This is a genomic window from Polaromonas sp. YR568 (genome assembly GCF_943371715.1).
Classification (GTDB): domain Bacteria; phylum Pseudomonadota; class Gammaproteobacteria; order Burkholderiales; family Burkholderiaceae_C; genus Polaromonas.
The window spans coordinates 1-52,642 of record NZ_CALRVW010000008.1; the positions used below are offsets into that span (position 1 = coordinate 1).

The window sequence follows — 52,642 nt, forward strand, 5'->3', positions numbered from 1 at the left end:
CAGAAAACCATCTGCACCGGCGTGGAAATGTTCCGCAAGCTGCTTGACCAGGGTCAGGCCGGCGACAACGTCGGTATCCTGCTGCGCGGCACCAAGCGTGAAGACGTCCAGCGCGGCCAGGTGCTGTGCAAGCCCGGTTCGATCAAGCCCCACACCCACTTCACTGGCGAGATCTATGTCTTGTCCAAGGACGAGGGCGGCCGCCATACCCCTTTCTTCAACAACTACCGTCCCCAGTTCTACTTCCGCACGACGGACGTGACCGGTGCGATCGAGTTGCCAGAAGGCAAGGAAATGGTCATGCCAGGCGACAACGTGTCGATCACCGTCAAGCTGATCAACCCGATCGCCATGGAAGAAGGTCTGCGTTTCGCCATCCGCGAGGGCGGCAAAACCGTCGGCGCCGGTGTCGTGGCCAAGATCATTGCGTAATTCGCTCCATACTTAAGGAATTACCATGGCTACCAAGCAAAAAATCCGCATCCGCCTGAAGGCGTTTGACTACAAACTGATCGACCAGTCGGCCGCCGAGATTGTGGATACTGCCAAGCGCACCGGCGCGATCGTCAAGGGCCCCGTGCCCCTGCCGACCCGCATGAAGCGTTTTGACATCCTGCGTTCGCCCCACGTCAACAAGACGAGTCGCGACCAGCTGGAAATCCGCACGCACCAGCGCCTGATGGACATCGTTGACCCGACGGACAAAACCGTTGACGCGTTGATGAAGCTCGACCTGCCCGCCGGTGTGGACGTCGAAATCAAGCTGCAGTAAGCAAGAAGCGGGGTTGCGGCGAAAGCCGGAGCCCCAAAAAAACGAGGTTTCAGCGCAGATTTGCCATCGCGGGCAGTCTGCGCTATACTCTTGGGCTGTCCTGAACATGCTGTGCATGGCTGGGGCGGTTTTATTAACAGTCTTTCACATCAAAACGTCTGCGGCCAATTGAAGTCGCAGCGGTGGAAGTTACGGAGAAAAAAGCATGAGTCTGAGCAACTCCCTCGGGTTGCTGGGCCGCAAGGTGGGCATGATGCGTCTGTTCACTGATGATGGGGATACCGTTCCTGTCACAGTGGTAGATGTGTCTAACAACCGTGTGACCCAGGTGAAAACCCAAGCAAACGACGGCTACGATGCCCTGCAAGTGGCATTTGGTGCGCGCAAAGCGTCGCGTATCACCAAGCCGGCCGCTGGCCACCTTGCGAAAGCAGGCGTTGAAGCCGGTGAAATCCTGAAAGAATTCCGCGTGACGGCTGACGTCGCAGGCAAATATGCCGCTGGTACTGTTGTGCCCGCTGCTGACGTGTTTGCAGTCGGCCAAAAGGTGGACGTGCAGGGTACTTCCATTGGTAAAGGCTTTGCCGGTACCATCAAGCGTCACAAGATGAGCTCGCAGCGCGCGTCGCACGGTAACAGCCGTTCGCACAACGTTCCCGGCTCCATCGGTATGGCGCAGGATCCCGGTCGCGTGTTTCCCGGTAAACGCATGACGGGCCACCTCGGTGACGTCACCAAGACCACGCAAAACCTCGACATCGTGCGCATTGACGAAGCCCGTCAACTGCTGATGATCCGTGGCGCTGTGCCTGGTTCCAAAGGTGGTTTTGTGACGGTTCGCGCCGCCATCAAGGCCAAACCAACTGCTGCCAAAGGAGCGAACTGATGCAGGTCGAACTCCTGAATGACCAGGGTCTGGCTTCGTCCAAAGTGGACGTGCCTGATACCGTTTTTGGTCGCGAATACAACGAAAGCCTGATTCACCAGGTGGTCGTGGCCTTCCAGGCCAACGCCCGCCAGGGAACGCGTGCCCAGAAAGACCGTGAGCAGGTCAAGCACTCGACGAAAAAGCCGTTCAAGCAAAAGGGTACTGGCCGCGCTCGCGCCGGTATGACTTCTTCCCCGCTGTGGCGCGGAGGCGGTCGCATTTTCCCGAACATGCCTGACGAAAACTTCACGCAGAAAATCAACAAGAAGATGTATCGCGCCGGCATGGCTTCGATCTTCTCCCAGTTGGCACGTGAAGGCCGCCTGGCTGTGGTGGACTCATTGACCGTGGATTCGCCAAAGACGAAAGTCCTGGCCGACAAATTCAAGGCCATGAACCTCAAGTCGGTGCTGGTCATCGCTGACGAGGTTGATGAAAACCTGTACCTGGCTTCACGCAATCTGGTGAACATTCTTGTGGTCGAACCCCGCTACGCGGATCCGCTGTCGCTGGTTCACTACAAAAAGGTTCTGGTCACCAAGGCCGCCATGGACAAACTCAAGGAGATGTTTGCATGAGCGCCGTGAACACCAAACCAAAATTTGACGAAGGCCGCCTGATGCAGGTGCTGGTCGCCCCCATCGTGTCTGAAAAGGCAACCATGGTCGCGGACAAATCCAACGCCGTGCTGTTCAAGGTCCTGCAGGACGCCACCAAACCCGAAATCAAGGCCGCTGTGGAATTGATGTTCAAGGTGGATGTCAAGGCCGTTTCTGTACTCAACCAAAAAGGCAAGACCAAGCGTTTTGGCAAATCCACTGGCCGTCGGGACAACATCCGTAAAGCCTATGTGACGCTGAAGCCCGGTCAAGAGCTGAACATCGGTGGGGAGGCTGCGTAATCATGGCTGTCATTAAAATGAAACCCACCTCCCCCGGCATGCGCGGGATGGTGAAGATTTCCCGGGATCACCTGCACAAGGGTGAGCCTTACGCGCCGCTGCTGGAGCCACAATTCCAGAAAGCCGGCCGTAACAACAACGGGCACATCACGACACGCCACAAAGGCGGCGGTCACAAGCACCACTACCGTGTGGTGGACTTCAAGCGCAACAAGGACGCCATTCCGGCCAAGGTCGAACGTATCGAGTACGACCCCAACCGCACGGCCCACATTGCGCTGATCTGCTACGCCGACGGCGAGCGTGCCTACATCATTGCCCCTCGCGGCCTTGAAGTTGGTGCGACGCTGGTCAGCGGTGCCGAGGCTCCGATCCGTGTCGGCAACACCCTGCCGATCCGCAACATTCCGGTGGGCTCGACGATTCACTGCATCGAGATGCAAATTGGCAAGGGCGCGCAGATTGCACGTTCCGCCGGTACATCGGCGACGCTGCTGGCTCGTGAAGGCATCTACGCCCAGGTGCGCATGCGCTCCGGCGAAGTGCGCAAGATCCACGTTGAATGCCGCGCCACGATTGGCGAGGTCGCCAACGAAGAGCACAGCCTGCGCCGTCTGGGCAAGGCCGGTGTCAAGCGCTGGATGGGTATCCGCCCGACCGTTCGCGGTGTGGTGATGAACCCGGTCGACCACCCGCACGGTGGTGGTGAAGGCAAGACCGGCGAAGGTCGCCATCCTGTCGATCCATGGGGTAACCTGACCAAAGGCTACCGCACCCGCAACAACAAGCGCACGCAAGTGATGATTGTTTCGCGTCGCAAGAAGTAAGGCCAGGAAATGACACGTTCACTCAAAAAAGGTCCCTTTGTCGACCAGCACCTGGTAGCCAAGGCTGATAAAGCCGTTACCAACAAAGACAAAAAGCCGATCAAGACCTGGTCGCGCCGCTCCATGATCCTGCCCGAGTTCATCGGCCTGACCATCGCCGTGCACAACGGCAAGCAGCACGTCCCTGTCTACATCACCGATCAAATGGTTGGCCACAAGCTGGGCGAGTTCGCACTCACCCGGACTTTCAAAGGTCATCCGGCTGACAAAAAAGTTGTGAGAAAGTAAGGAAAGACCATGGAAACACGTGCAACCCTCCGGGGCGTTCGTCTGTCGGTCGACAAGGGCCGTCTGGTCGCTGACCTGATTCGCGGCAAAAAAGTGGATCAGGCGCTCAACATCTTGAACTTCACGCAGAAAAAAGCTGCCGGAATCATCAAGAAGGTGGTCGAGTCGGCTATCGCCAACGCTGAACACAACGATGGCGCCGACATCGACGAACTGAAGGTGAAAACCATCTACGTCGAACAAGGCACCACGCTCAAGCGTTTCTCGGCGCGCGCCAAGGGCCGCGGCAACCGTATCAGCAAGCCCACGTGCCATGTGTACGTTGTGGTTGGCAATTAAGAAGGCAGACAGGATATGGGACAAAAAATCAACCCAACCGGGTTCCGCCTTGCCATCAGCCGTAACTGGTCCAGCCGCTGGTACGCGAGCAACAAAGACTTCGCCGGCATGCTGGCCGAAGACATCAAGGTTCGCGAGTACCTGAAAGCCAAGCTGAAGAACGCCGCGGTGTCGCGCGTTCTCATCGAGCGCCCCGCTAAGAACGCCCGCATCACGATTTACTCGGCTCGTCCGGGCGTTGTGATCGGCAAAAAAGGCGAGGACATCGAGAACCTCAAGAAAGAACTGAGCCGTCAGCTTGGCGTGCCGGTCGCCGTGAACATCGAAGAAGTTCGCAAGCCTGAAATTGATGCCAAGCTGATCGCAGACAGCATCACCCAGCAGCTTGAGAAACGCATCATGTTCCGCCGTGCGATGAAGCGCGCCATGCAAAACGCCATGCGTCTGGGTGCCCTGGGCATCAAGATCATGTCGTCTGGCCGCCTGAACGGCATTGAAATCGCTCGTTGCGAGTGGTACCGCGAAGGTCGCGTGCCCCTTCACACCCTGCGCGCCGACATCGACTACGGCACCTCTGAAGCCAAGACCACCTATGGTGTGATCGGCGTCAAGGTCTGGGTCTACAAGGGCGACACCCTGGGCCGCGGCGACTCGCCGGGCGCCCGTCTGGATGCCGCACCTTCGGATGAAGAGCGCAAGCCACGCGGCCCGCGCCGCGATGCACGTCCTGGCGATCGTACGGACCGTCCGTCCGCACCCCGTGGAGCCGCACGCCCAGCGCGCGGTCCTGTCGGTGGTGTGAATACGGCCCCTGCAGATGGCAGCGACAAACCGGCTGAAGCTACCCCTGGTAGCGACGCCCCGAAAACCACCGTTAAGCGCGTCCGCAAAGCCGCGCCAGCTGCAGCAGCTGACGGTGCCAAGACCGAGTAATCGGTCTAACTACGGAGAATACAAATGCTGCAACCCGCTCGCAGAAAATATCGCAAAGAGCAAAAAGGCCGCAACACCGGCATCGCCACCCGAGGCAACTCGGTGGCATTCGGTGATTTTGGTCTGAAGTGTACCGACCGCGGTCGCCTCACTGCTCGTCAAATCGAAGCCGCACGTCGTGCGATTTCCCGTCACGTCAAACGTGGCGGCCGTATCTGGATCCGTGTCTTCCCGGACAAGCCGATTTCCCAAAAGCCTGCTGAAGTGCGTATGGGTAACGGTAAAGGCAATCCCGAGTACTACGTGGCTGAAATCCAGCCCGGCAAGATCGTTTTTGAAATCGTCGGTGTGCCTGAAGAGCTGGCCCGCGAAGCGTTCCGCCTGGCATCTGCCAAGCTGCCGCTGCGCACCACCTTCGTCAGCCGCATGATTGGCCAGTAAGGGAAATGACCATGACCAAATCTACTGAACTGCGCAAAAAAGACGTTGCCGGCCTGCAAACCGAAGTCAAAGAGCTGCAAAAAGCCCACTTTGGCCTGCGCATGCAAAAAGCCACGCAGCAACTCACCAACACCGCCACGCTGCGTTCTGCGCGCCGTGACATCGCTCGTGCCAAAACCATCCTGGCCGAGACCATCGTCAAGCAAGGAGCGAAATAATGACGGAAGCTAAAAAATCCCTCAAGCGCACCCTGGTTGGCCGTGTGGTCAGCGACAAGCGCGCGAAAACGGTGACGGTGCTGGTCGAGCGTCGTGTGAAGCACGAGCTGTACGGCAAGATCGTGTCCCTGTCGAGCAAGTACCACGCCCATGACGAAAAGGGCGAGTACAAGACGGGTGACCTGATCGAGATCACCGAAAGCCGCCCGATTTCCAAGACCAAAAACTGGGTTGTGACCAAGTTGCTGGAAAAAGCTGCTGTGGTCTAAGCCCTCCGGGGTTGACCGCAAGTCATTAAAAAGGCCCACGATGTGGGCCTTTTTTGTTTCCGCTCTCAGCCGCCCTCATGTGGGCGCCCGCAATGAGCGGCGGGGCTTTCACCGGCCGTTGAACGCCCCGGCCGGAATCGTTGAAAATGGCGGATGACCGTTTTCACACCCCTCATCCACAAGGAGACACCATGATCAAAGTAGGCGACACCCTTCCCGCGGCCACGCTGATGGAATATTCGGAAGTCGAAGGCAATGGCTGCAGCATCGGCCCCAACCCTGTTGACGTGAGCAAGGCAGCGGCTGGCAAAACCATTGCGCTGTTTGGCCTGCCGGGCGCGTACACGCCGACCTGCTCCGCCAAACACGTGCCTGGGTATGTCGAGAAATACGACGAACTCAAGGCCGCCGGTGTCGATGAGATCTGGTGCGTGAGTGTCAACGACGCTTTCGTGATGGGCGCCTGGGCGCGCGACCAGAAGACCGGGACCAAGGTCCGCATGCTGGCCGACGGCAGCGCTGACTTCGCCAAGGCCACCGGCCTGACCCTGGACCTGACCGCGCGCGGCATGGGCCTGCGCAGCAACCGCTATTCGATGCTGGTCAAGGACGGCAAGGTGGCTGCATTGAACGTGGAAGGCCCCGGCAAGTTTGAAGTCAGCGACGCTGGCACCCTGCTGGCACAAGCCAAGAGCTGAGTCCCGGTCCGGGCACGCCGGACTGCTCTCGCAAACAAGCCGCAGATCGCAGGACCTGCGGCTTTTTTTGTGGCTGCCAACGCATGAAGCCAGCGCTCAAATGCTATGAAAAAAGGAGCTACTTGCGCCCGCTGAATAAGGGCTGGAACCTGATGTCATTGCAAATCCACCTTCAGATAGTGAGCGCCCGCTATCGGGTTATGGTAGTAGGGCGGGATGTCCTTGAAACCCAGATCCTCGTACAGCGCCCGGGCCGCCTCCATGTCGTTGAGGGTGTCGAGCAGGAGGCTGTGGTAACCCGCGATACGCGCAGCATCCAGCACCGCTTCGGCGAGTTGCCGTCCCAGCCCGAAGCCGCGAAAGGCGGGGCGCACATACAGGCGCTTCATCTCACAGGCGTTGGCGTAGTCCACCGTCTCCAGAGGGCGCATTGCGCAGCAGCCGGCGATCTCGCCGTCCACCAGGGCCAGCAGCAGGCAGCCCTGGGGTGGCGCATAGTCGCCCGGCAGCCCGGCCAGCTCGGCCTCGAAGTTCTGGAAGCAGAGGTCAACGCCCAGCTGGTGGGCGTACTCCTGGAAAATCAGGCGTGTGGCGGCCAGCTGTTCCGGCGTGGCCGGGGTGATGAACTCGATGGTGGGAGAAGAAGCAGACATGGCGCGGTGAAGTCGAACCCAGTGTATCGGGATTTGCCGGCGCCCCGCCCGGGACTTGCCCGGGTCTGCGTTACAGGCGGTGTCAGAACGCGGGCGTGCCCAGGCTGCTGATCCAGTAAACGCCGGCCGCGCAAACGAGCAGCACGCCCAGGGCCAGCAGCCGCGAGGCCATGTCATCCCGCGAAGCGGGTGCAGCCGTCACCAGCTCCTTGTCGCCGTGCAGCATGGCACCCACCAGATTGTGTTTGCGCCACAGGTAGAGCGCGATGGCCGCGATGTGCAGCACCACCAGCGCCAGCAGAATCCACTTACCGATGTTCTTGTGGTAGTTGGTCGCCAAGCCGACGGTAGCGTTGGAGACAAACCGCGTCAGCGGACCCGAGAAGGCGATTTCGTCATCGCTGAGCAAGCCGGTGCCGACCTGCGCCAGCAGGAAGCCCAACATGGCAAACACCGACCCGGCGCCGATGGGGCTGTGCCCGATGCCGTGTTCGGGCTTGCCTTTTCCCTTGAGGTAGTTGATCACGCTGGCCGGCGAATAAATGAAGGCCCCAAAACGCGACCAGCGTCCGCCCACCAGCCCCCAGACGATGCGAAACAGCAGCAGCGTCAGCACCGAATAACCGAAGCGGAAGTGCCAGACCATGGCGTTGCCGCCCAGGGTGCCGGTGATCGCCAGCCCGATCACCGCGGCGACCAGCGCCCAGTGAAAAAGCCGTGTGGGCAGGTCCCAGACGCGGATTTTGTGGATGTGCTGGTTCATGCGTGACCCCTCTTGTTGTGTCTGCTGGTTGGGCCGTCATGCAGCCATGGTATGTTTCATGCGTCGGGTTCAGCGCCCGGCCGCTTTTCCTTGGTGCTTACCCTAGTCCTTTGGTTCCAGTGGAACTTTACATCCGGGAAATAGCTCCTTCGACTGGCAGTCTATCGGGAAGCACTGCCCCATCGCCAGAACATCTCAAAAACCACGAGGAAAAATAAATGAAAGCTTTCGCCTGTATTGCAGCTGCAGCCACGCTGCTCGCCCTGGCCGCACCGGCCTCCGCCCAGTTCGCCAAACCTGAAGACGCCATCAAGTACCGCCAGAGTGCCTTGTCCGTGATGGGCACACATTTCGGCCGCCTGGGCGCCATGGCCAACGGCCGCGTTCCGTTCGACGCCAAAGTCGCTGCGGACAATGGCGAGATCGTGGCTGCCATGGCCAAGCTCCCTTGGGCCGGCTTTGGCGCGGGCACGGACAAGGGTGGCAACACCAAGGCCAAGCCTGAAATCTGGACCGAGCAGGCCAAGTTCAAGGAGCACAGCGACAAGCTGCAGGTGGAAACCACCAAGCTTGCCGCCGCCAGCAAGACCGGCAGCCTGGACAGCCTGAAAACGGCCTTTGCCGCGACTGCCGATACCTGCAAGGCTTGTCACGACGCGTTCCGCAACAAGTAATTGCACGGCCTGCAGGCCAGCGTGATGCTGGATCAGCCCCTGCGGCCTGACCGGCCAGAAGAAAGGCCAGCCTCGTTAAAGAGGCTGGCCTTTTCATTTGAGCGGAGGCCCGTATGGAGGCCGCTTGGACCCACCGCCTCACGCGTGGACCGGGGTTGCTCCTGGCCGCCTCAGCGCCCACCCTCCATGATCCAGCGTATCAGTTGCTGCGCGTCTTCCTGACTCAGGCGCTCGTGGGCATCGATGTGGCCGAAGAAGGTGCCCTGGCGCAGCTTCTCGACCAGAGCGTTCTCCGCGCCAGCGTTGTTGCGAAGCCTGGCGTAACGCTCGGTCAGCTCTGCGAAAGTCGGGGCGTTCTTTTTGGGCGGGTTGCCATGACATTTGTAGCACCCCTTGTCCAGCGCCAGTTGAGAGCTGGCCGAGGCCGCACCTGGCAGCATCAGCGGGCCCGTCAGGCTCAGAGCCATCAACCCGGCGAAGCGCAGGGCGGCTGATGGTCTCGTGTCGAGGGCCACGCCAGCGTTCAGGTCTCGGCCAGCAGCTTCTCGATCAGCCGGTGCAGGGCCGCAAAGTCCGGCTCGCCGACGTACTGCTTGACGATTTCGCCGCGCTTGTTGACCACGTAGGTCGTCGGGGTGAGCTGCACGTCGCCCCAGGCCTTGGCCACTGCGCCAGTGTTGTCGATGGCCACCTTGAACGGCAGCTTGCGTGTTTCGGCGTAGTTGACGACGTAACTCGGCGGGTCGTAACTCATGGCCACGGCCAGCGTGTCATACCCCTGGCCCTGGTACTTGTTGTAGGTGGAGATGATCTGGGGCATCTCGGCCACGCAGGTCACGCAGCTGGTGGCCCAGAAGTTGACCAGGGTGACCTTGCCCTTGAGGTCCGCCGTCGTCTTCTTGCTGCCGTCGAGCAGCACAAAGGTCGACTCGGGGGCCAGCTGCGCGCCGCCACAGCCGGCCAGGCCGGCAAGGGTCCCCAGCACCAGCGCCGAGGCGAGGGCGATGCGGCATACTGCGCTTGAAACTGAACTCATAGGGAAGGATCTCATCATGCAACGTCGCAATTTTAACCAGGCCGGTCTCAGCGCACTGGGCATGCTGGTCCTGACCACCTACCAGCAGGCGCAGGCCCTCTCGCTGGGCGACCTGAGCAATACAGAAGCAACCACCGGCCTGAAAGCCGCCCTCGAAAAAGGCGCCTTGGCGGCCGTGGCCCTGCTTGGCAAGACAGATGGATTCCTCGGCAACCCGAAAGTTCGCATTCCCTTGCCGGGTTACCTTGAAGATGCGTCCAAACTGCTCCGCAATTTCGGGCAGGGCAAACGCATCGATGAGCTGGTGACCGCCATCAACCGCGCCGCCGAAGCCGCCGTGCCCATGGGCAAGGACCTGCTGGTGAGCGCAGTGCGCTCCATGAATGTCACCGACGCCAAGAACATCCTGGCCGGCGGCGAGACCTCGGTCACAAACTTCTTTGCCGAGAAAACCCGCGCCCCGCTGGGGGTGAAGTTCTTGCCGGTGGTCACCCAGGCCACGGCCAAAGTGGGGTTGGCCAACAAATACAACGAGTTCGCCGGCAAGGCCGCCGGTTTTGGCCTGGTCAAAAAGGAAGACGCCAACATCCAGCAGTACGTCACCGGCAAGACGCTGGACGGGCTCTACCTGATCATCGGCGAAGAAGAAAAGAAGATCCGCCAGGACCCGGTGGGTACCGGCAGCGCGATCCTGAAGAAGGTGTTTGGGGCGATGAAGTAAGCCCACCCCCGTCCAGGCTCACTGCGTGTAGCCTGTTCCCCCCTCGAGGGGGCGGCGCCTCGCGCCCGGCAGAGCTGGATGGCCCCCGCTGGTGAAAAACATCCCCACCGCGCACGCCCACAGAACTCTTCAACCAAGCCGGGACCGCAGGTCGGGCTTTGCCCGCCCGCAGGCGCAGCGCCCCACACACAGTGGGGCGCGTGGGGGCCTACTTCTTCGCGGCCTGTGCCAGCTGTGTCTTGCGATAGACCTCCATCACCGTCGCAAAGTCGCGGTCGAAGTTGATCGGCAGGAAGGTGTCATTGCCCGGCAGCTGCTTGCGCAGGTTGGGCGAGAAGCTGTAGCTGTAAGAGCATTTCTTGACCCGCGCCTGCAGTTCCGGCGACACGTCTTTGCCCATGGTCCAGGTCTCCGTCATGAAGGGCGGGCTTTCCCACAGCGTGCGAATGCTGGAGGCTCGCACATCGCCCTTGACGATCATGCGCTGGTACAAATCGCTGGCGACGGCCGCACCCGGGTAAAACCCGTGCATCACGCCGGTGACGGAGCGCTCGTGCCCGTTCGAAAACACGACTTCGTAGTCCTTGTCGGGCGTCAGGCCCAGTGCCGGAAACAGCGCACGCGGCGCCAGGTTGCCGGAGTTCGAGGTGGGCGTGGTGTGGGCGATTTTCTTGCCGGCCAGGTCCTTGGGAACCTGGTAAGGGCTGTCGATGCGGGTGATCAGGATCAGTTTGTAGGAGTTGCGCACGCCGCTGGCCTTGTTGCCGGGCACACCAAACGGCGCGGGCTGCCCTGCGGTCACCAGCTGTGCGGCCAGCCCCGGGTTGACCTGCGCCAGCTGGGCCTTGCCGGTCGAGATGCTGTCGATCAGCTCCTTCTCGCCGAGGATGTCGACGTTAGTGGTCTTGTCCAGCGATTCGCCCTGGGCGTTTTGCAGGTCGATGTTGCCGCAGCGTGACAGGTGGCTGAAGTAGTCGCCCCACAAGGCCATGGTTTCGCTTTTGCCGTAGGTCTTGGGCATGGCCACCACCATTTTTTCGCGCGGGCCGCTGTACGCGGACACCGGGGCAGCAGCCGCCTTGGCCGCGGCTTTCGCGCGTGCCGTGGCACTGTTGCTGTCGGTCTGCGCGGCCACTGGACCCAGGATCAATGCGGCGCCCGAAAGCAGCACCCCGTACTTGCGGAATCTCATGTCAATCTCCCTTATAGATGTTGGATAAAACGCAGGGACCGGGTCCGCTGCGTCGAGCAGTCAGCACTGCCCGTGAGGCCAGTTTGCACGAAAAAAGGACTTTTCAAACAACCGCTTACATTCCATTCGACAGGAAAAAACCAATCACGCGGCGTGGCTTGTTCAAGCCGCCGCTCAATTTATGGACGGGTCATGTCGGCAAGTAATGCTTAATGACGCGTTCATCACCTGAAAGGGCCCTGCTTGGTGAAAACGGGCTAGCGCCATGCCTGTTTGACGAGAGGCGCCTTGACGCGCGCAAGCGGAAAATTCTTTGCGTTGAGATGTTGCGTCCTTGTCACGAATCGGGCGCGAGGCATTCCGCGAGAGCGTCGGTGGCGGACACCGGCCGTGTGCTGCCGCGGCGTGGGCCACGGCGAGGCGGGGGCATGGATGAAAACATCAAAAAACGGCTGCAGCCCTTGTATGCAGGGCGCAAGTAGCTATCAAAAAGGGAGTGATCGTGGGCTTTTCCGCCCCTGCCAGCTGGCGGCCGCTCAGTCGTCGCCCGACAGCGAGTTCACAAACGCGGTCTTGGCGCTGGTGTAGGCCTCGCGGTCGGTCGGGTGCCGGACGGCCAGCTCGGCCTTGAGGGCGGCATAACGCGCCGCAAACACGGGGCTGGCGCGCAGTGCATCGCGAAAGCGCAAATGCCGGGTCCACACCGGGCCGCCCTGCACAACAATGTGCAGGTGGTGTGTGCGGTGTCCGTCGGCGCAGCGCATGAACCACTGGCGGTCAGTCAGCGTGGCATTGAATTCCGCCGAGGTGGTGTAGCCGGCTTCACGCAGCGGTTCGGTCAACGACCTGGCCATGGCCATCGTTTCGACGCCCGCCAGCAGATCCACAATCGGTTTGGCCATCAGCCCGGGCACGGCCGTACTTCCGATGTGTTCGATGTCGACAAAAATCAGCGGAAACAGCGCCAGCAGCCGGTCCCGCTCGGCCACAAACCTGTCCGACCAGGAGGCGTCATAGGCCTGCAGGGCCACCTCTTCGTGAATGGCCGCGTGCAGGGATTCCGCGTCGGTCATGCGCTGGCCTCCGCCTTGTTGCGGTGGTAGGTCAGCGCCATGGCGATACAGAACTTCAGGGCCTGCGCCGGCACTTTCGTGTTCGTGTCGAACACGATGCTGCGGTTTCCCTCGTAACTGAACTCCGTCGGAAAAAGTGTCCGGAAGGTGTCCACCAGCGTGGTCTGGCAATTGAAGTACAGCGCGTACTGCGTGCTGCTGGCCTTCCTGGGCGCGATCCGGATGGTGCTGCCGCTTTTCGAGCCTGCCGTCAGGTAAGCCGGCTCCCCCCACTTCAGGGTTTCCTGGAGTTCGCCCACACCAGCGGTGCTGGCCGCCACCTCGAAGACCATCGCGCGCAAGGCCAGCATCCGCTTCTGGATGGCGACGGGGCAGGCGATAAACACGGCTTCAACGGCCGGGTCTTCAAAGGGAGGCACGGCAGCGCTCATGTTGTCTTGCCGAGGGCGATGGGCGGGCCGATCTGGCGGCCGTCCGCCAGCGCCTTGCGCGCTGCCGTCAGGCGGTCTTCCAGGTAAGCGCCGTAAAAGTCGAGCGAGGCCAGGCCGACCAGCCGTTCCGCCAGCTCCTGACCGGCCGGGCCGAGAAACAGCACCGTGGGCGTGAAGCCGGCCTTCCATGCCGCAATCTGCGCGGCCGCCGTGGTGGCCTTGCCGTCAAAGCCGACCAGCGGCGTGCTGCGGTCGGTGATGTTGAGTTGCCAGGCGTGCAGGCCTTGGTCGCGCCGGGCCGGCAGCAGGTAGTTGCGGCGAACCACCTCGCAATACGGGCAGCCGGTCAGGGTGACCAGCAGCACCAGCGGTTCTTTTTGGGCGGCGGCCGCTTGTGCGGCAACGGGCAGCGAGACCGGCACCGGCAGCGCCGTGTCTTTGGCCAGCACCAGGCCCGGCAACAGCAGGCCGCCAGCCAGGGCGGCCGTGAAGTGGCGGCGCTGCAGGGCACTCATGCGGCGCAGTCGATCAGGATTTGGGTCAGCGCGCCGGGCTCGCTGATCATCGGGTCGTGGCCGGTCTTGAGCTCCACGATCTTCGAGTTGGGCAACCAGGCGCCGTCCCAGAACTTGGGGTCTTTCACGCGCAGGCGGCTCGGCTCGATGGTGGCCAGCGCCGGCTGCGTGCAGTTGACAAAGGTGCGCGGGATCGCGGCCACTCGCTGCACATCAAAGTCCAGCGGTGCCTGGTAGGTGTTGCCGGGGTGCGGCGTCTGCCGGCGCTTGACCCAGGCGTGGTCGGCGTCATGCAGGCCGAAGACTTCGGGGTCGGGCGGCGGAAAGCTGAAACGCGTCGAGGCCTGCGCCGCCGACAGGCGCTGCTGCTGCGTCGCCGCCGACTGCGTGCTGCTCCAGCTCTCGCCGGGCTTGGGCACAACGGCATCGACATACACCAGGTGTTTGAGGTGTTTGCCGAGACGGTCGGCCACGGCCGTGCCAATCATTCCGGCGTAGGAGTGCACCGCCAGGATCACGTCGTGCAGCTCTTCCACCTCGATGGCGCTGATCACGTCGTCGATGTGCGTGTCCAGCGTGATGCTGGGCGCCAGCAAGTGCGCGCGCTCACCCAGGCCGGTCAGCGTGACCGCGTGCACGCGGTGGCCCTGCTGCTGCAGCGCCAAGGTGACGCGTTGCCAGCACCAGCCGCCGTGCCAGGCACCATGAACAAGAACAAAATTCGCCATCAGATCACCTCTTTCAATTTCAGGTCAGACAGTTGCGCGTCGGAGTAGTTCAACACACTGCGCAAGACTTCCTCGGTGTGCTGGCCCAGCATGGGTGGTGGCAGGTCGGTGCGGACTGGGGTAGCGCTAAGTTTCATGGGGCTGGACACCAGCCGCAAGTGATTTTTTACCGGGTGCAGCCAGTCTGTGACCATGTGCCGCGCTTCGACTTGCGGATCATCAAACACCTCGGCCAAATTGTTGATCGCGCCGCACGGCACCTTGGCCGCCTCCAGCGCCGCCAGCCAGTCGGCCTTGCTGCGGGTTTTCATCACGGCCTCCAGAATCGGCACCAGCTGGGCGCGGTTGAGCACGCGGTCGCGATTCTTGGCAAACAGCGGGTTGGTCGCCAGCTCCGGGATGTTGGCCACCGTGCAGAACTTCGCGTACTGGCTGTCATTGCCGACCGCCAGAATGATGTGATCCTTGGTTCCATCTGCAGCAGGTGCGACCTCGAACACCTGGTAGGGCACGATGTTCTGGTGCGCATTGCCGGCGCGCCCCGGCACCTTGCCGCTGACCAGGTAGTTGGCGCCCAGGTTGGCCAGCATCGCCACCTGCGTGTCCAGCAGCGCCATGTCCACCTGCTGGCCCTCGCCGGTTTTTTCGGCATGGCGCAGCGCGGCCAGAATCGCCACCGTTGCGTACATGCCGGTCATCAGGTCCGACACCGCCACGCCCACCTTCTGCGGCCCGCCACCCAGGTCGTCACGCTCACCCGTCACACTCATGAGCCCGCCCATACCCTGGATGGCGTAGTCGTAGCCCGCACGTTCGGCATACGGCCCGGTCTGGCCGAAGCCGGTGACCGAGCAGTACACCAGCTTGGGGTTGAGGACTTTGAGCGAGGCGTAGTCCAGCCCGTAACGCGCCATGTCGCCGACCTTGAAGTTCTCGACAAAGACATCGCAATGCACCACCAGCGCACGGATCAGCGCCGCGCCTTCGGGCTTGGCAATGTCACAGGTCAGCGAACGTTTGTTGCGGTTGGTGCCAAGGTAATACGCAGCTTCCTGCGTTTCGTGGCCCTGCGCGTCTGTCAGGAAGGGCGGGCCCCAGGTGCGCGTGTCGTCGCCCGTGCCGGGCCGTTCGATCTTGATGACGTCGGCGCCCAGGTCGGCCAAAGTCTGGGTACACCAGGGGCCCGCGAGCACGCGGGAGAGGTCGAGGATGCGGATGCCGTCTAGGGAGTTCATGGGGGCATTTTGCCCTGAGGAAGGAGGCAGGTGTCAGCGGGATGTGCGCGGTTGGTGGAGCTAAAAGGCCACACCTCCTCCGATCAGGGGACGGGCCGAATCAGATAGAGCCCTAGAATTCGCTGGAAACTATTGCCGGGCTTGGTGACTTCATTTATCGGTGTAAATTCGGTCCAACTCCTCGCAATGCCAATACAGGGCCATTCCAAGGGGATTACATGTCCAAGTTACACCGCAAGCGCCAGGCTGTATCGCAGGCCTCGCGCCCTACATTAAGTTAGAACACATGAACGGCGTCGCATACACAGTCGAAATTCTCGACAAGCTTCGATGGAACGCGCACCTTGGCAAACACAAGCATTTCCAAGCCGGAAATCGTGGCCGCAAGCACCATGTGACGTTCGGCATCCCAGTGGTTCTAATAAACATTGCGCTTGGCTCAGTTCTATTTGCTTTTCTAGGTGAAGACGGGGCGTTTCCACAATGGGCAAAGTGGAGTGGCGCGACCCTAACCTTAGTAGCTGCAGGCTTGGGAGCCATTCAAACGTTCTTCAATTTTGAGAAGCAGTACATGGAGCACAGGGCAGTCGGCAATGAGTACCTTGGCATCGCGCGAGAATGTGAAAGACTTCTGGCACTATTTTTTGATGGCCTGCTTCCGCTGCAAGAGCTGTCTCAAAACATTGAGCGCATCAACATCGAATACGCGAAAGTAAACGCTCGGTCAGAGGGCCTCACCGTGTCGCCAAAGGAATTCGAGGCTGCGCTCGCTGTGCAGGAGAATAAAAAGTCGGCGGAGACCTCCTTATTGCAGCGCTATTCGCAGGGCGTGAGTTCTAACCTTCCCTTAAAGCCGACGCCTGACGGCGCCGCTTAAGTCAAACGTTACCTCAGAACGTCATGTCAGAAAGACCAACCGATGAACAGAAGGCCTACGAGGCCCGCCTCCAGCGCAGACTTCAGATACTCAAAAAGCAGTTCGAGGCTGGCAAAATTCGCATAGCCGAGGGCCTTGAGGTTATCGAAAGCCTTAAGCGGGTACGAAGCGCACCCGACGGCACAGTCGATCTATCAACCGTTGATGGTCGAGTGCGTTCAATGGCACTTGCCGTTGAGGCAATGCATGATCGCGAAGAGATGAAGAAGTCCGCATCGCTCGCGGAGATTCAAAAGACCTACTTTGATTTCCTCGAGCAGAACTTCGGTAGGTTCTTCAAAGTGATGGTTGATCGCGGGCTAACGCCTCACGATGCCGGGATCGCGCTTTCTAGAACTCCGTCAACCGTCGCCGAACTAAACCGTAATCTTCAAGAGTTTCTCAAGGTCATCGAAGACTTCTGGGCCTCGGCTGGTCCGGTTGCCACCGCTCACGTAGAAGACATGAATGAGTCGCTGAAAGGCGTTTTCGGCGGCGATCTATTTCCATCATCCGAAGAGAACATCGCTTCAAAATGTTCGCTTTACACGGACACACTTGTTCTTCCTGATCCGTATCTTCGTTCTAAACACATGTTCGAGCGAATGTCAGAGGAGAAGAAGACCTACTATCTCATCAAGCACGCTCTCAATCTCCTTCAATACCGCGATTTGGCATGTGCGGACATTGATCCACCTATAGTCGTCATACTTCCAGATGCTTCTGCCCTTGAAGATGACGAAAAGCAGTATTTCTACAAACTTGGGCAGCAAGACGCCGTGCTTCACGGCGCCCGAGTATTCGGACGACAGTTCGGGTCGTTTGAAGAGATGATGGATTTTTGCGAGGACCTAGACACAGTTGAACGAGCTGCTACCGAGGTTCGCGATCACGAGCGAGTTTTGTTTGACACTGACTGGGAGGGATCCTTCGTCGAACAACTAGAGCGGGCAACGCGAAGTGACGTGTATTCGGGCCTCCTTGGTACAACTAATCCTGGAGTCATTCTGGCGTCGCAAGCACTCGGCAGGATGAGCACAAGTAATGAGCTTTTAGTCAAGGCACGTCGCCTGCGCGGCACGCCAGTGTTGGATGCTCCAACATCTTGGCAGTACCTCGTCTGGAAGCTGGAGTACGACGCAGTGCAGGCCTCAGAGATCGATGGTTTGCGAGATATTCACACGGTCCGAGGCCTTCAGACGCTCGCTTCGAGCGAGATGAGGTGGCTCGGTCGTGTTCCCCCAGCGGCACTTATTGAAGTGAGGAAAGCTGGGGCACTCAACGACGTACGCAATATTCTGGCTAAAGGCATAGAGGAACTTGCTACCGCTGATCCGACGAACTTTCACCGAACAAGTGATCGTGTGTTTGACAACATTCACGCGGCTTTCACAGAGCACCAGAAGAATATTGAGACTCTTGCCGAAAAGAAATGGAAGTTCGCCGGTAGCGACATCGGGTCATGGGTAGTCGTAGGATCGTTGGCCGCCACGGCCGCGGCAACAGGGACTCCAGTTTGGGGTCTAGCTGCATTGGCAGCTGACCAACTGCTGAAGGCCCCCAAACTCCGCGACATTCCTAAGTCGATTAGGGATTTGGCAGATGAAACGACCACACTCAAACGCTCGCCCGTCGGGATGTTGTTTAAGCTCAGCAAGGACGCGGGCTGAGCGCTCTTTCCAGAAACCGCCTGCGGCAAATGCTGATCTCTTAATTTAGACCTAGCAATGCCGACCTGTGCCTACTGCAAACAAGACCGACCGGCCACACGAGAACACGTCATCCCTGCCTTCATGTATGCACTTCAAAAGCAGGCTGGCGGTAGCTTCATCGGCTGGAACGAAGTCATCGAAAAGATGGTGGGCGGTGAAGCCAAGGTGAAGGATGTCTGTGCCGACTGTAACAATAGGGTACTCGGTGAGCTTGATGCCTACGGCAAAAATTTACTGAGCGAGTCCGGGATACTTGTCCACAACTACTTAAAGAGGACGGTAACCCTTCAGTATGACTACGCACTACTGCTTCGCTGGCTTTTAAAGATATCGTTCAATTCTTCTAGAACAGATGGAGCTCATAGCCACCTCTTTGAAGAACACATCGCATTCATACTTGGAGCTGCGGAAGTGCCATCGCGCTACAGAGTAGCCACCGCGGCATACCTCGCATCTTCGGTCGCGCTGGATCAATCACAACTTAACGTGGAACCGTTCCGGACTGCGGCGCGCGGCTCCAGCACGTTAAATCCCTTTCTAGTCCGTATCTGCTACGGTTTCGATCCGCGTTGCGACTTCTATACCCTCAGAATCAATATCTTTGGGCCGTTGGTCTTCTACATGTTGATTTTTAATGAGGGTACCTTGCCGGGTCACGCCGCATCAGCCGTTAGACGCTTCTTGAAGCTCACGCCAGGCGCCGTTGAAATGGCACCAACTACGCGACTCATGCAACTGCAAGCAGGCGCAAAGACCTGGCTTGACCTGTACGCTAACCAGGTTCAACGAGTTCATTCCATCGCCCGGCGGGGTTAACCCCCGCACAACCGGAGCGCCGGTAACAGACCACTAGATCTGCTCGACTGGTTGGCTCGAGAGTTAGCTCCACCACTCAGCGTCCAAATCCAGCACGTAGCCGCGCGCCCCGCGACGATGTAAGACGTTGCGCCTTTATGGAAAACCGGCAGGCTACCAGTCTCACAATCGGCTTGCTTCATATCCACACCCACAAGGAATCACCATGCGCAACTTCTCCGGCAAAGCTCCGACCTTCGTCGTGTGGGTGATTTCTCTGGTGCTGTTTATTGTTGCCCTGCTCGCGCAATTTGGCGTAGTCCGCCTGGGCGCGCCGATTGCGACCTGGTCGTGGATTATTGGTTTTGGCCTGCTGCTGATTGCATGCAGGGTTAAAGGGCTCTAGACTTTCGACGCGCGACGCCAGGGTGCCAGACGGCACCCCGGGTCAGCGCAATCAATAAGTTTTGTACGGCAAAAACTTGCCAGACAACACCACATTCACGCGATCACCCTTGGGGTCCGGCGTGCGCACGATGTCCATCGAGAAATCAATCGCGCTCATGATGCCGTCGCCGAACTCTTCGTGGATCAGTTCCTTGATCGTCGTGCCGTAGACGCTGACGATTTCGTACCAGCGGTAGATCAGTGGGTCGGTGGGCACGGGCGTGGGCAGCGATCCCTTGTAGGGCACGACCTGCAGCCACTTCTGCTCTTCCGCAGTCAACCCGAAAATCTTGCCGACGACTTTGGCCTGCTTCTCATCCAGCGTCATCTGGCCCAGGCAGGCGGCGGTTGTCCACTCCTTGCTGAGGCCGACCTTCTTGGCGACCGATTCCCAGGTGATGCCCTTGCTGACTTTGACGGTGATGATTTTTTCGGTGATGTCGTTGCGGTTCATGGTGTTGTTCTCCGTGTTGAAAAGAAAAAGGGTGATCAGGGGGCCACAGGGCGGGGCCAGTGGAACTTGCGGTCGTCTTGCTTGATCGGCACGTCGTTGATGCTGGCCTCGCGGCGTTGCATCAGGCCCAGTTCGTCAAACTCCCATTGCTCGTTGCCGTGGGAGCGGAACCAGAAGCCGGCGTCGTCGTGCCATTCGTACTCGAAACGCACCGAGATGCGGTGGCCGGTAAAAGCCCAGAGTTCCTTCTTGAGCCGGTAGTCCAGCTCCTTGGCCCACTTGCGTTTCAGAAACTCGCGGATCATGGGCCGGCCCGAGAAGAAGTCGGCGCGGTTACGCCAGACCGAGTCTTCGGTGTAGGCCAGCGCCACGCGGTCGGGGTCGCAGCTGTTCCAGGCGTCTTCGGCCTTCTGCACTTTTTCCTTGGCGCTTTCCAGCGTGAAGGGCGGCAACGGCGGGCGGGCTTGATCGGTCATGCTCATGCGACGGCTTTCAAAGTGACGGAGGGCGGCGCGTCGGCCAGCGCGCCGCGCCCGGGCTCCACCGTGGGCGGGTGCGCCGGCGCCTTGCCGTGCGACAGGTCCTTGGAGCGCGCCACCAGAAAGTCCACCAGGTGGTTGCGCAGCGGGTAGTACTGCGGGTCGTGGTGCACGGTGGCGCGCTGGCGGTCGCGCGGCATGGTGTTGCGCACGATCTCGGCCACGCGCGCCTGCGGGCCGTTGCTCATCAGGAGGATCTTGTCGGCCAGCAGCACGGCCTCGTCCACGTCGTGCGTGATCATGAACACCGTTTGCTGCGTCTCGCGCACGATGGCCAGCAGCTCGTCCTGGATGGTGCCGCGCGTCAGCGCGTCGAGTGCGCCGAAGGGCTCGTCGAGCAGCAGCATCTTGGGCTCGATCGCAAAGGCGCGCGCAATGCCGACGCGCTGCTTCATGCCGCCCGACAGCGCCGAGGGTTTCTTGTCGATGGCGCCCGACAGGCCGACCAGCGCCACGTATTTCTGCACATGGGTATCGACCTGGGCGCTGGTCCAGTCCGGCCATTTGGAGCGCACCGCAAAAGCAATGTTCTTGCGCACGGTGAGCCAGGGCATGAGCGCATGGCCCTGGAAGACCACGCCGCGCTCCAGGCTGGGACCGGCGACCTCGCGGCCGTCCATGAAGACATGGCCGGCGCTGGCTGTCTCCAGCCCTGCGAGCACGTTGAGGATGGTGGTCTTGCCGCAGCCCGAGTGCCCGATGATGCAGACGAACTCGCCGCGGTTGATGCTGAAGTTGACTTCGTCGAACACCGGCTCGGTGGTGCCGGGGTAGGACTTGGCCAGGCCTTCGACCTGCAGGAAGGGGCGGCCGGTAGCGGCCGGGGCGGAATTATTCAGCATAGGTCACCCACTTCTGCATCTGCGCAAACATCAGGTCCAGCAGCATGCCCATCACGCCGATCACGACGATGGCAAAAATCACGTTGGTCAGCGAGAGGTTGTTCCATTCGTTCCAGACAAAGTAGCCGATGCCGGTACCGCCCACCAGCATCTCGGCAGCGACGATCACCAGCCAGGCGATGCCCATGGAGATGCGCATGCCGGTCAGGATGGTCGGCGCGGCGGCCGGCAGGATGACGAGGAAGGCCTTGCGCAGCGGCTTGACTTCCAGCGTCTTGGCGACGTTGAGCCATTCACGCTTGACCGCCGACACACCAAAGGCGGTGTTGATCAGCATCGGCCAGACCGAGCAGATAAAAATCACGAAGATGCCCGAGGTGGACGAGTCCTTGATGGTGTACAGCGCCAGCGGCATCCAGGCCAGCGGCGAGATCGGTTTAAGCACCTGGATGAAGGGGTCGAGTGCGCGGCGCAGCAGCGGCGACATGCCAATGACGAAGCCCAAAGGAATCGCCACCACGCAGGCCAGCAGGAAGCCCAGCGCAACGCGGCCCAGCGAATGCCCGAGCTGGATGGCAATGCCCTTGTCGTTGGGGCCGCGGTCGTAAAACGGGTCGCTGAGCTGGTCGACAAAGGTCTTGCCCATCTGCCCGGGGGTCGGGAAGCCCGAGGCCTTGCCGGCGCCCGGGTCCTTGCCCATCATCTTCTGGTACTCGATCTGCTCGGCCGTCATGCCGGTGACGTTGCCACCGGTGCTTGCCGGGGCATTGGTGGCGGCCGACCAGATGGCGATAAAGGCCACGAAAATCACGAGGGAGACGATGGCTGCGCGAAAGCCGAGGGTTTTGAAAATATTCATGGTGGTGTCAGGAAGTCGCAGCGTCGCTGGTGATCTCACAAAGGCTGTCACCCCGGACTCGATCCGGGGTCCATGCCTTGGCCGCGGTGAGAGGCGGACATGGATTGCGGGTCAAGCCCGCAATGACGGATGGCACAAGCAGAAGCATGGTCACGTGATTGCTCATGAAATCTTGTTGATCGGGAAGCTCTTCGCATAGGCATCCGCCTTGGCTGCGTCGAACTCCTTGCCCATGATCTTGAACTTGGGGTAAGCGCCTTCGGGCGTCGCTTGACCGAGTTCCTTCATGTACTTCTTGGCGTCGGTGATCAGGAAGACCTTCTCGGCGATCTGCTTGTAGTTGACTTCGCCTTTGACGTAGCCCCAGCGCTTCATCTGCGTGAGCATCCATACCGCCATCGACTGCCACGGCATCGGGTCGAAGTCGGCGCGATCCGGCACGTTCTTGATGTTGCCCAGGCCGTCGGCAAACTTGCCGGTCAGCACCTGGTTCAGCACGGCTTCGGGCTGGTTCAGGTACTGCGCCGGGGCGATCACCTTGGCGATCAGCTCGCGGTTTTTCGGGTCGCGCGCCATGGCGGCGGCCGTCAGCACCGAGCGATACAGCGCGGCAAAGGTATTGGGGTTCTTCTGGATGAACTCTGTCGAGGTGCCGAAGGCGCAGCAGGGGTGGCCGTTCCACAGGTCACGCGTCAGCACGTGGATGAACCCGACTTCCTCGTACACGGCGCGCTGGTTGAAAGGATCGGGGCCAAGGAAACCGTCGATGTTGCCGGCGCGCAGGTTGGCCACCATCTCGGCCGGCGGCACCACGCGCAACTGCACGTCGGTGTCGGGGTTCAGGCCGGCTTCAGCCAGGTAGTAGCGCAGCAAAAAGTTGTGCATCGAGAACTCGAAGGGAATCGCGAACTTGAAGCCCTTCCAGTTTTTCGGATCGCGGTTGTCCTTGTGCTTGAGCGCCATCGTGATGGCCTGGCCGTTGATGTTCTGGATGGTCGCCACGTTCATCGGCGTGGCGTTGGAGCCCAGACCCATGGAGATGGCCAGCGGCATCGGCGACAGGAAGTGCGTCGCGTCGTATTCCTTGTTGATCATCTTGTCGCGGATCAGCGCCCAGCCGGCGGTCTTGGTCACTTCGACGTTGAGGCCCTGCTGTTTGTAAAAGCCCAGCGGGTGCGCCATGATCAGCGGCGTGGCGCAGGTGATGGGAATGAAGCCGATCTTCAGGTTGGTTTTTTCCAGGGTGCCGGGTTTTTTGCCGGCGTCCTGCGCCAGGGCCTGCATGGTGCCGACCGGCAGCACGCTGGCGATCGCGGCCATGGCCGTGCCCTTGCCGACGGCGCGCAGGAAGCGGCGGCGCACTTCGTCCTGCGGGAACAGGGCCTTGACCAGGGTGGCTTCAATGAACTCGTTGGAGTAAGCCTCGAACTCGCTGGTCTGGCTGCGGCGGCGCAACTCGATGGCGGCGCTGTCGGCAGCAACGGCGGCGTGGTGGTCGGCCACCGTGTGGTCCTTGCCGCAGCTGCACTTGAGCATCAGCGGTTTGTCGGCGTCGTAAGGCGAGAAGTAGTCGGACATGGCGCACACCTTTCAGTTGAAGATGCGGATGTCTTGCAAGCAGCGGGCCACTTTGGCCGGGAGTGCGGTCTGCGCCGTATTTCGCTGTTGATGGAATGACGCGGTGTAGGGCGGGCACTACAAAACGGGTGCCGTGGGCGGTGTTTTGCGGACGGGGCGCGCTTGTGGCGGCTGCTTTACAGCGGGAACGGTGTCAGAACAGATGGGCAACGCGAGGCCGTTTAGGCTCGCTGCACCAAATTAGCGCATGCCAGCATGCTTGTCATCCCGGACTCGATCCGGGATCCATGCGCACGTTCCACCGCAAGCGGGCGCACGAGGCATGGATTGCGGGTCAAGCCCGCAATGACCAGGAAGTGGGTCGGGTTGGCTCAGGCAGGTGAGGAGATATCGGCCAGCGACTGGCCGACGTCTTCTTCGTCCTGCCCCTTGACCGCGATGTCGCCGATGGAAATGATGCCGACCATGCGCTCTTCGCCATCCAGCACCGGCAGGCGGCGGATCTGGCTGGCCGCCATGTCGGCGAGGACCGTGTCCAGGTCGTCGGTTTCGCGGGCGGTGCGCACGTCGGTGCTCATCACCTTGGACAGCGGGGTGTTGCCGTCCAGGCCTTGCGCCACGGCGCGCACCACGATGTCACGGTCGGTCACCATGCCGACCAGCTTGTCGCCCTCGCACACGGGGATCACACCCACGTTGATTTCGTCCATGGCTTTGGCGGCACTGGCCACGGTATCGCTGGGGGTCATAGTTCGCACGTTGCGGGTCATCACGTCGTTGACGGTTGTCATGGAAATTCTCCTTGGGTTGCTTGGCTTAGGCCGGCGGCGCCGTCTGCAGCCAGCATGGCGCGCTGAAGCCAGCTTGGTAGTCAGCGGCCACCCAAGTGGCCGTAGGACAAAGGCGCGGCTCAGGCGCCGGCCGGCGTGTTGGCGTGGCGCTCGGCGTACAGCGCGAGTTCCACGTCGTTCTTGGTGCCGGTTTTTTCCAGGATGCGCAGGCGGTAGGTGCTGACGGTGTTGGACGCCAGGCCCAATTGCGTGCCGATCTCGCCGACCGACTTGCCCGCCGTCAGCAGGCGGAACACCTGGTGCTCGCGGTGCGACAGGGCTTCGGCGCCGCTGCGCCCGCCGCTGCCGCCGACCGCGCTGGCCAGGGCCTCGGCGGTGACGGCTGAAACGTACATGCCGCCGGTCGCGACCTTGCGCACCGCGGCAATCATGTCGTCGGGGTGCGCGCTTTTGTTCAGGTAACCGGCCGCGCCCAGCTTGATGCAGCGCACCGCGTACTGCTTCTCCGGATAGGTGCTGAGCATCAGCACCGGCAGCTGCGGCCAGGCTTTTTTGAGGGCCTGCAGCACGTCCATGCCGTCGCGGCCCGGCAGCGCAATGTCGAGCAGCACGGCAGCCAGCCCGGCGGGGCCGCCCAGCGCCTCGACCTTCTCGAGAATGTCGGGGCCGGTCTCGGCTTCGGCCACCACGGCGATCTCGGGGGCGTCGGCCAGCACCTGTTTCAGGCCCTCGCGCACGATGCGGTGGTCGTCGCCGATCAGGATGTTCAGGGTGGTCATGTTGCTATTGTTTTGGTAGCTGTATGCGCAGGTGGAACAAGGACCCGTGGCCAATTTGGCTTGAAATCTCCAGGCTGCCGCCAAGGTGCCGCGCGCGTTCGCGCATGCCCATCACGCCGTAGGCATTGGCCGCTTCAAAGGCGGCGGCGGCTGCGCCCTTGCCGTTGTCCTGCACGCGGATGCTGATTTCGCCGGCCGTGGCCAGGATGGTGACGGCGAGGTGGCTGGCCTGTGCGTGGCGGCCGACGTTGCTGAGCATTTCCTGGAAGATGCGGAAAATCGCCATGGCCGAGGGCTCGGGCAGCGGCACGGCCTGCTCCACGTCCATTTGCCAGTCGAGTTCGAGTTCGGCCGACTGCACGAACTCATGCGCCTGCCAGTCCAGCGCGGCCCACAGGCCTTGGTGGTCGAGGATGCTGGGGCGCAGGTCGGTGATGATGCGGCCCACGTTGTCCACCGCGGCCTCGATCAACCGGCCCATGTTCTGGCACTTGTGGCGCATGGTGTCGCGCATGGCCTGCGCCTCCACGGGTTCCCGCTGCTGCTGTTCGCCCAGGCGTTTGTCGAGCCAGCCCACGTCCATCTTCAGCGCCACCAGCAGGCTGCCGAGCTCGTCGTGCACCTCGCGCGCGATGCGGGTGCGCTCTTCCTCGCGCACCGTGTGGGTGTAGGCCGAGAGTTCGCGCAGTTGCTGCAGTGCCTCGGACAGCGCCTGTGTGCGCTCACTGACGCGCTGCTCCAGCACGTCGTTGGCGTGGCGCAGGGCTTCCTCGGCCCGCTTGCGCGCCGAGATATCCACAAAGGTCACCACCGCGCCCTGCACCACGCCGCCATCGACGATGGGGTAGGACGAATATTCGACCGCAAACGCGCTGCCGTCGCGGCGCCAGAACAGCTCGGTGTCGATGCGGCAGGGCAGGGCCATGCGGAAGGCGTTGAAGATGGGGCACAGGTGCTCGGGGTAGTGCGCGCCGTCGGCGTGGCTGTGATGCGCCAGCTCGTGCATGTTTTTGCCCAGCACCTCGCCAGGGGCAAAACCGAGCTGTTCGGCGCCAGCGCGGTTGATGAAGGTGCAGCAGCCGTCCATGTCGATGCCGAAAATGCCTTCGCCGGTGGATTCCAGCAGCTGCGAAAGCTTGTCGCGCCAGACCGGCTGGTCGGCGCCAGGCAGGTGCAGGGGTGCGGGCAGCGGGGCGGTTTCTGCAAACATGGCAGTTGACGAGCAAACATCGTGCCCAGCTTGGTGCGCGGTGCATCACGGGCTAAGGCTGGCCAGGCGCCAAATCGGTGCGTCGCCGGCCTGCAGCGCCGGAACGCCCCAAAACAGGTTGTTCTCGCGAATCGCTGTAAAGTCAGAGATCCTCTTCCCCCCAAAGACCCGAGCGCCGGTGGCCCCTTTCATGACTTTCCTGCTGAACCTTTCGATGACCCGTGTGACGGCCGGCGTGCTGGCAGCGGGCCTGCTGCTGCTCACGGCGTGCAACCCCGTTTTCAACTGGCGCGAAGTCCGGCCGGACAACACTGCGCTGAGCCTGTTACTTCCCTGCAAACCCGACAAGGCCCAGCGCAGCGTGCCGCTGGGCGGGCGGCCGACCGAGCTGGCCATGCTGGGCTGCGATGCCGGCGACGCCACCTTTGCGGTCGCGGTGGCCACGCTGGACGACGCGGCGCAAGCGGCGGCGGTGCTGGCGGGCTGGCAAACCGCCACGCTGGCCAACCTCAAGGCTGCCGGCGGCGGGCAAACCAGCCCGCTGAAGCTGCCCGGCGCGGACGCGCTGCCGCCGGCGGTGCGGGTGCGGGCCAGCGGCCAGCGTAACGACGGCCGGGCGGTGCAAAGCCAGGCGGCGTATTTTTCACAGGGCCGGCAGGTTTTTCAGGCGGTGATCTACGCCGACAAGATGGATCCCGAGGTGGCCGAAACCTTCTTCTCCAGCCTCAAGCTGGACGCCGGAACTCCCCGCTGATGGGCGCCGTTCGGGACGCCGGGCGCTTGCCGGCCGCCGCTGCCGCGTCCGGCCTCCTGAGCCGGCGTGCCGCCATCGTGGTGTTTCTGGCGTTTGCCGCAGCCTACTTCTGCTCGACGCTGGTGCGGGCCATCACGGCCACGCTGTCGCCGGTGCTGACGCAGGAGTTTTCATTGCATGCGCGCGACCTGGGGCTGCTGGCCGGCGGGTATTTCCTGGGGTTTGCCGTGACCCAGCTCCCGCTGGGCACCTGGCTGGACCGGCATGGGCCCAAACGCGTGATCCTGTATTTTCTGGGGCTGGCGGTGCTGGCCTGCCTGGCGTTTTCAATGGCGACCAGCTTCGCCGGCCTGCTGATCGCCCGCGTGCTGCTAGGCATGGGCGTCAGCGCCTGCCTGATGGCGCCGCTGACCGGTTACCGCCGCTGGTTTGACGCCGGCACCTTGCTGCGCGCCAACTCCTGGATGCTGATGACCGGCTCGCTCGGCATGCTGGCGTCCACCCTGCCGGTGCAGTGGCTGATGCCGCTGACCGGCTGGCGGCCGCTGTTCTGGATTCTCGCGGCGCTGATCCTGTTGTCCATGGTGGCGATTGCCTGGGTGGTCCCGTCATGGAAGGTCGCCTCCGCGGCGGTCTCTCCCACCGTGCCGCTTCAGCAGGCCAGTTACGCCCAGGTCTGGCGCAGCCGCTATTTCCAGAAAATGTCGCCGGTGGCCTTTTTCCACTATGGCGGCGTGATCGCGCTGCAGACCCTGTGGGCCGGGCCGTGGATGGTCCGGGTGGCAGGCTACACGCCGCTGCAGGCGGCCACCGGTCTGTTCTGGATCAATGCCTGCATGCTGCTCACTTTCTGGGCCTGGGGGCTGGTCAACCCGTGGCTCGCTCAGCATGGCTGGAGCGCCAACCGCCTGATCACCTGGGGCGTGCCGGTCAGCCTGGTGGTGCTCGCTGTCAATATCGCGGCCGGCCCGGCCACCGGCTGGGTCGGCTGGGCGCTGTTTTGCATGAGCTCCAGCGTGCTGGGCCTGGCCCAGCCGGCCGTGGGGATGGCGTTTCCGCAGGTGCTGGCCGGGCGCGCGCTGACCGCCTACAACCTGGTGATTTTTGCCGGTGTGTTTGTCATGCAGTGGGGCATCGGCCTGCTGATCGACGTTTTTCAGGCCATGGGGCTGGCCGAAGTGGCCAGCTTCCAAGCGGCGCTGGCCGTGTTTTTGTGTTGTTGTCTCGCATCGTATGCCTTCTTCCACGGCGCCAAAGCAGACCCCACCCCCGATAATTCACCGCAATGAACGGCATTCTCATCATCGCCCACGCTCCGCTGGCTTCGGCCCTGCGGCAATGTGTTCTGCATGTTTTTCCCGACAACCCGGCCAGTGTGGCCGCGCTGGACGTGCAGCCCAACATGCCGCCCGAAGAAACCCTGGCGCAGGCGCGCATTGTGTTCAAGCAGATGGGCACCTCGCACGCGCTGGTGCTGGCCGACGTGTTTGGCGCCACGCCCTGCAACGTGGCGCAGAAGCTGGTCGATGGGGTGCATTCCAAGCTGATCACCGGCGTCAACCTGCCCATGCTGCTGCGCACCGTGTCCTACCGGCACGAGCCGCTGGACGCGCTGGTGGCCCGGGCGGTGATGGGCGGAACGCAGGGCGTGATGCAGGTGGCCATCACCGCACCGCAGAACCAGGTACGCAGAAACCATGATCAAGACCAGCACGACCATCAACAATAAACTCGGCCTGCATGCCCGCGCCTCGGCCAAGCTGACCAAGCTCGCCGGCAGCTTTCCCTGCGAGATCTGGATCGCCAAGGGCGAGCGCCGCGTCAACGCCAAAAGCATCATGGGCGTGATGATGCTGGCCGCCGGCATCGGCAGCACCGTGGACATCGAAACCGACGGGCCCGAGGAGCAGGCCGCGATGGAGGCGCTGCTGGCACTCATCGCCGACAAGTTCGGCGAAGGAGAGTGACTTGACCTTCTCGGTCCACGGCCTGGCTGTCTCGCGCGGGGTGGCGATTGGCCGCGCCGTGCTGGTGGCGTCGAGCCGGGCCGACGTGGCGCATTACTTCATCGAGGCCTCGAAGACGGTGGAGGAAATCCAGCGCCTGCGCGTGGCGCGCGATGCGGTGTCCGAGGAAATCACCCGGGTGCAGCGCGACCTGCCCAAGGACGCGCCGCACGAACTCTCCGCGCTGCTCGACGTGCACCTGATGCTGCTGCAGGACGAACAGCTGATCAGCGGCGTCAAGCACTGGATCGTGGACCGGCTCTACAACGCCGAGTGGGCGCTGACCACGCAGTACGAAATCATCGCACGGCAGTTCGACGAGATGGAAGACGAGTACCTGCGCGAGCGCAAGGCCGACCTGGAGCAGGTGGTTGAACGCATCCTCGGGTTCATGAAGGGCGTGGCCTCGCCGGTGCTGCCGGCCGCGCAATCCGCCGCAAACCGGCAGCCGCGCCAGCAGGACCTGCTGCTGGATGACACCATGGACGTGCCGCTGGTGCTGATCGCACACGACATCTCGCCGGCCGACATGCTGCAGTTCAAGCAAAGCCTGTTTGTCGGTTTTGCGACCGACGTGGGCGGCAAGACCTCGCACACTGCCATCGTGGCGCGCAGCCTGGACATTCCGGCGGTGGTGGGCGCGCGCAGCGCCAGCCAGCTGATCGAGCAGGACGACTGGGTCATCATCGACGGCGACGCCGGCGTGCTGATTGTCGATCCCTCACCCATCATCCTGGCCGAATACGGCTTCAAGCAGCGCCAGGGCGAGCTCGAACGCCAGCGCCTGAACCGGCTCAAACACACGCCCTCGCTGACGATCGACGGCCAGAAGGTCGAGTTGCTCGCCAACATCGAAATGCCCGATGACACCGCCGGCGCGGTGGCCGTGGGCGCGGTCGGCGTCGGCCTGTTTCGCAGCGAATTCCTCTTCATGGGCCGGCCCGGCAACCTGCCCGGCGAGCAGGAGCAGTACCTGGCTTACCGCAAGGCTATCGAAGGCATGCGCGGCCTGCCGGTGACGATTCGCACGGTGGATATCGGCTCGGACAAGCCGCTGGACAAACTCGCAGGGCGGGTGCAGGACGGCCAGCTGAACCCGGCGCTGGGCCTGCGCGCCATCCGCTGGAGCCTGGCGGACCCGCCGATGTTTTTGACGCAGTTGCGCGCCATCCTGCGCGCGGCGGTGCACGGCCAGGTCAACCTGCTGGTGCCCATGCTCGCCCACGGCAGCGAGATCCGCCAGACCCTGTCGCTTCTCGACCATGCACGCGCCGAGCTCGACAACAAGGGCATGGCCTATGGGCCGGTGCGGCTGGGGGCGATGATTGAAATTCCGGCGGCCGCGCTCACGCTCAAGCTGTTCCTGAAATACTTCGATTTCCTCTCGATCGGCACCAACGACCTGATCCAGTACACGCTGGCGATCGACCGCGCCGACGAGGCCGTCTCGCACCTGTACGACCCCTGCCACCCGGCGGTGCTGCGCCTGATTGCCGACACCATTGCCGAGTGCAATGCGCAGGGCAAGGGTGTCAGCATCTGCGGCGAGATGGCTGGCGACACCAGCATGACGCGGCTGCTGCTGGGCCTGGGCCTGCGCAGCTTTTCCATGCATCCCTCGCAAATCCTGGCCGTCAAGCAGCAGGTGCTGCGTGCCGATGCCAGCAAGCTTGCAGCCTGGGCGGCCCAGGTGCTGGACAGCGAAGACCCGGCCTCCATGTTGCAGTCTATTTAGCTATGGAAATAGTAGCTGGTGGAGCTTGTGGGGATTGGGCTACGAGCTGAATTTGTTTCTAGAGAAGCCTTAGCCCGTCGAAGCCGCCGTTGCCTCAATATTTCAGGTTTGCCTGCTCGCCGGGTCTCGCCCCGGCGGGCGACTCACTTTCTCTTGCGTCGCCAAGAGAAAGTAAGCAAAGAGAAGGCGACCCGATGGTCTGGGTCCCTTCGCTTCGCTGCGGGCAACCTGCGGTGCTCGACAAAAGCGGGGTCTCGCTCGAACTCGCCTTCGGCTCAAACAATCGCGAGCCCTGATCCGCTTTTGCCTGCGCTCCTCGGCCCAGCCCGACGGGTGGGGGAACAAATGCGGGTTCGGATGCGGGGAGACGATGACGCGCTTTGCGCGTCATCGTCGGAGTACGGGACCGTCATGTTTGCACGCGAGAGCAGCACACGCGGCCAAATGAAGCTCCCCGCCATCGCCCAGCGGGGCGAGGGAGGGGCGGGGGGAGGGAGTGGGGAGTCAGACCTACTGTCCGAAGCGAACCACCGGCGCAGCGTGATGCCGGAATGACTCAACACCGAAACAAAGCGAAACACACCGCAACCGGCGTGAAACCCCCCGCGCCGCCGCCGCGCGCACCATGCAGGCTTCCTCCACTTCTTTGCAAGGACCTCCCATGAAACGCTTCATCAGGAAAACACTTTTAGGCCTCTTTGGCGGTGCGCTCATCGTCGGCAGTCTGGGCGCGTGTTCGCATCGCGGTCCCGCTGGCTGGCAGTCCGGCACCGAAGCTTCGCCGGAATCGCGCGCGCGTATGGTCGAAAAAATCGGATCCCGGCTGGACCTGGACGCGGCGCAGAAGCAGAAGCTGGCGGTGCTGGCCGACAAGCTGCAGGCCCAGCGCGCCGCGCTGCGTGGTGCCAGTGATCCGCGTGCCGACATGCGTGCGCTGTTTGCCGGCAGCAAGCTCGACCAGGCCGGTGCCAAAAAGCTGATTGACGAAAAAACGGCCGCCCTGCAGGCCGGCAGCCCGGCGGTGATTGCCGCTGCCGCCGACTTCTTCGACAACCTGCGTCCCGAGCAGCAGCAGAAGGTGCGCGAGTTCATGGAGCGCGGCCGCCGCTGGGGCCGCCATGGCTGAGTCGTCGGACGTGGTGGTGTGACGGGCAAAGTTCTTATGATGAGCCCATGCCCCGCATCCTGCTGATCGACGACGACGAACACCTGGCCGCGCCGCTGGCGACTTACCTGGCGCGTTTCGGCCTGGTGCTCGACAGCGCCCTGCGACCCGGCCAGGGGCTGGCCATGCTGCGTGCCACGACTTACGACGCGGCCATCCTCGACGTCATGCTGCCCGAGATGGACGGTTTTGCGTTGTGCCGCGAGATCCGCAAGGAGAGCGACATTCCGGTGGTGATGCTGACCGCACGCGGCGACGTCATGGACCGCGTCGTCGGCCTGGAGCTCGGCGCCGACGACTACCTGCCCAAACCCTTCGAGCCGCGCGAGCTGGTGGCGCGCCTGCAGACCATCCTGCGGCGTCAGCGTGTGGCGCCTGCGCCGGTGCAGGCGGCGCGCCGGGTGTTCCAGGACCTGGTGATCGACCTCGAGGCGCGCGAGGTCTTGCGCCAGGGGCAGCCGGTGGACCTGACGGGCACCGAGTTCGAGCTGCTCGCGTTGCTGGCCGCGGAACCCGGCAAGGTGTTCAGCCGCGACGACATCCTGAACCGGCTGCGCGGCCACGAGGCGGACCTCTACACCCGCGCCGTCGACATCGTGGTGAGCCGGCTGCGCAAGAAGCTGGAGCCGCTCGACTGCATCAAGACCCTGCGCAACGCGGGTTACACGCTGGCCGTGGGCAAGGCCGCGCCATGACACAGCCACCGACTGCTCCGGCGGCGCGCCGGCGCTGGCGGCATTCGCTGCGGCTGCGGCTGGTGACGGTGTTCCTGCTGCTGGCGCTGGCCATGGCGGCCGTGTTCATGGGCGGCATGCAGCGGATTTTTTCCACCGGCTGGCGCGATGCCGCCCGGCCGCTGGTGGCGGACTACATGGATCGGCTGGTGCAGGAGATCGGCACGCCGCCCGACGTGGCCCGGGCCCAGGCGCTGGCCGAACGGTTGCCGATTGCCATCCGCATCGAGGGGCCGCGGGTGAACTGGCAGTCGCACCCGGACCGGCCGGAGCACCGCGAGCGCCCCGGTTTTGGCGGCCGCGCAGGCGACTGGCTCAGCCGCCCCACGGCCGACGGCCACCGCGTGAGTTTTGGCCTGGGCACCGTGCCCTGGCAGCGCGGGCCACACAGCCCGGTTGGCTGGATCACGCTGGCGCTGCTGCTGGCCCTGATTGCTGCGGCCTATGCTTATGTGCGGCACCTGCTGCGGCCGCTGGACGACATCGGCGCGGGGGCAGAACGTTTCGGCCACGGCGACTTCGACACGCCGATCCCGCTGCGCCGGCGCGACGAGCTGGGTGACCTGGCGCAACGCATCAACACCATGGCGCAGGACATCAAGGGCATGCTCGATGCCAAGCGCGGCCTGCTGCTGGCGCTGAGCCACGAGTTGCGTTCGCCGCTGACACGCGCGCGCCTGAACGCCGAACTGCTGCCCACCAGCGCCGACGGCTGCGGCGCGGGTGAGGCCGAACGCGCCGCCCTGCTGCGCGACCTGAACGAGATGCGCGACCTGATCAGCGACCTGCTCGAAAGCGAACGCCTGGCCAGCCCGCATGCGATGCTGCAGCGCGAGCCGGTGGACCTGGCCGCGCTGGTGCGCGAGGTGGTGGCCGACATGCCCGACGCTGCCGCGGTGACGCTGGACCTGGCCGCGGACCTGCCCGCGCTGGCGCTGGACCGCACGCGCATGCGCCTGCTGCTGCGCAACCTGCTCGACAACGCCTTGCGTTACAGCGCAGAGGCCGGCCAGCCGCCGCGCATCACGCTCACCCGCCGGGACGGCGGCGTGCTGCTGGAAGTGCGCGACTTCGGTCCAGGTGTGGATGCCGAACAGCTGGCCCGCCTGACCGAACCTTTCTACCGCACCGACAGCGCACGCCAGCGCACCACCGGCGGCGTGGGGCTGGGCATGTATCTGTGCCAGCTGGTGGCGCAGGCGCATGGGACGCAGCTGGAGGTTGGGAATGGGGGGCCGGGGTTGTGGGTTCGGGTTGTTTTTGGGCGGGACCTGTCGTCCCGGACTTGATCCGGGAACCATGTGCTAACTACTTCAGCTCCTCGTCTGTTTGTAGTTCACCAACAAGCCGGGGGTTGCCCGGCGGCAACTCACTTTCTTTTTGCGTCGCCAAAAAGAAAGTAAGCAAAGAAAAAGGCGACCCTGCTGTCTGCGTCCCTCCGCTTCGCTGCGGGCAACCTGCGGTGCTCGGTCCAGCCGGGGCCGGGCTCGAACTCGCTTCGCTCAGACAATCGCCCGTCCTTGTCCGTCTGGCCCTGCGCTCCTCGGCGCATACGGAAGGGTGGGGGATGAGGTCGGGAGCGGATTCGGGGAGACCTGACGCGCGCAGCGCGTCAGGTCACTCACGGGACGGTCATGTATGCACGTGGCAGCAGCACACGCGGCCAAATGAGGTCCCCCTCCATCGCCCAGCGGGGCGAGGGAGGGGTTAGGGGTGGGAGTGGGGAGTTGCGCCTACTGCCTAGAACAGACCCCAGACGCAGCGTGACGCCTCTATCAACTTTTCCCTCGAGTCCCCAACACAGCAGCCCCAATAATCATCCCCGCAGCCAGGCCAATGCTCCACGACAACGAACGGCCGCTTACCAGCATCAGCAGCGCGGTCGAACCCAGCGGCGTCAGGTAACTCAAGATCCCGATCTGCCGCGCATCGCCGAGCTTGAGCGCCTTGTCCCAGAGAAAAAATGCCGCGCCCAGCGGACCCAGGCCCATCAGCGCGATCAGGACCGCGTCCCGGCCCGACAGCGCCACCGCCGGCTCCAGCGCCCAGTGGCACAGCAGCGAGAGCAGGCCCGAGACCAGGCCGAACAGGCCGATGGCCGCGGTCGGAAAAGGCGCCACCCGTTTTGTCAGCAGTGAATAACTGGCCCAGATGAAGGCCGAGGCGAGCGCCGGCAGGTAACCCCAGGCCCAGCCGCCGCCAGCGCTGCCGGTGCGCGCGCCCAGAATCGCGATGGCCGCGCCGGCAAAACCGAGCAGGGCGGCGGCCACATGCACCGCACGCAGCTTCACGCCGCGCAGAAACAGCGGCGCCAGCACCACCATGAACAGCGGCCACAGGTAGTTGACGAGGTTGGCTTCGACCGGCGGCGCGTGGCGCAGCGCGATGAACAGCAGGAAATGAAAACCGAACAGGCCATACACGCCCAGCAGCAGCGTGCTGGCCGGAATGCGCCATTGCCGCCTGTCTTTGAGCACAAAGGGCAGCGCGAGCAGGCTGCCGACCAGCAGGGCGACGCCGGTCAGCAGAAAGGGCGGAACGTGGCGCAGCGACACGCCGAGGGAGGCGAGGCTGGCCCATAGGGCGATGGCGCCCAGGGCGTACAGATTGGCAGGCATGGCGTGAGCATAGTCGCCGGTCGCGCAGGGCATCGTCGCGCGCGCCGGGTGAACCGTCGCAGAACAACGGCGTGGCTGTGCTCAGTGGGGACGCAGCCGGCGCAGGGCGGCCGTGAGCGCCGAGGGCGACAGGTAGCCGCAGCGCAGCGCGGTTTCGGCCACACAAAGGCCGCTGCCACGCAGCTGCACGGCCAGCGCCAGCCGCTGCTGGCGCAGCCACTGCATCACGCTGAGGCCGGTTTCGTCACGGCAGCGTTCGGCAAAACGCGAGGGGCTCAGACACACCTGCCGCGCCAGTTGCGCCACGCTCAGCGGCTCATGCAGGTGCTGGCTGGTCCACACGGCGAGCTGGTTCCAGTCGATGGGTCGTTCCTGGCGTTTCGGCGTGGCGTGGGGTGCGCGCCAGGCGTCCAGCAACAGCAGCGGGCCGTGGTGCTGCGCCAGACTGTCCGGGTGTTGCAGCGCTTGTGCCAGGTAGTGGGCCAGGGCCAGCGCCTGTGCGGACCGCGCGGGCTGGGCCGGGCAATGCGCCCAGCCGGCGTGTGCGGTGTCCAGCACCAGGCAGCGGCTGCCGCTGCGGGCTTCGAAGTCGTGGCGTTCTCCGGGGGCAATCACGCAGCCCTGGCCGGCGCCGATGCGCTGGCCGCGGCCCTGGACGTCGAGTTCCAGCACGCCGTCCAGGCCAAGCAGCACCTGGAAATGGGGATGCGCATGGCTGCCGGGCGAGGCGCCGTACTGGCGCAGCGACAGCGAGCCCTGCGGCGCGCTCATGATCTCAGAGGGTATCGGCCACGCCCGCGGCGTGGGCCTGCTGGTCGGCATGGTAGCTCGAGCGCACCATGGCGCCGACGGCGGCATGGGTGAAGCCCATCTTGTAGGCCTCCTGCTCGAACATCTTGAAGGTGTCGGGGTGCACATAACGGCGCACCGGCAGGTGGCTGGTCGAGGGCGCGAGGTACTGGCCAATGGTCAGCATGTCGATGTTGTGCGCGCGCATGTCGCGCATGACCTGCAGAATTTCTTCATCGGTTTCGCCCAGGCCGACCATGATGCCGCTTTTGGTCGGCACGTCGGGGTGCAGGGCCTTGAATTTTTTCAGCAGGTTCAGGCTGAACTGGTAGTCCGAGCCGGGGCGCGCTTCCTTGTACAGGCGCGGCGCGGTTTCGAGGTTGTGGTTCATCACGTCGGGCGGTGCGGCCTTGAGGATCTCCAGCGCGCGGTCATCGCGGCCGCGGAAGTCGGGCACCAGGATCTCGATGGTGGTGCCCGGCGAGAGTTCGCGAATGCGCGTGATGCAGTCGACAAAATGCTGGCTGCCGCCGTCGCGCAGGTCGTCGCGGTCCACGCTGGTGATCACCACGTACTTGAGCTTGAGCGCGGCAATCGTCTTGGCCAGGTTCTCGGGCTCGTTGACGTCCAGCGGGTCGGGCCGGCCGTGGCCGACGTCGCAGAAGGGGCAACGGCGTGTGCATTTGTCGCCCATGATCATGAAGGTCGCCGTGCCCTTGCCGAAACATTCACCGATGTTGGGGCAGGACGCTTCCTCGCACACCGTCACCAGCTTGTTGCTGCGCAGGATGTCCTTGATTTCGTAAAAGCGTGTGCTCGGGCTGCCGGCCTTGACGCGAATCCACTCGGGCTTCTTGAGCAGCTCGCCCTGCACCACCTTGACCGGAATGCGCGACAGCTTGGCCGCGGCCTTCTGCTTGGCCAGCGGGTTGTAGTCTTCCTGGCTCTGGATATCGCGAACAACAGGATTGACAGTTTCTGGGGTGCTCATGGTGTGCTTCTTTGGAGGGAATGTGGTCAGGGCGTCAGGTAGGTGACGAGCTTGTGGCCCAGCACGTCCGCGGCCTCCTGCCAGCTGGCCGATACCCCGATTGTAGAAAGGTCTGTGGTTTGCAGCCCCGCATACCCACAGGGGTTGATGCGCGAGAAGGGTTCGAGGTCCATCGCCACATTGAGTGCGACGCCGTGGTAAGTGCAGTGCCGGCTGACCTTGATGCCCAGTGCGGCGATCTTGCCCAGGCCGCGGAAAGGGTCAGCCGGGTTGAGCGGGCCACTCAGCGCCGCATGCGAGGCCGGGTCCGCGAGACGGACATAAATGCCGGGCGAGCCCGTCACGCGGTGCCCGGTCACGCCGAAATGCCCCAGCGTCTTGATGACCGCCTCTTCGATGCGGTAGACATATTCCTTGACGAAATACCCGGTGCGTTTCAGGTCGATCAGCGGGTAGGCCACCACCTGGCCGGGGCCGTGATACGTGACCTGGCCGCCGCGGTCGGTCTGCACCACCGGAATGTCGCCGGGGGCCAGCACATGGTCAGGCTTGCCGGCCAGCCCCTGTGTGTACACCGGCGAATGCTCACAAATCCATAGCTGATCGCGCAAGTCCTGATTGGACTGGAGGCCTGTTTGGCTTGCAATGTCGCGGCGGCTGGCGGTGAAGGCCTGCATGGCTGCATAGGTGGGCGGGTAGTCCACCCGGCCGAGCTGGCGCACATCAAAGGACATGGCAGGCTTTTGCAAGCGGGTGCCTTACAGCACCACCTTGACCATGGGGTGGGTGGACAGCGTGCGGTACAACTCGTCGAGCTGTTCCCGGGAGGTGGCCATGACGGTGATGGTCACGCCCAGGTATTTGCCGCCCTTGCTTTCGCGCAGCTCGATGGTGGTGGCATCGAACACCGGGTCGAACTGGAGTGCGATCAGGCTGATGGCGTGCACCAGCCCGTCGACCTTTTCGCCCATGACCTTGATGGGAAACAGCGACGGGTACTCGATCAGCGATTCCTGGCGCGGGGTGTCGGCGGGAGGTGGTGGTTTGGGTGGGGTGTTCATGATTGCTCCGTCTGCGCCTGCTTGGCGCGCTGGTAGGCCGCGTGCAGCTTTGCGTACACCGGGCCGGGCTGGCCGCTGCCTATGCTTTGACCGTCGAGCGTGGTGACAGCCAGCACCTCCTTGGTCGCCGACGACAGCAGCAACTCGTCGGCGGCGAAAACTTCCTCGCGGCTGACCCGGCGCAGTTCAAAAGGGATGCCGGCGTCGCGGCAGATTTCTTCGATCAGGCCGTAACGAATGCCTTCGAGCACCAGGTTGTCCTTGGGCGGGCCCATCACCTTGCCGCCCTGGACGACCCAGACGTTGCAGGCGGCCGCTTCGCTGAGGAAGCCGTCGCGAAACATCACGGTTTCCACCGCGCCCACGTCGGCACTGATCTGGCGCGCAAACACCGCGCCCAGCAGGCTGGTGCTCTTGATGTGGGCCTTGCTCCAGCGGAAGTCGTCGGCGGTGACGCAGGCCACGCCGTGCGCGCGCTGCTCGGGCGTCGGGGGCTTCATCGTATTGGTCATGACAAACACTGTGGGTGTCAGGTCGGGCGGCATCACATGGTCGCGCAGCGCCACGCCGCGGGTGATCTGGATGTAGACCAGCTGGTCGGTTTTTTCCGGCGCGGTGTGCATCTGCAGCGCGTAGTCGGCGACCAGCTTGAGCGTGACTTCGCGCCACTGGGCGTGGGTCAATGGGTTGGCGATGCGCACCTCCGCCAGGCTGCGGTCCAGCCGTGCCATGTGCTGGGCAAAGCGGAAGGGCTGACCGGCGTACACCGGCACCACTTCGTAGACGCCGTCACCGAAGATGAAGCCACGGTCCATCACACTGACCTTGGCGTCCCGCAGCGCGGTGAATTCGCCGTTCAGGTAACACGGTGTGGCGGGCAGGGGCGTGATCGAGGCGGGGCTGGAGGTGCTCATCATGTCGCTCAAAAAAGGGGTGGGAGACGATTGTCGCGCAGGCCGTGTTTCGCAGTACTGACGGCTAAGGACGAACGGCTAAGGACGAACGGCTAACGGCTAACGGCCATGGCGCTGGATGCGCCGCTTGAACCAGACGCGAAAGCGCCAGATGAGGTTGACCAGCACATAGCCGCCGATCGAGCCGCCGACGGCAAAAATGGCCATGCCGAGCACCGCCGGCCAGCCAAAGCGCTCCAGCCAGCCCATGACATCGAAGCCGGCGCTGGCCGAAGCGGCTTCCAGCGCCGCGCTGCCGGCTTCCACCTCGAGAGGCGAGATCCCCAGGATCAGGCTGCCCAGCTTGTAAGCCAGCCAAAGCCAGAAGCCGACGGTGAACGGATTCGTGATCAGCGTCACGCCGGCAGCCACCGGGATGTTGCCGCGCCACCAGATGCAGTGGACGGCGGCCACCAGGATCTGGGCGACAGGCAGTGCAAATGCCCAGAAGATGCCGATGGCGACGCCGCGGGCCACCGCCTCGTGCTGCACATGCCAGAGTCCGGGTTCGCGCAGGTGATGCGCCACCGGCTTGAGCCACGGGTGGGCCGCCAGTGTTTCGCGGCTGATTCCTTTGGTGAAGCGGTCCGTCCAGGAGGGAGGTGGCGGGCTGCGTTTTCTGCGTGTGCTCATGGCTGGGCCCTGAACGGAGAACATTGATTTTTGTCCATCGACATCACGCTGGCAGCCTGCACCCTCAGGCCCAGAAAATCACGGCCGCAATGGCCAGGGCGCCGAGCACCAGGTTGCTCATGGCCAGCGTGGCGATCTGGCCCACACGGCGCCCGCCTTCGGGCCAGTCCGCGGCGGCCACAGCCAGTTTCAGGCGCCGGTAGGGACCAAAATAAAGATGGCCGAACAGCGCGAACATCAGCAGGCCGATGCCGAACATCAGGTGCCAGCCCAGCGGCGCGTTTTTCATGCCGACAGCCAGCAGCATGGCCAGCCCGGTGAGCAGCAGCAGCGCAATGGCAGGCCAGACCAGCACAAAAAACTTCTGCAGGACCAGGGCGATCAATGGCAGGCGCTGCGGCGGGGCGAGCTGCGCGGCCGCGGCAGGCCGCAGCGCAAACAGCATGAAGCTGATGCCGCCCAGCCAAACGATGGCAGCGGCGATATGGAGGAATTTCATCAGGGCGGGCATGCGGGGGCTTTCAAAAAAAGGCGTGCTGCAAGAGCTGGAATGACCCGCCTGTCGCGGGCGCTGCAGCGGCCGGAAAACGGATTGTCGCCTGCAAAACGTCCCCCTGCGGACCGCGCGGCCATGCCTGCTGCCACATCGTGGTGCAGGGACTTTCCGAAACGGGCGGGTTTCTACGTATAATCAAGGGCTTTGCTAATAACCGGCCTGTAACCCGCTCGTAATTTGTGATGGTCAAAATGACAGATTCGGTGGTGCTCCCGTTGGCAAAGGCTCCGACTCAGGTAACTGAGGCGGACGAAGAAAATTTCAAGCCGCTGACGCGCGAAGAAGCGCAGAAGCTGCGCGAAGCCAGTCCTTCGCTGTCGCCCTGGTGGGTGGTGGTCGGGCAACTGGTGGCCGGAGTCCTGGTGGCCTGTGTGGCCTGGGCTCTGACCGGAAGACAAAACGTGGCCTGGTCGGCGTTCTACGGCGCGCTGGCGGTGGTGATCCCCGCAGCGCTTTTTGTGCGCGGGCTGACCAGCAAAGTGTCTTCCATGAATGCGGGTGCTGCGGTGCTCGGGTTCTTTTTGTGGGAAATGGTCAAGATAGGCCTGACGATCGCGATGTTGTTCGCGGCGCCGCGGTTGATTGAAGATTTGAGCTGGCCTGCCATGTTGGCGGGCCTGATAGTGGCGATGAAAGTGTATTGGGGTGTGCTCTGGTTCAAGCCCAAGCGCCCCGGTGTCCACCCAACTTAACGAGACGAGTAGATAGATGGCTTCTGCAAACGGACCTACCGCCGGCGAATACATTGGTCACCACCTGACCCATTGGCAAAACAAGCCAATGAGCGGTGTCATTGACTTCTCGGTGTACAACCTCGACTCCATTTTTTGGGCCTTGCTGCTCGGCGTCGTTGGCAGCTTTTTCCTCTGGAAGGCCGCACGCGCCGCGACAGCTGGCGTGCCGGGCCGCTTCCAGGCTGCTGTGGAAATCCTGGTCGAGATGGTTGATAGCCAGGCCAAGGGCATCATCCACAACGCACAAAGCCGCAAGGTGATCGCGCCCATGGCGCTGACTGTGTTTGTCTGGATTTTCCTGATGAATGCGATGGACCTGCTGCCCGTGGACCTGCTGCCCAAGATCTGGGAGCTGGTGTTTGCGGCGACTGGCCATGATCCGCACCACGCCTACATGCGCGTCGTGCCGACCGCCGATCTTTCCGTCACCCTGGGCCTGTCGGTCTCCGTGCTGCTGATCTGCATTGTCTACAACATCAAGATCAAGGGTTTTGGCGGCTGGCTCCATGAAATGGTCAGTGCGCCGTTTGGCGGGCATCCCCTCCTGTGGCCTTTCAATTTCGTGTTCCAGATCATCGAGTTCATTGCCAAGACCGTGTCGCACGGCATGCGACTGTTCGGCAACATGTATGCCGGTGAGCTGGTCTTCATGCTGATCGCCCTGATGGGTGGTGCTGCCGCCATGTCGCTGCCTGGCGTCCTGCTGCCGATCGGCCATGTGCTGGCCGGCACCGTGTGGGCCATCTTCCATATTCTGATCATCACCTTGCAGGCCTTCATCTTCATGATGCTGACCCTGGTGTATGTGGGCCAGGCCCACGATCATCACTAAGTTTGTCGGTCTGGTTTCTCTTTCTTTTGTTTGTTAGTTAACTTAAATCCATAGGAGCTTTAAATGGAAAACGTTCTCGGTCTCGTCGCATTGGCCGCTGGCCTGATCATTGGCCTGGGCGCTGTCGGCGCATGTATCGGCATCGGCATCATGGGCAGCAAATACCTCGAAGCAGCTGCACGCCAGCCTGAGCTGATGAATGAACTGCAAACCAAGATGTTCCTGCTCGCAGGTCTGATCGACGCCGCTTTCCTGATCGGTGTCGGTATCGCGATGATGTTCGCGTTTGCCAATCCCTTTGTGCTGAAGTAATCGTCACAACCCCGACAGAAAGGCGTTGCCGTGAGTATTAATGCAACCCTGTTCGTCCAGGCGATTGTTTTCGCGATCCTGGTGTGGTTCACAATGAAATTTGTGTGGCCGCCCATTACGAAAGCGCTGGACGAGCGTGCCCAAAAAATCGCTGAAGGCCTCGCTGCCGCCGACAAGGCCAAGTCCGAACTCTCCGTTGCCAACAAGCGCGTGGAAGAAGAACTTGCCAAGTCGCGCAATGAGTCGGCCGTGCGCCTGGCTGAAGCGGAGCGCCGCGCCCAGTCCATGATCGAAGAGGCCAAGGCCAAGGCCGCGGAAGAAGGCAACAAGATCATTGCCGCTGCCAAGGTCGAAGCCGAGCAGCAAACCGTCAAGGCCCGTGAGACCCTGCGTGAGCAGGTTGCCGCACTGGCTGTCAAGGGTGCCGAGCAGATTCTGCGCAAGGAAGTCAATGCCGGTGTGCATGCTGACTTGCTGGGCCGCCTGAAGACCGAACTTTGAGAGGGGTGTCACCATGGCCGAACTAGCCACCATTGCCCGTCCTTACGCTGAAGCCCTGTTCAAGGCCTCCGGGTCTGACCTGGGCGGCACCTCGACCTGGCTCGATGAGCTGGCGGCTGTAGCAAGCAATGTCCAGTTGCAGCAGTTTGCCGGCAACCCCAGCGTGACGGCGTCGCAGACGTTCGACGTGATCGCCGGTGTTGTCAAGGCAACGCTGCCGGAAGCTGCGAAAAACTTCCTGCGTGCCGTGATTGACAACGGGCGCATCAGCGTTCTGCCGGAAATTGCCAGCCAGTTCCGCGCGTTGAAAAATGCGAAGACCGGCTCGTCCGATGCCACCGTGTACAGCGCCTTTGCGCTCGAGGGTGCGGCACTGGCCGATCTGGCTGGCACGCTGGAAAAGCGCTTTGGCCGCAAGCTCAACCTCACGGTGGAGCTGGAGCCGGACCTGATCGGCGGCGTGCGTGTCGTGGTGGGTGACGAGGTGCTGGACACCTCGGTGAAAGCCCGTTTAGAGCAAATGAAAGTGGCGCTGATTTCCTGAGCTGGCGCCAAGGCGCAGTACCCGGGTTTTTAGCCAACAACATAGAAAGAAGGAAAGAGTCATGCAACTCAATCCCGCAGAAATTTCTGAACTGATCAAGAGCCGTATCGAAGGCCTGACAGTCAGTGCCGACATCCGTAACCAGGGTACCGTTGTGTCGGTGTCCGACGGCATCGTCCGCGTCCATGGCCTGTCCGATGTGATGCAGGGCGAGATGCTGGAATTCCCGCCCACGGCGGACGGCACGCCCACCTACGGCCTGGCGCTGAACCTCGAGCGCGACTCGGTCGGCTCCGTGATTCTGGGTGAATACGAACACATCGCCGAAGGCGACACCGTCAAGTGCACGGGTCGCATTCTGGAAGTGCCGGTTGGTCCCGAGCTGCTTGGCCGCGTGGTCAACGCCCTCGGCCAGCCTATCGACGGCAAGGGCCCGATCAACGCCAAGATGACCGACGTGATCGAAAAGGTCGCACCGGGCGTGATTGCCCGTAAATCGGTGGACCAGCCCCTGCAGACCGGCCTGAAGTCCATCGACTCCATGGTGCCTGTCGGCCGCGGCCAGCGCGAACTGATCATTGGTGACCGCCAGACCGGTAAGACGGCTGTGGCGATTGACGCCATCATCAACCAGAAGGGCCAGGGCGTCTCTTGCGTTTACGTCGCGATTGGCCAGAAAGCCTCGTCGATCAAGAACGTGGTGCGTTCGCTGGAGCAAGCCGGCGCGATGGACTACACCATCGTCGTGGCAGCTTCTGCTTCCGAATCGGCTGCCATGCAGTATGTCAGCGCCTACTCCGGCTGCACCATGGGCGAGTACTTCCGCGACCGCGGCCAGGACGCGCTGATTGTGTATGACGACCTGTCCAAACAGGCTGTGGCTTACCGCCAGGTCTCGCTGCTGCTGCGTCGTCCGCCAGGCCGCGAAGCCTATCCCGGCGACGTGTTCTATCTCCACAGCCGTCTGCTCGAGCGCGCTGCACGTGTGAACGAAAAATACGTCGAAGACTTCACCAAGGGTGAAGTCAAGGGCAAGACCGGTTCGCTGACGGCCCTGCCGATCATCGAAACGCAGGCCGGCGACGTGTCCGCCTTCGTGCCGACCAACGTGATCTCGATCACCGACGGCCAGATTTTCCTGGAAACCAGCCTGTTCAACGCCGGTATCCGCCCCGCCATCAACGCCGGTATCTCGGTGTCGCGCGTCGGTGGTGCTGCCCAGACCAAGCTGATCAAGAACCTGTCCGGCGGTATCCGTACCGACCTGGCCCAGTACCGTGAGCTCGCTGCGTTTGCGCAGTTCGCCTCCGACCTGGACGAGGCCACCCGCAAGCAGCTGGACCGCGGTGCCCGCGTGACCGAACTGCTCAAGCAGGCGCAGTATTCGCCGCTGTCCATCTCCAACATGGCCTCCACGCTGTTCGCAGTGAACAAGGGCTTCATGGACGATGTCGAGGTCAAGAAGGTCCTGGCTTTTGAAGCCGGCCTGCACAGCTACCTCAAGGACAAGCACGCTGCACTGATGGCCAAGCTCGAAGCAGCCAAGGCGATGGACAAGGACGCCGAGGCAGAGATGACCACGGCCGTGGCTGCGTTCAAGAAGTCGTTTGCCTGATTCGGACCTGAAGACATCAAAGCCCAGGGCTTAGAAACCATTTAGGAAGCAATATGGCAGCAGGCAAGGAAATACGCGGCAAGATCAAGTCGGTGGAAAACACCCGCAAGATCACCAAAGCCATGGAAATGGTGGCAGCGTCCAAAATGCGCAAGGCGCAGGAACGGATGCGCGCCGCCCGCCCATACAGCGACAAGATTCGCAACATCACGGCCAATCTGGCCCAGGCCAATCCCGAGTACACCCACGCCTTCATGCAGGTCAACGCGGCCAAGGCCGGCGGCTTCATCGTGGTCACGACCGACAAGGGCCTGTGCGGCGGCTTGAACACCAACCTGCTGCGGCAGGTCACGGTCAAGCTCAAGGAAATGCAGGCTGCGGGTCAGGGCATCCAGTCGGTGGCCATTGGCAACAAGGGCCTGGGCTTTCTGAACCGGATCGGCGCGCAGGTGGTGTCGCATGCGACGCAGCTGGGTGACAAACCCCATCTGGACAAGCTGATCGGCCCGGTCAAGGTGCTGCTGGACGCGTACAGCGAAGGCAAGATCAATGCGGTTTACCTTTGCTACACACGCTTCATCAACACCATGCGCCAGGAGCCCGTGGTCGAGCAGTTGCTGCCGCTGACGGCAGACCGGCTGCAGGCTGACAAGGATCAGCACGGCTGGGACTACATCTATGAGCCTGATGCACAGACGGTCATTGACGACCTGCTGGTCCGTTACGTCGAAGCGCTGGTTTACCAGGCGGTCGCCGAGAACATGGCGTCCGAGCAGTCGGCCCGCATGGTGGCCATGAAGGCCGCCACGGACAACGCCGGCAGCGTGATTGGCGAACTCAAATTGGTTTACAACAAAACGCGTCAAGCGGCGATCACGAAAGAACTTTCGGAAATCGTCGCCGGTGCCGCAGCGGTTTAAACCGCGATTCAAGATTTAAAGAACGGAAAAGGACTCAATCATGGCTCAGGCTCAAGGCAAGATTGTTCAGTGTATTGGTGCTGTGGTGGACGTGGAATTTGCGCGCGACCAGATGCCCAAGATCTATGACGCGCTCAAGATGGAAGGCTCCGCGCTGACGCTGGAAGTCCAGCAGCAGCTGGGTGACGGCATTGTGCGCACCATTGCGCTGGGCACGTCGGACGGCCTGCGCCGCGGCAACGTGGTGTACAACACCGGCGCCAACATCACGGTGCCCGTGGGCAAGGCCACACTGGGCCGCATCATGGACGTGCTGGGTGCGCCGATCGACGAGCGTGGCCCCGTCAGCCAGGAACTCACCGCCCCGATTCACCGCAAGGCCCCGGCTTACGACGAGTTGAGCCCTTCGCAGGAACTACTGGAAACCGGCATCAAGGTGATCGACCTGGTGTGTCCGTTTGCCAAGGGCGGCAAGGTCGGCCTGTTCGGCGGCGCCGGCGTCGGCAAGACCGTGAACATGATGGAGCTGATCAACAACATCGCCAAGGCACACTCGGGTCTGTCCGTGTTTGCCGGTGTGGGTGAACGTACCCGCGAAGGCAATGACTTCTACCACGAGATGGCCGACTCCGGCGTCGTGAACCTCGAGAACCTCGGCGAGTCCAAGGTTGCCATGGTCTACGGCCAGATGAACGAGCCCCCAGGCAACCGTCTGCGCGTCGCGCTGACCGGCCTGACGATTGCCGAGTCCTTCCGTGACGAAGGCCGTGACGTGCTGTTCTTCGTGGACAACATTTACCGCTACACGCTGGCCGGTACCGAAGTGTCCGCGCTGCTGGGCCGCATGCCTTCCGCCGTGGGTTACCAGCCGACGCTGGCCGAGGAAATGGGCCGCCTGCAGGAGCGTATTACCTCCACCAAGGTCGGCTCCATCACTTCCATCCAGGCCGTTTACGTGCCGGCCGATGACTTGACCGATCCGTCGCCAGCGACCACCTTTGCCCACCTGGACTCCACCGTGGTGCTTTCGCGTGACATCGCTTCGCTGGGTATCTACCCTGCGGTGGACCCGCTGGACTCGACCAGCCGCCAGCTCGACCCCAACGTCGTCGGTGAAGACCACTACGCCACGGCCCGTGCCGTGCAGGGCACGCTGCAGCGCTACAAGGAACTGCGCGACATCATCGCGATTCTGGGCATGGACGAACTGGCGCCTGAGGACAAGCTGGCCGTGGCCCGCGCCCGCAAGATCCAGCGTTTCCTGTCGCAGCCTTTCCACGTGGCTGAAGTGTTCACCGGTTCGCCCGGCAAGTACGTGACCCTGGCTGAAACGATTCGCGGCTTCAAGATGATCGTGGCCGGCGAGTGTGATCACCTGCCAGAGCAGGCTTTCTACATGGTTGGCACGATTGACGAGGCGTTCGAGAAGGCTAAGAAGGTCTAAGTCATGGACACCTCACACACCATCCATGTCGATGTTGTCAGCGCGGAAGAGTCCATCTTTTCCGGCGAGGCCAAATTCGTGGCCTTGCCGGGCGAGGCGGGCGAGCTGGGGATTTACCCACGCCACACGCCGCTGATCACCCGGATCAAGCCCGGTGCTGTGCGTATTGAAAAGGCCGATGGTTCGGAAGAGTTCGTGTTCGTGGCCGGCGGCCTGCTCGAAGTGCAGCCCCACTGTGTCACGGTGCTGTCCGACACCGCCATTCGCGGCAAGGACCTCGACGAAGCCAAGGCCACGGCCGCCAAAGCCGCCGCCGAGGAAGCGCTGAAAAACGCCAAGAGCGATATCGATATCGCGCTGGCCCAGTCCGAGCTGGCCGTGATGGCCGCGCAGATTGCAGCGCTGCGCAAGTTCCGCCAGAAGAAATAAGCGTCGCCGGTTCTGCCGGTCCGCATCAAGCCCCTGCCGAAAGCCAGGGGCTTTTTTATTGGCCGATCGGCACAGTCCTGTAAGTCCTTGCTGACACCACAAGCACCTGGCGCCGCTCAGCATGCCGCGGTCGGCGCGATTAGCATGGTTGTTCAACCGGCGTCTGAACGCCGGCTCTTGGTTTGCCGGGACGGTTGTCCGGCCTCTGCACGGAGCCAATGCAAACATGGACCTGATCGTGGCGCGGCCGGAAGGCCTGTACTGCGCGGCGGGCGATTTTTACATCGACCCCTGGCGGCCTGTGGGCCACGCCGTGATCACGCATGCGCATTCGGACCATGCGCGTGTCGGCCACGGCCACTACCTGGCGCACACCGACAGCGAAGGCACACTGCGCACGCGGCTTGGCGAAATCACGCTGCAGACACTTCGCTACGGTGAAACACAGGAGCGCAACGGCGTGAAGATCTCCCTGCATCCGGCCGGCCATGTGCTCGGTTCGGCGCAGGTCAGGGTGGAGCATCGCGGCGAAGTGTGGGTCGCGTCGGGCGACTACAAGACGGAGGCTGACGGCACCTGCGCGCCCTTTGAGCCCGTGGCTTGCGACACTTTCATCACCGAGTCCACCTTCGGCCTGCCGATCTACCGCTGGCCCACGCAACAGGTGCTGTTCGCGGAGATCAACGCCTGGTGGCAGCGCAATGCGGACGAGGGCCGCGCCTCCGTGCTGTTCTGCTACGCCTTCGGCAAGGCGCAGCGCATTCTGCACGGCGTGAACGCCGGCATAGGCCCGATCGTTGTGCATGGCGCGGTCGAGCCGCTGAACGCGGTGTACCGCGCGGCCGGTGTCGCCTTGCCGGCCACGCTGCGTGTCACCGATGCCGGTGTCACGCCGGCGCTGCTCAAACGCGCCCTGGTGCTGGCGCCGCCTTCGGCCCAAGGCACGCCGTGGATCCGGCGCTTCGGCAACTATTCGGATGCGTTTGCCAGCGGCTGGATGCAATTGCGCGGCACGCGGCGGCGGCGCGGCGTGGACCGCGGTTTTGTCATGTCCGACCATGCCGACTGGTCCGGCCTGCAAAGTGCCATCGCCGGCACCGGCGCCGGCCGCATCATGGTCACGCATGGCAGCGTGGCGGTGCTGGTGCGCTGGCTCGGCGAAAGCGGCCTGCGAGCTGAAGGCTTCAAGACCGAGTACGGCGACGAGGACGTGGCCGACCGGGCCGTGCCCGAGCCGCCATCAGAGGCGGCGGCCAGCGCAGACGGTGAAACCGGCGCCGCATGAAAGCCTTTGCCGCGCTTTACCGCGAACTCGACGCGACCACTTCCAGCCTGGCCAAGCAGGCGGCGCTGCAGCGCTACCTGCAGGACGCGGCGCCGGCCGATGCTGCCTGGGCTGTCTACTTTCTGGCGGGCGGCAAGCCGCGTCAGTTGGTGCCGACCAAGCTGCTGCGCCTGCTCGCGCAAGAAGCAGCCGGCCTGCCCGAGTGGCTGTTCGACGAAAGCTACGAGGCGGTAGGCGACCTCGCCGAGACGATCTCGCTGCTTTTGCCGCCACCCACCGAGCAACACGAACTCGGCCTCGCCGCGTGGGTGGAGCAGCACCTGCTGCCGCTGCGCGCGCTGGGAAAAGTCAACCCGGACGCGCTGCCCGACACTTTACGCGCGCAGTGGCGCCGCCTGGCACCTGAGGAGCGGCTGGTCTACTTCAAGCTCATGACCGGCAGCTTTCGTGTCGGCGTCTCTCGCCTGCAGGTGACGCAGGCGCTGGCGGGCGTCGCCGGCGTTGACCCCAAGCGCGTGGCCCAGCGCCTCATGGGCTACACCCACATCAGCGGCCAGCCCACAGCCGCCGACTACGCCGCGCTGGTGGCCGCCGAAAGCAGCGGCGAGCTGAACCAGAAGACCAGCGGCCAGCCTTATCCCTTCTTCCTCGCGCACCCTTTCAACATCAGCATCGATCAGTTCGATGCCGTGCTGGGCCCGCCTGCAGACTGGCTGGTCGAGTGGAAGTGGGACGGCATTCGCGCGCAACTGGTCAAGCGTGCCGGCCAGGTCTGGCTGTGGTCACGCGGCGAAGAACTCGTGACCGAGCGCTTTCCCGAACTCGCCGCCATGGGCGAGGCGCTGCCCGACGGCACGGTGCTCGACGGCGAGATCGCCGTCTGGCGCGAAGACAAGGTCCGGCCTTTCGCCGAGCTGCAAAAACGCATAGGCCGCAAGACGCTGGGCGCCAAGCTGCTGCGCGACGTTCCCGTGGTCTTGCTGGTCTACGACCTGATCGAGTGGCAGGGGCGCGACTTGCGTTCCTTGCCGCATGCCGGGCGCCGCGTGCTGATGGATGATCTCGTTACGCAGCTGCAGCACCCGCAACTGATTGCCAGTCCCATGCTGGCGGGTGAGAGCTGGCAGGACCTCGCACGCCAGCGCGAAGCCGCGCGCGAGATGGGCGTCGAAGGCATGATGCTCAAGCAGCGACAGGCCGCCTACGGCGTGGGCCGCACCAAGGACGTCGGCACCTGGTGGAAGTGGAAGATAGACCCGCTCAGCATCGATGCGGTGCTGATCTATGCGCAGCGCGGCCACGGCCGGCGAGCCAGCCTCTACAGCGACTACACCTTCGCCGTCTGGGACGCGCCGCCCGGGATGTCCGAGCGCAAGCTGGTCCCTTTTGCCAAGGCCTATTCGGGCCTGACCGACGAAGAGATGGGCCGTGTCGATGCGGTGATCCGCAAAACCACGGTTGAAAGCTTCGGACCGGTGCGCAGCGTCAAGCCCACGCTGGTGTTCGAACTCGGTTTTGAAGGCATCGCGCGCAGCAACCGGCACAAAAGCGGCATCGCAGTTCGTTTTCCGCGCATGCTGCGCTGGCGCGAAGACAAGCCGGTCGACGAAGCCGACACCCTGGAGACGCTGGCCGCGTTGCTGCCCTCATGAGCCAGAACGCCGCCGTCAAAAAAGCCCTCACCGCCTGGTTCGAGACACGCGGCTGGAAGCCTTTCAAATTCCAGCGTGATGTCTGGAAGGCGATTGCCCAAGGGCAGTCGGGCCTGCTGCATGCGACCACGGGCGCCGGGAAAACCTATGCGGTGTGGCTGGGCGCACTGATGGCCTTCATGACGAAGCCCCCCGCGCCGCGCGCGACCAAGGCGCCCGGCAAACCGGCGCCGGCCAGCGCGCTGACGGTGTTGTGGATCACGCCCATGCGCGCACTCGCTGCCGACACACTGCGCGCGCTGCAGCAGCCGCTCGAGGTCCTGCAAGGTGAACAGGCGGCCAGCGTCTGGAGCGCGGGCGCCCGCAGCGGTGATACCGCGGCCGCCGAGCGCACGGCGCAAAACAATCGCCTGCCCACCGTGCTGGTGACCACGCCGGAAAGCCTGTCCCTCCTGCTTGCGCGTGCCGATGCCAAAGACGTCCTCGGCGGCGTCAGGATGGTGGTCGTCGATGAATGGCACGATCTGCTCGGCAACAAGCGCGGCGTGCAGGTGCAACTCGCCCTGGCCCGGTTGCGACACTGGAACCCCGAACTCTGTGTGTGGGGCATGTCCGCCACCCTGGGTAACCTGGAAGAGGCCATGCACACCTTGCTGGGCCACGGTGGTGGCACGCTGGTGCAGGGCCAGGTGCCCAAGAAGCTGGTCATCGATTCGCTGCTGCCCGGCCGCGCCGAGCGTTTTCCGTGGGGCGGCCACCTCGGCCTGACCATGCTGCCGCAGGTGATTGAAGAGATCGCGGGAAGCAGCACCACCCTGGTGTTCACCAACACGCGTTCGCAGTCGGAGATCTGGTACCAGGCCTTGCTCGAAGCCAAGCCGGAGTGGGCCGGGCTGATCGCGCTGCACCACGGCTCGCTGGACCGCGAAGTGCGTGAGTGGGTGGAAGCCGGTCTCAAAAAAGGCGAGCTGCGCGCCGTGGTCTGCACCTCCAGCCTGGATCTGGGCGTGGATTTCCTGCCGGTCGAGCGCGTGCTGCAGATCGGATCCCCCAAAGGTGTGGCGCGGCTGCTGCAGCGCGCCGGGCGCTCCGGCCATGCGCCGGGTCGGCCCTCACGCATCACGCTGGTGCCCACGCACAGCATCGAAATTGTGGAAGGCGCCGCAGCGCGCGCCGCCATCGCGGCCGGTCATATCGAGGCGCGCTTTTCGCCCGAGCAGCCGCTGGACGTGCTGGTGCAGCACCTGGTCACCGTGGCGCTGGGCGGCGGCTTTGTACCCGATGCGCTCTACGAGGAAGTGCGCGGCACGGCGGCCTATGCTGGCCTCTCGCGCGAGAACTGGGACTGGTGTTTGTCCTTTGTGCGCCAGGGCGGACCTTCGCTGTCCGCCTACCCCGACTACCGCCGCGCCGTGCCCGACGAGGCGGGTGTCTGGCGCGTGCCCGATGCGCGGCTGGCGCGGCGCCACCGCATGAACATCGGCACCATCGTCAGCGACGCCAGCATGTCGGTGCAATACCTGGGCGGCGGCCGCATCGGCAGCGTTGAGGAAAGTTTTGCCGCGCGCCTCCAGCCCGGTGACTGTTTTCTTTTCGGCGGACGGCTGCTGGAACTGGTGCGCATCCACGACATGACGGCCTGGGTGCGGCGCGCCAGCGGCAAGCGGCCAGCCGTGCCGCGCTGGAACGGCGGGCGCATGCCCTTGTCCACCACGCTGGCCGATGCGGTGGTGCGGCAACTCGCGCTGGCCGGCGAGGGGCATTACGATACGCCTGAGCTGCAATGCGTGCGGCCGCTGCTGGACATCCAGCAGCAATGGTC

At 63.0% G+C, this 52,642-nt stretch carries 65 protein-coding genes (1 of these 65 cut by a window edge); 39 read left to right on the forward strand and 26 right to left on the reverse strand.

Annotation, left to right across the window (positions count from 1 at the left end; all coding sequences use genetic code 11):
- The 13 genes from AAG813_RS07715 to AAG813_RS07775 form a co-directional block, all read left to right on the forward strand.
- The coding region (locus AAG813_RS07715) for an EF-Tu/IF-2/RF-3 family GTPase (RefSeq protein WP_341913576.1) at window positions 1-432 on the forward strand (432 nt) is incomplete at its 5' end.
- A gap of 25 nt (window positions 433-457) precedes the next feature.
- The gene (gene rpsJ, locus AAG813_RS07720; protein WP_007838118.1) at window positions 458-772 is read left to right on the forward strand and encodes a 30S ribosomal protein S10; all 315 of its coding nucleotides are present in this window, start codon (window positions 458-460) and stop codon (window positions 770-772) included.
- 205 nt (window positions 773-977) lie between these two features.
- Entirely contained in the window at window positions 978-1,658 is a 681-nt protein-coding gene (rplC, locus tag AAG813_RS07725) for a 50S ribosomal protein L3 (RefSeq protein ID WP_096671107.1), read from the forward strand.
- A complete protein-coding gene (gene rplD / locus AAG813_RS07730) occupies window positions 1,658-2,278 on the forward strand; it encodes a 50S ribosomal protein L4 (RefSeq protein WP_077593710.1) in 621 nt (206 codons plus the stop codon). The genes rplC and rplD overlap by 1 nt, the downstream gene beginning before the upstream one ends.
- The gene (gene rplW / locus AAG813_RS07735; RefSeq protein ID WP_077593711.1) at window positions 2,275-2,601 is read left to right on the forward strand and encodes a 50S ribosomal protein L23; all 327 of its coding nucleotides are present in this window, start codon (window positions 2,275-2,277) and stop codon (window positions 2,599-2,601) included. Before rplD ends, rplW begins: the two co-directional genes overlap by 4 nt.
- A gap of 2 nt (window positions 2,602-2,603) precedes the next feature.
- On the forward strand, window positions 2,604-3,428 hold the full coding sequence (gene rplB, locus AAG813_RS07740; protein WP_077593712.1) for a 50S ribosomal protein L2: 825 nt from the start codon (window positions 2,604-2,606) through the stop codon (window positions 3,426-3,428).
- 9 nt (window positions 3,429-3,437) lie between these two features.
- On the forward strand, window positions 3,438-3,716 hold the full coding sequence (rpsS, locus tag AAG813_RS07745) for a 30S ribosomal protein S19 (protein WP_077593713.1): 279 nt from the start codon (window positions 3,438-3,440) through the stop codon (window positions 3,714-3,716).
- Window positions 3,717-3,725: 9 nt separating this feature from the next.
- Window positions 3,726-4,055, forward strand: a complete 330-nt coding sequence (gene rplV, locus AAG813_RS07750; RefSeq protein ID WP_077593714.1) for a 50S ribosomal protein L22 — start codon at window positions 3,726-3,728, stop codon at window positions 4,053-4,055.
- 15 nt (window positions 4,056-4,070) lie between these two features.
- On the forward strand, window positions 4,071-4,988 hold the full coding sequence (gene rpsC, locus AAG813_RS07755) for a 30S ribosomal protein S3 (protein WP_096671111.1): 918 nt from the start codon (window positions 4,071-4,073) through the stop codon (window positions 4,986-4,988).
- A 24-nt stretch (window positions 4,989-5,012) separates the two neighbouring features.
- Complete coding sequence (gene rplP, locus AAG813_RS07760) at window positions 5,013-5,429, forward strand: 50S ribosomal protein L16 (RefSeq protein ID WP_077593716.1); 417 nt, start codon at window positions 5,013-5,015, stop codon at window positions 5,427-5,429.
- 11 nt (window positions 5,430-5,440) lie between these two features.
- Window positions 5,441-5,647 carry a 50S ribosomal protein L29 gene (gene rpmC / locus AAG813_RS07765; RefSeq protein WP_096671169.1) on the forward strand — a complete coding sequence of 69 codons (207 nt, stop codon included), beginning with the start codon at window positions 5,441-5,443 and terminating at the stop codon, window positions 5,645-5,647.
- A complete protein-coding gene (gene rpsQ, locus AAG813_RS07770) occupies window positions 5,647-5,916 on the forward strand; it encodes a 30S ribosomal protein S17 (RefSeq protein ID WP_096671113.1) in 270 nt (89 codons plus the stop codon). The genes rpmC and rpsQ overlap by 1 nt, the downstream gene beginning before the upstream one ends.
- A 191-nt stretch (window positions 5,917-6,107) precedes the next feature.
- Complete coding sequence (locus AAG813_RS07775; protein ID WP_341913592.1) at window positions 6,108-6,614, forward strand: peroxiredoxin; 507 nt, start codon at window positions 6,108-6,110, stop codon at window positions 6,612-6,614.
- 155 nt (window positions 6,615-6,769) lie between these two features.
- On the opposite strand, the gene AAG813_RS07780 is transcribed toward AAG813_RS07775, so the two are convergent.
- Window positions 6,770-7,267, reverse strand: coding sequence for a GNAT family N-acetyltransferase (locus AAG813_RS07780; RefSeq protein WP_341913593.1), 498 nt, complete (start codon window positions 7,265-7,267; stop codon window positions 6,770-6,772).
- Between the two features lie 82 nt (window positions 7,268-7,349).
- On the reverse strand, window positions 7,350-8,030 hold the full coding sequence (locus AAG813_RS07785) for a cytochrome b/b6 domain-containing protein (RefSeq protein WP_341913595.1): 681 nt from the start codon (window positions 8,028-8,030) through the stop codon (window positions 7,350-7,352).
- A 218-nt stretch (window positions 8,031-8,248) separates the two neighbouring features.
- Here AAG813_RS07785 and AAG813_RS07790 point away from each other — a divergent pair, with 218 nt between their 5' ends.
- The gene (locus tag AAG813_RS07790) at window positions 8,249-8,704 is read left to right on the forward strand and encodes a cytochrome c (RefSeq protein ID WP_341913597.1); all 456 of its coding nucleotides are present in this window, start codon (window positions 8,249-8,251) and stop codon (window positions 8,702-8,704) included.
- Window positions 8,705-8,874: 170 nt separating this feature from the next.
- Here AAG813_RS07790 and AAG813_RS07795 read toward each other — a convergent pair whose 3' ends face one another.
- A complete protein-coding gene (locus AAG813_RS07795) occupies window positions 8,875-9,219 on the reverse strand; it encodes a c-type cytochrome (RefSeq protein ID WP_341913599.1) in 345 nt (114 codons plus the stop codon).
- Between the two features lie 8 nt (window positions 9,220-9,227).
- Window positions 9,228-9,740: a TlpA disulfide reductase family protein gene (locus tag AAG813_RS07800; protein WP_341913601.1), complete on the reverse strand. Its 513-nt coding sequence runs from the start codon at window positions 9,738-9,740 to the stop codon at window positions 9,228-9,230.
- Window positions 9,741-9,756: 16 nt separating this feature from the next.
- Between AAG813_RS07800 and AAG813_RS07805 the strand changes: the two genes are divergently transcribed.
- Window positions 9,757-10,461 carry a DUF4197 domain-containing protein gene (locus AAG813_RS07805; RefSeq protein WP_341913603.1) on the forward strand — a complete coding sequence of 235 codons (705 nt, stop codon included), beginning with the start codon at window positions 9,757-9,759 and terminating at the stop codon, window positions 10,459-10,461.
- Window positions 10,462-10,669: 208 nt separating this feature from the next.
- On the opposite strand, the gene AAG813_RS07810 is transcribed toward AAG813_RS07805, so the two are convergent.
- From AAG813_RS07810 to AAG813_RS07835, 6 genes are all read right to left on the reverse strand, one after another.
- Entirely contained in the window at window positions 10,670-11,653 is a 984-nt protein-coding gene (locus AAG813_RS07810) for a PhnD/SsuA/transferrin family substrate-binding protein (protein ID WP_341913605.1), read from the reverse strand.
- Window positions 11,654-12,189: 536 nt separating this feature from the next.
- Window positions 12,190-12,726, reverse strand: a complete 537-nt coding sequence (locus tag AAG813_RS07815; RefSeq protein ID WP_341913608.1) for a GrpB family protein — start codon at window positions 12,724-12,726, stop codon at window positions 12,190-12,192.
- Window positions 12,723-13,157, reverse strand: coding sequence for a DUF1801 domain-containing protein (locus tag AAG813_RS07820; RefSeq protein ID WP_341913610.1), 435 nt, complete (start codon window positions 13,155-13,157; stop codon window positions 12,723-12,725). Before AAG813_RS07820 ends, AAG813_RS07815 begins: the two co-directional genes overlap by 4 nt.
- Window positions 13,154-13,672 carry a hypothetical protein gene (locus AAG813_RS07825; RefSeq protein WP_341913612.1) on the reverse strand — a complete coding sequence of 173 codons (519 nt, stop codon included), beginning with the start codon at window positions 13,670-13,672 and terminating at the stop codon, window positions 13,154-13,156. The genes AAG813_RS07820 and AAG813_RS07825 overlap by 4 nt, the downstream gene beginning before the upstream one ends.
- Window positions 13,669-14,400 (reverse strand): alpha/beta hydrolase family protein, encoded by a 732-nt coding sequence (locus AAG813_RS07830; RefSeq protein WP_341913614.1) that lies wholly within the window; start codon window positions 14,398-14,400, stop codon window positions 13,669-13,671. Before AAG813_RS07830 ends, AAG813_RS07825 begins: the two co-directional genes overlap by 4 nt.
- A complete protein-coding gene (locus AAG813_RS07835) occupies window positions 14,400-15,635 on the reverse strand; it encodes a CaiB/BaiF CoA-transferase family protein (protein ID WP_341913616.1) in 1,236 nt (411 codons plus the stop codon). Before AAG813_RS07835 ends, AAG813_RS07830 begins: the two co-directional genes overlap by 1 nt.
- Window positions 15,636-15,921: 286 nt before the next feature.
- On the opposite strand from AAG813_RS07835, the gene AAG813_RS07840 reads away from it, so the two are divergent.
- The 4 genes from AAG813_RS07840 to AAG813_RS07855 all read left to right on the forward strand — a co-directional run bounded on the left by AAG813_RS07840 (window position 15,922) and on the right by AAG813_RS07855 (window position 19,464).
- Window positions 15,922-16,512 (forward strand): SLATT domain-containing protein, encoded by a 591-nt coding sequence (locus AAG813_RS07840; RefSeq protein WP_341913618.1) that lies wholly within the window; start codon window positions 15,922-15,924, stop codon window positions 16,510-16,512.
- Between the two features lie 23 nt (window positions 16,513-16,535).
- Entirely contained in the window at window positions 16,536-18,221 is a 1,686-nt protein-coding gene (locus AAG813_RS07845) for a hypothetical protein (RefSeq protein WP_341913620.1), read from the forward strand.
- Window positions 18,222-18,344: 123 nt separating this feature from the next.
- The gene (locus AAG813_RS07850) at window positions 18,345-19,079 is read left to right on the forward strand and encodes a hypothetical protein (RefSeq protein WP_341913622.1); all 735 of its coding nucleotides are present in this window, start codon (window positions 18,345-18,347) and stop codon (window positions 19,077-19,079) included.
- A gap of 205 nt (window positions 19,080-19,284) precedes the next feature.
- Window positions 19,285-19,464 carry a hypothetical protein gene (locus AAG813_RS07855; RefSeq protein WP_341913624.1) on the forward strand — a complete coding sequence of 60 codons (180 nt, stop codon included), beginning with the start codon at window positions 19,285-19,287 and terminating at the stop codon, window positions 19,462-19,464.
- Window positions 19,465-19,515: 51 nt separating this feature from the next.
- Here the strand turns inward: AAG813_RS07855 and cynS are convergent, their stop codons facing one another.
- The 8 genes from cynS to AAG813_RS07895 all read right to left on the reverse strand — a co-directional run bounded on the left by cynS (window position 19,516) and on the right by AAG813_RS07895 (window position 26,557).
- The gene (gene cynS, locus AAG813_RS07860; protein ID WP_096671147.1) at window positions 19,516-19,959 is read right to left on the reverse strand and encodes a cyanase; all 444 of its coding nucleotides are present in this window, start codon (window positions 19,957-19,959) and stop codon (window positions 19,516-19,518) included.
- Between the two features lie 35 nt (window positions 19,960-19,994).
- Window positions 19,995-20,441, reverse strand: coding sequence for a nuclear transport factor 2 family protein (locus AAG813_RS07865; RefSeq protein WP_341913627.1), 447 nt, complete (start codon window positions 20,439-20,441; stop codon window positions 19,995-19,997).
- Window positions 20,438-21,340, reverse strand: coding sequence for an ABC transporter ATP-binding protein (locus tag AAG813_RS07870; protein WP_341913630.1), 903 nt, complete (start codon window positions 21,338-21,340; stop codon window positions 20,438-20,440). The genes AAG813_RS07865 and AAG813_RS07870 overlap by 4 nt, the downstream gene beginning before the upstream one ends.
- Window positions 21,330-22,199: a nitrate ABC transporter permease gene (ntrB, locus tag AAG813_RS07875; protein WP_341913632.1), complete on the reverse strand. Its 870-nt coding sequence runs from the start codon at window positions 22,197-22,199 to the stop codon at window positions 21,330-21,332. Before ntrB ends, AAG813_RS07870 begins: the two co-directional genes overlap by 11 nt.
- A 162-nt stretch (window positions 22,200-22,361) precedes the next feature.
- Entirely contained in the window at window positions 22,362-23,777 is a 1,416-nt protein-coding gene (locus AAG813_RS07880) for a CmpA/NrtA family ABC transporter substrate-binding protein (protein ID WP_341913634.1), read from the reverse strand.
- A gap of 371 nt (window positions 23,778-24,148) precedes the next feature.
- Window positions 24,149-24,568: a CBS domain-containing protein gene (locus tag AAG813_RS07885; protein WP_341913636.1), complete on the reverse strand. Its 420-nt coding sequence runs from the start codon at window positions 24,566-24,568 to the stop codon at window positions 24,149-24,151.
- A gap of 119 nt (window positions 24,569-24,687) precedes the next feature.
- Window positions 24,688-25,347 carry a response regulator transcription factor gene (locus AAG813_RS07890; RefSeq protein ID WP_341913638.1) on the reverse strand — a complete coding sequence of 220 codons (660 nt, stop codon included), beginning with the start codon at window positions 25,345-25,347 and terminating at the stop codon, window positions 24,688-24,690.
- A gap of 4 nt (window positions 25,348-25,351) precedes the next feature.
- Entirely contained in the window at window positions 25,352-26,557 is a 1,206-nt protein-coding gene (locus AAG813_RS07895; RefSeq protein ID WP_341913640.1) for a PAS domain-containing sensor histidine kinase, read from the reverse strand.
- 190 nt (window positions 26,558-26,747) lie between these two features.
- On the opposite strand from AAG813_RS07895, the gene AAG813_RS07900 reads away from it, so the two are divergent.
- The 8 genes from AAG813_RS07900 to AAG813_RS07935 all read left to right on the forward strand — a co-directional run bounded on the left by AAG813_RS07900 (window position 26,748) and on the right by AAG813_RS07935 (window position 34,240).
- Window positions 26,748-27,311, forward strand: a complete 564-nt coding sequence (locus AAG813_RS07900; protein WP_341913642.1) for a hypothetical protein — start codon at window positions 26,748-26,750, stop codon at window positions 27,309-27,311.
- Window positions 27,311-28,600: an MFS transporter gene (locus tag AAG813_RS07905; RefSeq protein ID WP_341913644.1), complete on the forward strand. Its 1,290-nt coding sequence runs from the start codon at window positions 27,311-27,313 to the stop codon at window positions 28,598-28,600. Before AAG813_RS07900 ends, AAG813_RS07905 begins: the two co-directional genes overlap by 1 nt.
- Window positions 28,597-29,040 (forward strand): PTS fructose transporter subunit IIA, encoded by a 444-nt coding sequence (locus AAG813_RS07910; RefSeq protein WP_096671163.1) that lies wholly within the window; start codon window positions 28,597-28,599, stop codon window positions 29,038-29,040. Before AAG813_RS07905 ends, AAG813_RS07910 begins: the two co-directional genes overlap by 4 nt.
- A complete protein-coding gene (locus tag AAG813_RS07915; RefSeq protein ID WP_341913647.1) occupies window positions 29,009-29,278 on the forward strand; it encodes an HPr family phosphocarrier protein in 270 nt (89 codons plus the stop codon). Before AAG813_RS07910 ends, AAG813_RS07915 begins: the two co-directional genes overlap by 32 nt.
- 1 nt (window position 29,279) lies before the next feature.
- Window positions 29,280-31,052 carry a phosphoenolpyruvate--protein phosphotransferase gene (gene ptsP / locus AAG813_RS07920; RefSeq protein WP_341913649.1) on the forward strand — a complete coding sequence of 591 codons (1,773 nt, stop codon included), beginning with the start codon at window positions 29,280-29,282 and terminating at the stop codon, window positions 31,050-31,052.
- Between the two features lie 661 nt (window positions 31,053-31,713).
- On the forward strand, window positions 31,714-32,178 hold the full coding sequence (locus tag AAG813_RS07925; protein WP_341913651.1) for a Spy/CpxP family protein refolding chaperone: 465 nt from the start codon (window positions 31,714-31,716) through the stop codon (window positions 32,176-32,178).
- Window positions 32,179-32,225: 47 nt separating this feature from the next.
- Complete coding sequence (locus tag AAG813_RS07930) at window positions 32,226-32,912, forward strand: response regulator transcription factor (protein WP_341913653.1); 687 nt, start codon at window positions 32,226-32,228, stop codon at window positions 32,910-32,912.
- Window positions 32,909-34,240: a HAMP domain-containing sensor histidine kinase gene (locus AAG813_RS07935; protein WP_341913655.1), complete on the forward strand. Its 1,332-nt coding sequence runs from the start codon at window positions 32,909-32,911 to the stop codon at window positions 34,238-34,240. Before AAG813_RS07930 ends, AAG813_RS07935 begins: the two co-directional genes overlap by 4 nt.
- Window positions 34,241-34,726: 486 nt before the next feature.
- Here AAG813_RS07935 and AAG813_RS07940 read toward each other — a convergent pair whose 3' ends face one another.
- The 8 genes from AAG813_RS07940 to AAG813_RS07975 form a co-directional block, all read right to left on the reverse strand.
- Window positions 34,727-35,569 (reverse strand): DMT family transporter, encoded by an 843-nt coding sequence (locus AAG813_RS07940; RefSeq protein ID WP_341913657.1) that lies wholly within the window; start codon window positions 35,567-35,569, stop codon window positions 34,727-34,729.
- A gap of 81 nt (window positions 35,570-35,650) precedes the next feature.
- Window positions 35,651-36,340 carry an AraC family transcriptional regulator gene (locus tag AAG813_RS07945; RefSeq protein WP_341913658.1) on the reverse strand — a complete coding sequence of 230 codons (690 nt, stop codon included), beginning with the start codon at window positions 36,338-36,340 and terminating at the stop codon, window positions 35,651-35,653.
- A 4-nt stretch (window positions 36,341-36,344) separates the two neighbouring features.
- Complete coding sequence (gene lipA, locus AAG813_RS07950) at window positions 36,345-37,349, reverse strand: lipoyl synthase (RefSeq protein ID WP_341913661.1); 1,005 nt, start codon at window positions 37,347-37,349, stop codon at window positions 36,345-36,347.
- Window positions 37,350-37,375: 26 nt separating this feature from the next.
- The gene (gene lipB, locus AAG813_RS07955; RefSeq protein WP_341913663.1) at window positions 37,376-38,083 is read right to left on the reverse strand and encodes a lipoyl(octanoyl) transferase LipB; all 708 of its coding nucleotides are present in this window, start codon (window positions 38,081-38,083) and stop codon (window positions 37,376-37,378) included.
- 24 nt (window positions 38,084-38,107) lie between these two features.
- The gene (locus AAG813_RS07960; protein ID WP_341913665.1) at window positions 38,108-38,410 is read right to left on the reverse strand and encodes a DUF493 family protein; all 303 of its coding nucleotides are present in this window, start codon (window positions 38,408-38,410) and stop codon (window positions 38,108-38,110) included.
- Entirely contained in the window at window positions 38,407-39,324 is a 918-nt protein-coding gene (locus tag AAG813_RS07965; RefSeq protein WP_341913667.1) for a D-amino acid aminotransferase, read from the reverse strand. The genes AAG813_RS07960 and AAG813_RS07965 overlap by 4 nt, the downstream gene beginning before the upstream one ends.
- A 99-nt stretch (window positions 39,325-39,423) precedes the next feature.
- A complete protein-coding gene (locus tag AAG813_RS07970) occupies window positions 39,424-39,996 on the reverse strand; it encodes a DUF2062 domain-containing protein (RefSeq protein WP_341913669.1) in 573 nt (190 codons plus the stop codon).
- A 64-nt stretch (window positions 39,997-40,060) separates the two neighbouring features.
- Entirely contained in the window at window positions 40,061-40,507 is a 447-nt protein-coding gene (locus AAG813_RS07975) for a CopD family protein (RefSeq protein WP_341913671.1), read from the reverse strand.
- Between the two features lie 227 nt (window positions 40,508-40,734).
- Between AAG813_RS07975 and AAG813_RS07980 the strand changes: the two genes are divergently transcribed.
- From AAG813_RS07980 to AAG813_RS08035, 12 genes are all read left to right on the forward strand, one after another.
- Complete coding sequence (locus tag AAG813_RS07980) at window positions 40,735-41,244, forward strand: ATP synthase subunit I (RefSeq protein WP_341913673.1); 510 nt, start codon at window positions 40,735-40,737, stop codon at window positions 41,242-41,244.
- A 16-nt stretch (window positions 41,245-41,260) separates the two neighbouring features.
- Window positions 41,261-42,118, forward strand: a complete 858-nt coding sequence (atpB, locus tag AAG813_RS07985) for a F0F1 ATP synthase subunit A (RefSeq protein WP_341913675.1) — start codon at window positions 41,261-41,263, stop codon at window positions 42,116-42,118.
- 63 nt (window positions 42,119-42,181) lie between these two features.
- Entirely contained in the window at window positions 42,182-42,430 is a 249-nt protein-coding gene (gene atpE / locus AAG813_RS07990) for a F0F1 ATP synthase subunit C (RefSeq protein ID WP_096668784.1), read from the forward strand.
- A 30-nt stretch (window positions 42,431-42,460) separates the two neighbouring features.
- A complete protein-coding gene (locus AAG813_RS07995; protein WP_096668782.1) occupies window positions 42,461-42,931 on the forward strand; it encodes a F0F1 ATP synthase subunit B in 471 nt (156 codons plus the stop codon).
- Window positions 42,932-42,944: 13 nt separating this feature from the next.
- Complete coding sequence (locus AAG813_RS08000) at window positions 42,945-43,475, forward strand: F0F1 ATP synthase subunit delta (RefSeq protein WP_341913681.1); 531 nt, start codon at window positions 42,945-42,947, stop codon at window positions 43,473-43,475.
- 61 nt (window positions 43,476-43,536) lie between these two features.
- Complete coding sequence (gene atpA / locus AAG813_RS08005) at window positions 43,537-45,090, forward strand: F0F1 ATP synthase subunit alpha (protein ID WP_096668778.1); 1,554 nt, start codon at window positions 43,537-43,539, stop codon at window positions 45,088-45,090.
- A gap of 53 nt (window positions 45,091-45,143) precedes the next feature.
- Complete coding sequence (gene atpG / locus AAG813_RS08010) at window positions 45,144-46,010, forward strand: F0F1 ATP synthase subunit gamma (protein WP_341913684.1); 867 nt, start codon at window positions 45,144-45,146, stop codon at window positions 46,008-46,010.
- A gap of 40 nt (window positions 46,011-46,050) precedes the next feature.
- Window positions 46,051-47,454, forward strand: coding sequence for a F0F1 ATP synthase subunit beta (gene atpD / locus AAG813_RS08015; protein WP_096668774.1), 1,404 nt, complete (start codon window positions 46,051-46,053; stop codon window positions 47,452-47,454).
- Between the two features lie 3 nt (window positions 47,455-47,457).
- Entirely contained in the window at window positions 47,458-47,883 is a 426-nt protein-coding gene (locus AAG813_RS08020) for a F0F1 ATP synthase subunit epsilon (protein ID WP_096668771.1), read from the forward strand.
- A gap of 226 nt (window positions 47,884-48,109) precedes the next feature.
- A complete protein-coding gene (locus AAG813_RS08025; protein ID WP_341913689.1) occupies window positions 48,110-49,168 on the forward strand; it encodes a ligase-associated DNA damage response exonuclease in 1,059 nt (352 codons plus the stop codon).
- The gene (locus tag AAG813_RS08030; protein WP_341913691.1) at window positions 49,165-50,820 is read left to right on the forward strand and encodes an ATP-dependent DNA ligase; all 1,656 of its coding nucleotides are present in this window, start codon (window positions 49,165-49,167) and stop codon (window positions 50,818-50,820) included. The genes AAG813_RS08025 and AAG813_RS08030 overlap by 4 nt, the downstream gene beginning before the upstream one ends.
- A protein-coding gene (locus tag AAG813_RS08035; protein WP_341913693.1) for a ligase-associated DNA damage response DEXH box helicase crosses the window boundary here: on the forward strand, window positions 50,817-52,642 show its 5' portion. It continues 817 nt past the right edge of the window; only the first 1,826 of its 2,643 coding nucleotides appear in the window; the start codon lies at window positions 50,817-50,819; its stop codon lies off the right edge, out of view. The genes AAG813_RS08030 and AAG813_RS08035 overlap by 4 nt, the downstream gene beginning before the upstream one ends.

Bases quoted from the DNA above. Each gene is read 5' to 3' on its own strand.
- AAG813_RS07880 (WP_341913634.1), bottom strand. From the start codon at position 23,777: ATGTCCGACTACTTCTCGCCTTACGACGCCGACAAACCGCTGATGCTC.
- AAG813_RS07965 (WP_341913667.1), bottom strand. From the start codon at position 39,324: ATGAGCACCTCCAGCCCCGCCTCGATCACGCCCCTGCCCGCCACACCG.
- AAG813_RS07840 (WP_341913618.1), top strand. From the start codon at position 15,922: ATGAACGGCGTCGCATACACAGTCGAAATTCTCGACAAGCTTCGATGG.
- rplD (WP_077593710.1), top strand. From the start codon at position 1,658: ATGCAGGTCGAACTCCTGAATGACCAGGGTCTGGCTTCGTCCAAAGTG.
- AAG813_RS07890 (WP_341913638.1), bottom strand. From the start codon at position 25,347: ATGACCACCCTGAACATCCTGATCGGCGACGACCACCGCATCGTGCGC.
- atpD (WP_096668774.1), top strand. From the start codon at position 46,051: ATGGCTCAGGCTCAAGGCAAGATTGTTCAGTGTATTGGTGCTGTGGTG.
- atpB (WP_341913675.1), top strand. From the start codon at position 41,261: ATGGCTTCTGCAAACGGACCTACCGCCGGCGAATACATTGGTCACCAC.
- rplB (WP_077593712.1), top strand. From the start codon at position 2,604: ATGGCTGTCATTAAAATGAAACCCACCTCCCCCGGCATGCGCGGGATG.
- AAG813_RS07815 (WP_341913608.1), bottom strand. From the start codon at position 12,726: ATGACCGACGCGGAATCCCTGCACGCGGCCATTCACGAAGAGGTGGCC.
- AAG813_RS07980 (WP_341913673.1), top strand. From the start codon at position 40,735: ATGGTCAAAATGACAGATTCGGTGGTGCTCCCGTTGGCAAAGGCTCCG.
- rpsS (WP_077593713.1), top strand. From the start codon at position 3,438: ATGACACGTTCACTCAAAAAAGGTCCCTTTGTCGACCAGCACCTGGTA.
- AAG813_RS07945 (WP_341913658.1), bottom strand. From the start codon at position 36,340: ATGAGCGCGCCGCAGGGCTCGCTGTCGCTGCGCCAGTACGGCGCCTCG.
- AAG813_RS07865 (WP_341913627.1), bottom strand. From the start codon at position 20,441: ATGAGCATGACCGATCAAGCCCGCCCGCCGTTGCCGCCCTTCACGCTG.
- rpsQ (WP_096671113.1), top strand. From the start codon at position 5,647: ATGACGGAAGCTAAAAAATCCCTCAAGCGCACCCTGGTTGGCCGTGTG.
- AAG813_RS07845 (WP_341913620.1), top strand. From the start codon at position 16,536: ATGTCAGAAAGACCAACCGATGAACAGAAGGCCTACGAGGCCCGCCTC.
- AAG813_RS07960 (WP_341913665.1), bottom strand. From the start codon at position 38,410: ATGAACACCCCACCCAAACCACCACCTCCCGCCGACACCCCGCGCCAG.
- AAG813_RS07790 (WP_341913597.1), top strand. From the start codon at position 8,249: ATGAAAGCTTTCGCCTGTATTGCAGCTGCAGCCACGCTGCTCGCCCTG.
- cynS (WP_096671147.1), bottom strand. From the start codon at position 19,959: ATGAACCGCAACGACATCACCGAAAAAATCATCACCGTCAAAGTCAGC.
- rpmC (WP_096671169.1), top strand. From the start codon at position 5,441: ATGACCAAATCTACTGAACTGCGCAAAAAAGACGTTGCCGGCCTGCAA.
- AAG813_RS07805 (WP_341913603.1), top strand. From the start codon at position 9,757: ATGCAACGTCGCAATTTTAACCAGGCCGGTCTCAGCGCACTGGGCATG.
- rplP (WP_077593716.1), top strand. From the start codon at position 5,013: ATGCTGCAACCCGCTCGCAGAAAATATCGCAAAGAGCAAAAAGGCCGC.
- atpA (WP_096668778.1), top strand. From the start codon at position 43,537: ATGCAACTCAATCCCGCAGAAATTTCTGAACTGATCAAGAGCCGTATC.
- rplV (WP_077593714.1), top strand. From the start codon at position 3,726: ATGGAAACACGTGCAACCCTCCGGGGCGTTCGTCTGTCGGTCGACAAG.
- atpE (WP_096668784.1), top strand. From the start codon at position 42,182: ATGGAAAACGTTCTCGGTCTCGTCGCATTGGCCGCTGGCCTGATCATT.
- AAG813_RS07970 (WP_341913669.1), bottom strand. From the start codon at position 39,996: ATGAGCACACGCAGAAAACGCAGCCCGCCACCTCCCTCCTGGACGGAC.
- rpsC (WP_096671111.1), top strand. From the start codon at position 4,071: ATGGGACAAAAAATCAACCCAACCGGGTTCCGCCTTGCCATCAGCCGT.
- AAG813_RS07975 (WP_341913671.1), bottom strand. From the start codon at position 40,507: ATGCCCGCCCTGATGAAATTCCTCCATATCGCCGCTGCCATCGTTTGG.
- AAG813_RS07930 (WP_341913653.1), top strand. From the start codon at position 32,226: ATGCCCCGCATCCTGCTGATCGACGACGACGAACACCTGGCCGCGCCG.
- AAG813_RS07925 (WP_341913651.1), top strand. From the start codon at position 31,714: ATGAAACGCTTCATCAGGAAAACACTTTTAGGCCTCTTTGGCGGTGCG.
- AAG813_RS07940 (WP_341913657.1), bottom strand. From the start codon at position 35,569: ATGCCTGCCAATCTGTACGCCCTGGGCGCCATCGCCCTATGGGCCAGC.
- AAG813_RS07855 (WP_341913624.1), top strand. From the start codon at position 19,285: ATGCGCAACTTCTCCGGCAAAGCTCCGACCTTCGTCGTGTGGGTGATT.
- AAG813_RS07900 (WP_341913642.1), top strand. From the start codon at position 26,748: ATGACTTTCCTGCTGAACCTTTCGATGACCCGTGTGACGGCCGGCGTG.
- AAG813_RS07830 (WP_341913614.1), bottom strand. From the start codon at position 14,400: ATGGCGAATTTTGTTCTTGTTCATGGTGCCTGGCACGGCGGCTGGTGC.
- AAG813_RS07905 (WP_341913644.1), top strand. From the start codon at position 27,311: ATGGGCGCCGTTCGGGACGCCGGGCGCTTGCCGGCCGCCGCTGCCGCG.
- lipB (WP_341913663.1), bottom strand. From the start codon at position 38,083: ATGTCCTTTGATGTGCGCCAGCTCGGCCGGGTGGACTACCCGCCCACC.
- AAG813_RS07780 (WP_341913593.1), bottom strand. From the start codon at position 7,267: ATGTCTGCTTCTTCTCCCACCATCGAGTTCATCACCCCGGCCACGCCG.
- AAG813_RS07785 (WP_341913595.1), bottom strand. From the start codon at position 8,030: ATGAACCAGCACATCCACAAAATCCGCGTCTGGGACCTGCCCACACGG.
- rplC (WP_096671107.1), top strand. From the start codon at position 978: ATGAGTCTGAGCAACTCCCTCGGGTTGCTGGGCCGCAAGGTGGGCATG.
- AAG813_RS07800 (WP_341913601.1), bottom strand. From the start codon at position 9,740: ATGAGTTCAGTTTCAAGCGCAGTATGCCGCATCGCCCTCGCCTCGGCG.
- AAG813_RS07835 (WP_341913616.1), bottom strand. From the start codon at position 15,635: ATGAACTCCCTAGACGGCATCCGCATCCTCGACCTCTCCCGCGTGCTC.
- AAG813_RS07850 (WP_341913622.1), top strand. From the start codon at position 18,345: ATGTATGCACTTCAAAAGCAGGCTGGCGGTAGCTTCATCGGCTGGAAC.
- atpG (WP_341913684.1), top strand. From the start codon at position 45,144: ATGGCAGCAGGCAAGGAAATACGCGGCAAGATCAAGTCGGTGGAAAAC.
- AAG813_RS07870 (WP_341913630.1), bottom strand. From the start codon at position 21,340: ATGCTGAATAATTCCGCCCCGGCCGCTACCGGCCGCCCCTTCCTGCAG.
- lipA (WP_341913661.1), bottom strand. From the start codon at position 37,349: ATGAGCACCCCAGAAACTGTCAATCCTGTTGTTCGCGATATCCAGAGC.
- AAG813_RS07775 (WP_341913592.1), top strand. From the start codon at position 6,108: ATGATCAAAGTAGGCGACACCCTTCCCGCGGCCACGCTGATGGAATAT.
- AAG813_RS07820 (WP_341913610.1), bottom strand. From the start codon at position 13,157: ATGAGCGCTGCCGTGCCTCCCTTTGAAGACCCGGCCGTTGAAGCCGTG.
- AAG813_RS08030 (WP_341913691.1), top strand. From the start codon at position 49,165: ATGAAAGCCTTTGCCGCGCTTTACCGCGAACTCGACGCGACCACTTCC.
- AAG813_RS07885 (WP_341913636.1), bottom strand. From the start codon at position 24,568: ATGACAACCGTCAACGACGTGATGACCCGCAACGTGCGAACTATGACC.
- AAG813_RS07935 (WP_341913655.1), top strand. From the start codon at position 32,909: ATGACACAGCCACCGACTGCTCCGGCGGCGCGCCGGCGCTGGCGGCAT.
- AAG813_RS08025 (WP_341913689.1), top strand. From the start codon at position 48,110: ATGGACCTGATCGTGGCGCGGCCGGAAGGCCTGTACTGCGCGGCGGGC.
- AAG813_RS07825 (WP_341913612.1), bottom strand. From the start codon at position 13,672: ATGAGTGCCCTGCAGCGCCGCCACTTCACGGCCGCCCTGGCTGGCGGC.
- AAG813_RS07895 (WP_341913640.1), bottom strand. From the start codon at position 26,557: ATGTTTGCAGAAACCGCCCCGCTGCCCGCACCCCTGCACCTGCCTGGC.
- AAG813_RS07810 (WP_341913605.1), bottom strand. From the start codon at position 11,653: ATGAGATTCCGCAAGTACGGGGTGCTGCTTTCGGGCGCCGCATTGATC.
- ntrB (WP_341913632.1), bottom strand. From the start codon at position 22,199: ATGAATATTTTCAAAACCCTCGGCTTTCGCGCAGCCATCGTCTCCCTC.
- rpsJ (WP_007838118.1), top strand. From the start codon at position 458: ATGGCTACCAAGCAAAAAATCCGCATCCGCCTGAAGGCGTTTGACTAC.
- AAG813_RS07915 (WP_341913647.1), top strand. From the start codon at position 29,009: ATGATCAAGACCAGCACGACCATCAACAATAAACTCGGCCTGCATGCC.
- AAG813_RS08020 (WP_096668771.1), top strand. From the start codon at position 47,458: ATGGACACCTCACACACCATCCATGTCGATGTTGTCAGCGCGGAAGAG.
- rplW (WP_077593711.1), top strand. From the start codon at position 2,275: ATGAGCGCCGTGAACACCAAACCAAAATTTGACGAAGGCCGCCTGATG.
- AAG813_RS07910 (WP_096671163.1), top strand. From the start codon at position 28,597: ATGAACGGCATTCTCATCATCGCCCACGCTCCGCTGGCTTCGGCCCTG.
- AAG813_RS08000 (WP_341913681.1), top strand. From the start codon at position 42,945: ATGGCCGAACTAGCCACCATTGCCCGTCCTTACGCTGAAGCCCTGTTC.